56 protein-coding genes and 1 pseudogene (1 of these 57 only partly in view) are annotated in these 53,841 nt (G+C 67.7%); 28 read left to right on the top strand and 29 right to left on the bottom strand.

Features of this window, described 5'->3' with window-relative positions:
• The 6 genes in view from phnL to phnG are tightly spaced (at most 2 nt apart) and all read right to left on the bottom strand, a layout consistent with a single transcriptional unit that may run on beyond the window.
• Positions 1–170, bottom strand: partial view of a phosphonate C-P lyase system protein PhnL gene (gene phnL, locus AC6LJ2_RS13840; RefSeq protein ID WP_498151576.1) — the 5' end (the start) only. 547 nt of this gene lie to the left of the window's left edge; the window shows 170 of its 717 coding nt (coding positions 1–170); its start codon is at positions 168–170; its stop codon lies off the left edge, out of view.
• Positions 171–172: 2 nt separating this feature from the next.
• Positions 173–949, bottom strand: a complete 777-nt coding sequence (gene phnK / locus AC6LJ2_RS13835) for a phosphonate C-P lyase system protein PhnK (RefSeq protein ID WP_263911401.1) — start codon at positions 947–949, stop codon at positions 173–175.
• Positions 946–1,836 (bottom strand): alpha-D-ribose 1-methylphosphonate 5-phosphate C-P-lyase PhnJ, encoded by an 891-nt coding sequence (locus AC6LJ2_RS13830; RefSeq protein WP_498151575.1) that lies wholly within the window; start codon positions 1,834–1,836, stop codon positions 946–948. Before AC6LJ2_RS13830 ends, phnK begins: the two co-directional genes overlap by 4 nt.
• Positions 1,833–2,984 carry a carbon-phosphorus lyase complex subunit gene (locus AC6LJ2_RS13825; RefSeq protein ID WP_498151574.1) on the bottom strand — a complete coding sequence of 384 codons (1,152 nt, stop codon included), beginning with the start codon at positions 2,982–2,984 and terminating at the stop codon, positions 1,833–1,835. Before AC6LJ2_RS13825 ends, AC6LJ2_RS13830 begins: the two co-directional genes overlap by 4 nt.
• 1 nt (position 2,985) lies before the next feature.
• On the bottom strand, positions 2,986–3,603 hold the full coding sequence (gene phnH, locus AC6LJ2_RS13820; RefSeq protein WP_263911397.1) for a phosphonate C-P lyase system protein PhnH: 618 nt from the start codon (positions 3,601–3,603) through the stop codon (positions 2,986–2,988).
• A gap of 1 nt (position 3,604) precedes the next feature.
• Positions 3,605–4,075 (bottom strand): phosphonate C-P lyase system protein PhnG, encoded by a 471-nt coding sequence (gene phnG, locus AC6LJ2_RS13815; protein WP_263911395.1) that lies wholly within the window; start codon positions 4,073–4,075, stop codon positions 3,605–3,607.
• A 184-nt stretch (positions 4,076–4,259) separates the two neighbouring features.
• Here phnG and phnF point away from each other — a divergent pair, with 184 nt between their 5' ends.
• From phnF to phnN, 4 genes are all read left to right on the top strand, one after another.
• Complete coding sequence (phnF, locus tag AC6LJ2_RS13810; RefSeq protein ID WP_263911394.1) at positions 4,260–4,982, top strand: phosphonate metabolism transcriptional regulator PhnF; 723 nt, start codon at positions 4,260–4,262, stop codon at positions 4,980–4,982.
• 83 nt (positions 4,983–5,065) lie between these two features.
• Positions 5,066–6,262, top strand: a complete 1,197-nt coding sequence (locus AC6LJ2_RS13805; RefSeq protein ID WP_263911393.1) for an alpha-D-ribose 1-methylphosphonate 5-triphosphate diphosphatase — start codon at positions 5,066–5,068, stop codon at positions 6,260–6,262.
• A 2-nt stretch (positions 6,263–6,264) separates the two neighbouring features.
• Entirely contained in the window at positions 6,265–7,008 is a 744-nt protein-coding gene (locus AC6LJ2_RS13800; RefSeq protein ID WP_498151573.1) for a DUF1045 domain-containing protein, read from the top strand.
• Positions 7,005–7,583 carry a phosphonate metabolism protein/1,5-bisphosphokinase (PRPP-forming) PhnN gene (phnN, locus tag AC6LJ2_RS13795; protein WP_498151572.1) on the top strand — a complete coding sequence of 193 codons (579 nt, stop codon included), beginning with the start codon at positions 7,005–7,007 and terminating at the stop codon, positions 7,581–7,583. The genes AC6LJ2_RS13800 and phnN overlap by 4 nt, the downstream gene beginning before the upstream one ends.
• Here phnN and AC6LJ2_RS13790 read toward each other — a convergent pair.
• Positions 7,548–8,516: a LysR family transcriptional regulator gene (locus tag AC6LJ2_RS13790; RefSeq protein ID WP_498151582.1), complete on the bottom strand. Its 969-nt coding sequence runs from the start codon at positions 8,514–8,516 to the stop codon at positions 7,548–7,550. The genes phnN and AC6LJ2_RS13790 overlap by 36 nt on opposite strands.
• Before the next feature lie 120 nt (positions 8,517–8,636).
• Here AC6LJ2_RS13790 and AC6LJ2_RS13785 point away from each other — a divergent pair, with 120 nt between their 5' ends.
• The 3 genes from AC6LJ2_RS13785 (at position 8,637) to AC6LJ2_RS13775 (ending at position 12,015) form a co-directional block, all read left to right on the top strand.
• Entirely contained in the window at positions 8,637–10,472 is a 1,836-nt protein-coding gene (locus AC6LJ2_RS13785; protein WP_498151571.1) for a gamma-glutamyltransferase family protein, read from the top strand.
• A 71-nt stretch (positions 10,473–10,543) separates the two neighbouring features.
• Positions 10,544–11,515 (top strand): Bug family tripartite tricarboxylate transporter substrate binding protein, encoded by a 972-nt coding sequence (locus tag AC6LJ2_RS13780; protein ID WP_498151570.1) that lies wholly within the window; start codon positions 10,544–10,546, stop codon positions 11,513–11,515.
• On the top strand, positions 11,512–12,015 hold the full coding sequence (locus AC6LJ2_RS13775; RefSeq protein ID WP_263911382.1) for a GAF domain-containing protein: 504 nt from the start codon (positions 11,512–11,514) through the stop codon (positions 12,013–12,015). Before AC6LJ2_RS13780 ends, AC6LJ2_RS13775 begins: the two co-directional genes overlap by 4 nt.
• Positions 12,016–12,078: 63 nt before the next feature.
• Here AC6LJ2_RS13775 and phnE read toward each other — a convergent pair whose 3' ends face one another.
• The 3 genes from phnE to phnC form a co-directional block, all read right to left on the bottom strand.
• The gene (phnE, locus tag AC6LJ2_RS13770; protein WP_263911381.1) at positions 12,079–12,873 is read right to left on the bottom strand and encodes a phosphonate ABC transporter, permease protein PhnE; all 795 of its coding nucleotides are present in this window, start codon (positions 12,871–12,873) and stop codon (positions 12,079–12,081) included.
• A 73-nt stretch (positions 12,874–12,946) separates the two neighbouring features.
• The gene (gene phnD / locus AC6LJ2_RS13765; protein WP_498151569.1) at positions 12,947–13,936 is read right to left on the bottom strand and encodes a phosphonate ABC transporter substrate-binding protein; all 990 of its coding nucleotides are present in this window, start codon (positions 13,934–13,936) and stop codon (positions 12,947–12,949) included.
• 30 nt (positions 13,937–13,966) lie between these two features.
• The gene (gene phnC / locus AC6LJ2_RS13760) at positions 13,967–14,809 is read right to left on the bottom strand and encodes a phosphonate ABC transporter ATP-binding protein (protein WP_263911379.1); all 843 of its coding nucleotides are present in this window, start codon (positions 14,807–14,809) and stop codon (positions 13,967–13,969) included.
• 194 nt (positions 14,810–15,003) lie between these two features.
• Here phnC and AC6LJ2_RS13755 point away from each other — a divergent pair, with 194 nt between their 5' ends.
• From AC6LJ2_RS13755 to AC6LJ2_RS13735, 5 genes are all read left to right on the top strand, one after another.
• Positions 15,004–15,435, top strand: coding sequence for a GFA family protein (locus AC6LJ2_RS13755; RefSeq protein ID WP_263911378.1), 432 nt, complete (start codon positions 15,004–15,006; stop codon positions 15,433–15,435).
• Between the two features lie 53 nt (positions 15,436–15,488).
• Positions 15,489–15,854 carry an ArsR/SmtB family transcription factor gene (locus tag AC6LJ2_RS13750; RefSeq protein ID WP_263911377.1) on the top strand — a complete coding sequence of 122 codons (366 nt, stop codon included), beginning with the start codon at positions 15,489–15,491 and terminating at the stop codon, positions 15,852–15,854.
• Positions 15,847–16,386, top strand: coding sequence for an SRPBCC family protein (locus tag AC6LJ2_RS13745; protein ID WP_498151568.1), 540 nt, complete (start codon positions 15,847–15,849; stop codon positions 16,384–16,386). The genes AC6LJ2_RS13750 and AC6LJ2_RS13745 overlap by 8 nt, the downstream gene beginning before the upstream one ends.
• A 531-nt stretch (positions 16,387–16,917) precedes the next feature.
• Entirely contained in the window at positions 16,918–17,181 is a 264-nt protein-coding gene (infA, locus tag AC6LJ2_RS13740; RefSeq protein ID WP_006221179.1) for a translation initiation factor IF-1, read from the top strand.
• Positions 17,182–17,344: 163 nt separating this feature from the next.
• Positions 17,345–17,674, top strand: coding sequence for a hypothetical protein (locus tag AC6LJ2_RS13735; protein WP_263911371.1), 330 nt, complete (start codon positions 17,345–17,347; stop codon positions 17,672–17,674).
• 36 nt (positions 17,675–17,710) lie between these two features.
• Here the strand turns inward: AC6LJ2_RS13735 and AC6LJ2_RS13730 are convergent, their stop codons facing one another.
• The 3 genes from AC6LJ2_RS13730 to mog are packed head-to-tail and all read right to left on the bottom strand — an operon-like array spanning position 17,711 to position 19,631.
• The gene (locus tag AC6LJ2_RS13730) at positions 17,711–18,592 is read right to left on the bottom strand and encodes a peptidoglycan DD-metalloendopeptidase family protein (protein WP_498151567.1); all 882 of its coding nucleotides are present in this window, start codon (positions 18,590–18,592) and stop codon (positions 17,711–17,713) included.
• Positions 18,592–18,939 carry a hypothetical protein gene (locus AC6LJ2_RS13725; RefSeq protein WP_025137363.1) on the bottom strand — a complete coding sequence of 116 codons (348 nt, stop codon included), beginning with the start codon at positions 18,937–18,939 and terminating at the stop codon, positions 18,592–18,594. Before AC6LJ2_RS13725 ends, AC6LJ2_RS13730 begins: the two co-directional genes overlap by 1 nt.
• 41 nt (positions 18,940–18,980) lie before the next feature.
• Positions 18,981–19,631 (bottom strand): molybdopterin adenylyltransferase, encoded by a 651-nt coding sequence (gene mog, locus AC6LJ2_RS13720; protein ID WP_263911367.1) that lies wholly within the window; start codon positions 19,629–19,631, stop codon positions 18,981–18,983.
• A 194-nt stretch (positions 19,632–19,825) separates the two neighbouring features.
• On the opposite strand from mog, the gene AC6LJ2_RS13715 reads away from it, so the two are divergent.
• The 4 genes from AC6LJ2_RS13715 to AC6LJ2_RS13700 all read left to right on the top strand — a co-directional run bounded on the left by AC6LJ2_RS13715 (position 19,826) and on the right by AC6LJ2_RS13700 (position 23,506).
• Positions 19,826–20,950 carry a D-alanyl-lipoteichoic acid biosynthesis protein DltD gene (locus AC6LJ2_RS13715; protein ID WP_445657285.1) on the top strand — a complete coding sequence of 375 codons (1,125 nt, stop codon included), beginning with the start codon at positions 19,826–19,828 and terminating at the stop codon, positions 20,948–20,950.
• Between the two features lie 40 nt (positions 20,951–20,990).
• Positions 20,991–21,116 (top strand): hypothetical protein, encoded by a 126-nt coding sequence (locus tag AC6LJ2_RS13710; protein WP_255358783.1) that lies wholly within the window; start codon positions 20,991–20,993, stop codon positions 21,114–21,116.
• A 191-nt stretch (positions 21,117–21,307) separates the two neighbouring features.
• A complete protein-coding gene (locus tag AC6LJ2_RS13705; RefSeq protein ID WP_263911364.1) occupies positions 21,308–22,783 on the top strand; it encodes an inorganic phosphate transporter in 1,476 nt (491 codons plus the stop codon).
• Between the two features lie 75 nt (positions 22,784–22,858).
• On the top strand, positions 22,859–23,506 hold the full coding sequence (locus AC6LJ2_RS13700; protein WP_498151566.1) for a DsbA family protein: 648 nt from the start codon (positions 22,859–22,861) through the stop codon (positions 23,504–23,506).
• A 162-nt stretch (positions 23,507–23,668) separates the two neighbouring features.
• Here the strand turns inward: AC6LJ2_RS13700 and AC6LJ2_RS13695 are convergent.
• The 3 genes and pseudogenes from AC6LJ2_RS13695 to AC6LJ2_RS13685 form a co-directional block, all read right to left on the bottom strand.
• Positions 23,669–23,743: pseudogene (locus tag AC6LJ2_RS13695) on the bottom strand (glutathione S-transferase family protein); the annotation flags it as partial.
• A gap of 15 nt (positions 23,744–23,758) precedes the next feature.
• Positions 23,759–24,073 (bottom strand): chaperone modulator CbpM, encoded by a 315-nt coding sequence (locus AC6LJ2_RS13690; protein ID WP_263911360.1) that lies wholly within the window; start codon positions 24,071–24,073, stop codon positions 23,759–23,761.
• A gap of 2 nt (positions 24,074–24,075) precedes the next feature.
• A complete protein-coding gene (locus tag AC6LJ2_RS13685; RefSeq protein ID WP_263911608.1) occupies positions 24,076–25,023 on the bottom strand; it encodes a DnaJ C-terminal domain-containing protein in 948 nt (315 codons plus the stop codon).
• 214 nt (positions 25,024–25,237) lie between these two features.
• On the opposite strand from AC6LJ2_RS13685, the gene AC6LJ2_RS13680 reads away from it, so the two are divergent.
• From AC6LJ2_RS13680 to fabI, 8 genes are all read left to right on the top strand, one after another.
• On the top strand, positions 25,238–25,723 hold the full coding sequence (locus tag AC6LJ2_RS13680) for a GNAT family N-acetyltransferase (protein WP_263911607.1): 486 nt from the start codon (positions 25,238–25,240) through the stop codon (positions 25,721–25,723).
• 61 nt (positions 25,724–25,784) lie between these two features.
• On the top strand, positions 25,785–26,114 hold the full coding sequence (locus tag AC6LJ2_RS13675) for a DHCW motif cupin fold protein (RefSeq protein ID WP_263911358.1): 330 nt from the start codon (positions 25,785–25,787) through the stop codon (positions 26,112–26,114).
• Between the two features lie 95 nt (positions 26,115–26,209).
• Positions 26,210–26,845 carry a glutathione transferase gene (gene yfcF / locus AC6LJ2_RS13670; protein WP_498151565.1) on the top strand — a complete coding sequence of 212 codons (636 nt, stop codon included), beginning with the start codon at positions 26,210–26,212 and terminating at the stop codon, positions 26,843–26,845.
• A 19-nt stretch (positions 26,846–26,864) separates the two neighbouring features.
• A complete protein-coding gene (locus tag AC6LJ2_RS13665; RefSeq protein WP_498151564.1) occupies positions 26,865–27,263 on the top strand; it encodes a VOC family protein in 399 nt (132 codons plus the stop codon).
• Positions 27,264–27,450: 187 nt separating this feature from the next.
• Complete coding sequence (locus AC6LJ2_RS13660) at positions 27,451–29,922, top strand: DUF3141 domain-containing protein (protein ID WP_498151563.1); 2,472 nt, start codon at positions 27,451–27,453, stop codon at positions 29,920–29,922.
• Positions 29,919–30,863, top strand: a complete 945-nt coding sequence (locus AC6LJ2_RS13655; protein WP_263911351.1) for a phosphate acetyltransferase — start codon at positions 29,919–29,921, stop codon at positions 30,861–30,863. The genes AC6LJ2_RS13660 and AC6LJ2_RS13655 overlap by 4 nt, the downstream gene beginning before the upstream one ends.
• Positions 30,864–30,978: 115 nt before the next feature.
• Positions 30,979–32,163: an acetate/propionate family kinase gene (locus AC6LJ2_RS13650; protein WP_263911349.1), complete on the top strand. Its 1,185-nt coding sequence runs from the start codon at positions 30,979–30,981 to the stop codon at positions 32,161–32,163.
• A complete protein-coding gene (gene fabI, locus AC6LJ2_RS13645) occupies positions 32,160–32,933 on the top strand; it encodes an enoyl-ACP reductase FabI (RefSeq protein WP_263911348.1) in 774 nt (257 codons plus the stop codon). The genes AC6LJ2_RS13650 and fabI overlap by 4 nt, the downstream gene beginning before the upstream one ends.
• Positions 32,934–33,011: 78 nt before the next feature.
• On the opposite strand, the gene AC6LJ2_RS13640 is transcribed toward fabI, so the two are convergent.
• The 5 genes from AC6LJ2_RS13640 to tkt all read right to left on the bottom strand — a co-directional run bounded on the left by AC6LJ2_RS13640 (position 33,012) and on the right by tkt (position 40,941).
• A complete protein-coding gene (locus AC6LJ2_RS13640; RefSeq protein WP_445657292.1) occupies positions 33,012–34,703 on the bottom strand; it encodes a SulP family inorganic anion transporter in 1,692 nt (563 codons plus the stop codon).
• 476 nt (positions 34,704–35,179) lie between these two features.
• The gene (locus AC6LJ2_RS13635; RefSeq protein WP_498151562.1) at positions 35,180–36,166 is read right to left on the bottom strand and encodes an IS110 family RNA-guided transposase; all 987 of its coding nucleotides are present in this window, start codon (positions 36,164–36,166) and stop codon (positions 35,180–35,182) included.
• Positions 36,167–36,589: 423 nt separating this feature from the next.
• A complete protein-coding gene (locus AC6LJ2_RS13630; RefSeq protein ID WP_175194123.1) occupies positions 36,590–37,783 on the bottom strand; it encodes a phosphoglycerate kinase in 1,194 nt (397 codons plus the stop codon).
• A 95-nt stretch (positions 37,784–37,878) separates the two neighbouring features.
• The gene (gene gap, locus AC6LJ2_RS13625) at positions 37,879–38,889 is read right to left on the bottom strand and encodes a type I glyceraldehyde-3-phosphate dehydrogenase (protein WP_025137344.1); all 1,011 of its coding nucleotides are present in this window, start codon (positions 38,887–38,889) and stop codon (positions 37,879–37,881) included.
• Positions 38,890–38,904: 15 nt separating this feature from the next.
• Complete coding sequence (gene tkt / locus AC6LJ2_RS13620) at positions 38,905–40,941, bottom strand: transketolase (RefSeq protein ID WP_263911344.1); 2,037 nt, start codon at positions 40,939–40,941, stop codon at positions 38,905–38,907.
• Between the two features lie 249 nt (positions 40,942–41,190).
• Between tkt and AC6LJ2_RS13615 the strand changes: the two genes are divergently transcribed.
• A complete protein-coding gene (locus AC6LJ2_RS13615) occupies positions 41,191–41,613 on the top strand; it encodes a hypothetical protein (RefSeq protein WP_175194119.1) in 423 nt (140 codons plus the stop codon).
• Positions 41,614–41,688: 75 nt separating this feature from the next.
• On the top strand, positions 41,689–42,420 hold the full coding sequence (locus AC6LJ2_RS13610; RefSeq protein WP_498151561.1) for a 16S rRNA (uracil(1498)-N(3))-methyltransferase: 732 nt from the start codon (positions 41,689–41,691) through the stop codon (positions 42,418–42,420).
• A gap of 79 nt (positions 42,421–42,499) precedes the next feature.
• On the opposite strand, the gene AC6LJ2_RS13605 is transcribed toward AC6LJ2_RS13610, so the two are convergent.
• The 4 genes from AC6LJ2_RS13605 to AC6LJ2_RS13590 all read right to left on the bottom strand — a co-directional run bounded on the left by AC6LJ2_RS13605 (position 42,500) and on the right by AC6LJ2_RS13590 (position 47,504).
• Positions 42,500–42,967, bottom strand: a complete 468-nt coding sequence (locus tag AC6LJ2_RS13605; RefSeq protein WP_025137340.1) for a barstar family protein — start codon at positions 42,965–42,967, stop codon at positions 42,500–42,502.
• Positions 42,964–44,196 (bottom strand): patatin-like phospholipase family protein, encoded by a 1,233-nt coding sequence (locus tag AC6LJ2_RS13600; protein WP_445657296.1) that lies wholly within the window; start codon positions 44,194–44,196, stop codon positions 42,964–42,966. The genes AC6LJ2_RS13605 and AC6LJ2_RS13600 overlap by 4 nt, the downstream gene beginning before the upstream one ends.
• Entirely contained in the window at positions 44,177–46,465 is a 2,289-nt protein-coding gene (locus AC6LJ2_RS13595; protein WP_498151560.1) for an NADP-dependent malic enzyme, read from the bottom strand. The genes AC6LJ2_RS13600 and AC6LJ2_RS13595 overlap by 20 nt, the downstream gene beginning before the upstream one ends.
• Before the next feature lie 139 nt (positions 46,466–46,604).
• Positions 46,605–47,504, bottom strand: a complete 900-nt coding sequence (locus AC6LJ2_RS13590) for an FAD-binding protein (protein WP_263911338.1) — start codon at positions 47,502–47,504, stop codon at positions 46,605–46,607.
• 44 nt (positions 47,505–47,548) lie between these two features.
• Between AC6LJ2_RS13590 and AC6LJ2_RS13585 the strand changes: the two genes are divergently transcribed.
• Entirely contained in the window at positions 47,549–48,709 is a 1,161-nt protein-coding gene (locus AC6LJ2_RS13585; RefSeq protein WP_263911337.1) for a pyridoxal phosphate-dependent aminotransferase, read from the top strand.
• Positions 48,710–49,214: 505 nt separating this feature from the next.
• On the opposite strand, the gene AC6LJ2_RS13580 is transcribed toward AC6LJ2_RS13585, so the two are convergent.
• Positions 49,215–50,030 carry a lytic transglycosylase domain-containing protein gene (locus AC6LJ2_RS13580; protein ID WP_445657298.1) on the bottom strand — a complete coding sequence of 272 codons (816 nt, stop codon included), beginning with the start codon at positions 50,028–50,030 and terminating at the stop codon, positions 49,215–49,217.
• 82 nt (positions 50,031–50,112) lie between these two features.
• Between AC6LJ2_RS13580 and ubiD the strand changes: the two genes are divergently transcribed.
• Positions 50,113–51,657 (top strand): 4-hydroxy-3-polyprenylbenzoate decarboxylase, encoded by a 1,545-nt coding sequence (ubiD, locus tag AC6LJ2_RS13575; RefSeq protein ID WP_263911334.1) that lies wholly within the window; start codon positions 50,113–50,115, stop codon positions 51,655–51,657.
• Positions 51,658–51,675: 18 nt separating this feature from the next.
• Here the strand turns inward: ubiD and AC6LJ2_RS13570 are convergent, their stop codons facing one another.
• The 3 genes from AC6LJ2_RS13570 to AC6LJ2_RS13560 all read right to left on the bottom strand — a co-directional run bounded on the left by AC6LJ2_RS13570 (position 51,676) and on the right by AC6LJ2_RS13560 (position 53,801).
• Positions 51,676–52,857: a hypothetical protein gene (locus AC6LJ2_RS13570; RefSeq protein WP_498151559.1), complete on the bottom strand. Its 1,182-nt coding sequence runs from the start codon at positions 52,855–52,857 to the stop codon at positions 51,676–51,678.
• Between the two features lie 170 nt (positions 52,858–53,027).
• The gene (locus tag AC6LJ2_RS13565) at positions 53,028–53,384 is read right to left on the bottom strand and encodes a hypothetical protein (protein ID WP_263911332.1); all 357 of its coding nucleotides are present in this window, start codon (positions 53,382–53,384) and stop codon (positions 53,028–53,030) included.
• 3 nt (positions 53,385–53,387) lie between these two features.
• Complete coding sequence (locus AC6LJ2_RS13560; RefSeq protein ID WP_263911330.1) at positions 53,388–53,801, bottom strand: phage holin family protein; 414 nt, start codon at positions 53,799–53,801, stop codon at positions 53,388–53,390.
• Positions 53,802–53,841: the final 40 nt, after the last annotated feature.

The following is a 53,841-nucleotide window of genomic DNA, read 5'->3' as shown; positions in this document are numbered from 1 at the left end:
AGCAAGGTGCTCTTGCCGGTGCCCGACGGGCCGGCCAGCACCAGGCAGTCGCCGGCGGCGGCGTCGAAGTCCACCGCGTCCAGCACCGGCAGGCGAATGCCGCCCTGGTTGTGCAGGGTGAACATCTTTCCGAGGCCCCGCACCTCGATCATGGGAGTCGCTAAAGTCATGGTCAGCTCTGCAAAATGGAAGACACCAGCAACTGGGTGTAGGGGTGCTGCGGGTCGTCGAGAATCTGGTCGGTCAAGCCGCTTTCCACCACCTCGCCGCCGCGCATGACCAGCGTGCGGTGCGCCAAGAGGCGCGCCACCGCCAGGTCGTGGGTCACCACGATCGCGGCCAGGCCCAGGTCGGTCACCAGCTGGCGCAGCAGGTCCAGCAAGCGCGCTTGCACCGAGACGTCCAGCGAGGCGGTCGGCTCGTCCATGAAGACCAGGCGCGGATGCGTCACCAGGTTGCGGGCGATCTGCAGGCGCTGCTGCATGCCGCCCGAAAACGCGGCCGGCGCATCGTCCAGGCGGCCGGCGTCGATTTCCATCTTTTCCAGCCAGTTGCCCGCGGCCTGGCGCAATTCGCCGTAGTGGCGGTCGCCCACCGCCATCAGCCGTTCGGCGATGTTGGCGCCCGCGCTGACCTGCATGCGCAGGCCGTCACGCGCGTTCTGGCGCACGAAACCCCAGTCGGTGCGCGACAACAGGCGCAGGCGCGCCCCCTGCAACCCGGCCAGGTCCGTAAAACCCTGGTCGCGGGTGTCGTACCAGACGCTGCCCGAGTCGGGCGGGGTCTGGTACGACACGGCCGACAGCAAGGTGCTCTTGCCCGAGCCGGACTCGCCCACCACGCACAGCACTTCGCCCGGAAACAGGTCGAAACTGACGTTGCGGCAGCCGTGTACGCCATCCCAGGTGCGCGTCATGTCGCGCACGGAAAGCAAAGGTTGGGCGTTCATGCGGTGGCCTCTTTCGGGTGTTGCTGCGCCTGGCGGTCGTTGCAGTATTCGGTATCGGAGCAGACGAAGCGGCGCGTGCCGGCATCGTCCAGGATGATCTCGTCCAGGAAGCTGTCGCGCGAGCCGCACACGTCGCAGCATTCCGACCACTTCTCGACGGTGAAGGGATGGTCTTCGAAATCCAGGCTCTTGACCCGCGTGTACGGCGGCACGGCGTACACGCGCTTTTCGCGGCCGGCGCCGAACAGCATCAGCGCGGGGCTGTTGTCCAGCTTGGGGTTGTCGAACTTGGGGATCGGCGACGGCCGCATCATGTAGCGGTCGTTGACGATGACGGGGTAGTCGTAGGTGGTGGCGATGTGGCCGTGCTGCGCGATGTCTTCGTACAGCTTGACGTGCATGCCGCCGTATTCGGCCAACGCATGCATGGTGCGGGTTTCGGTTTCGCTCGGCTCCAGCCAGCGCAGCGGCTCGGGAATCGGCACCTGGAACACCATGATCTGCCCGGCCGCCAGCGGCGTTTCGGGAATGCGGTGGCGAGTCTGCACGATGCTGGCGTCGCGGGTGGATTCGGTGGTGGCCACGCCGGTCACCCGGCCGAAGAAGCGGCGGATGTTGATGGCATTGGTGGTGTCGTCCGAGCCCTGGTCGATGACCTTGAGCACGTCGCCCTGGCCGATGATGGCCGCGGTGACCTGGATGCCGCCCGTGCCCCAGCCGTAAGGCAGCGGCATCTCGCGGCTGCCGAACGGCACCTGGTAGCCCGGAATGGCCACGGCCTTGAGCAGCGCACGGCGCAGCATGCGCTTGGTGGATTCGTCCAGGTAGGCGAAGTTGTAGTGGTCGTCGCGTTCGACGGTGGCGGCGGAAAGGGGGGAAGCATTCATGGGGCGACGGCCTCGTCCAGCTGGCGGGTGGTGTCAGGGGTAGACGCGAGGCTCGAGACGGGTCCAGGCCCGGAGCCGGGCGCGGCACGCTCGGCGCGCAGGCGCCGCAACAACTCCAGGTTGGCCTGGAAGTCGACGTAGTGCGGCAGCTTCAAGTGCTGCACGAAACCGGAGGCCTCGACGTTGTCGCTGTGATACAGCACGAACTCGTGGTCGTTGGCCGGCGAATCGGCGCGTTCGCCCAGTTCCTGCGCCTTCAGGGCGCGGTCCACCAGCGCCATCGACATGGCCTTGCGCTCGCCGTAGCCAAAGGTCAGGCCGTAGCCGCGCGTGAACTTGGGGCCTTCTTCGCCGTTGCCGGCGAACTGGCTGACCATCTGGCATTCGGTGATCTCGATTTCGCCCACGGTGACGGCAAAGCCCAGCTCCTCGATGTGCATCTCGACCTCCAGGAAGCCATACCGGATTTCGGCGGCGAAGGGGTGGGTATTGCCGTAGCCGCGCTGCGTGGAATAGCCCATCGACAGCAGGAAACCTTCGTCGGCGCGCGCCAGGTTCTGCAGGCGCGCGGCGCGCGAGGCCGGAAAGTCCAGCGGCTGGCGGGTCAGGTCGAAGGGTTCGGGATCGCCTTCGGGAACCGCTTCGGCATCGATCAGGTCGTCGTGCGCCAGCAGGTCGGTCACGCGCGGCATGGCGCTGTCCAGCGGCTCGTCGCCCGCCGGCAAGGCGTCTGCGTGGCGCTCGGCTTCCAACGAAAAATCCAGCAGGCGCTGGGTGTAGTCGTAGGTCGGGCCCAGGATCTGGCCGCCGGGCACGTCCTTGAAGGTGGAAGAAATGCGGCGTTGCAGGCGCATGCGGCCCGTGTCGATCGGCTGCGTATAGCCATAGCGCGACAGGGTCGTGCGGTAGGCGCGCAACAGGAACACGGCTTCGATCACGTCGCCCGCGGCCTGCTTGAGCGCCAGCGCCGCCAGTTGCGGATCGTAGAGCGAGCCCTCGGCCATCACGCGCGACACCGCCAGCGGCATCTGTTCGCGGATCTGGTCCAGGCTGAGCTCGGGCACGGCGCGGTCGCCGCGCCGGTAGTCGTCCAGCATGCGATAGGAATTGAGGATGGCGCGTTCGCCCCCTTTGACGGCCACGTACATGTCAGTTCTCCACGCGCGTGCTGCGAGGCAGCGCGCACAGTTGCCGCCCGTGCGTCAGGAAGACGTCGACGCCCAGCGGAAAACGTTGATGGTTCAGGCGCCATTCGCGCCAGAAACCGTCGGGCAGCCCGGCGGCGCGCAGCGCCTGGCGGGTCTGGATGCCGGGGCCGGTCAGCGTGACTTCGGCACCCGATTCCAGCGATTCGACTTCGATCAGCAGCGTGGTCGACAGGTCGGGATACGCCGGGTCGCCGGGATGGCAGGCCGACAGGGCCGGCGCCGCACACCCCGCCGGCACGCAGGCAAAGCGCGCCAGCGACGGCGACGGCACGATCGGGCAGGCGCAATGAAAGCGCAGGAAATCCAGCACGCCGCTATCGATGCCGTCGGGCAGCCACAGCGGCGTGTCGACGTCGACCAGCGTCAGGAGCAGCGCGGCCAATGCGGGCGACAACCCGGCGGGCACGCCGCTGGTGGCAGCCGTTTCGACGACGCGGCCGGGATGCGCCATGGCATCCAGCGCCGTGCGGAAAGTGGCCTGCGCGTCATTCACCGGGTCCGCAAAACCCGGCAGCAGTTTGCGGCTGGCGGCCGACGCGTTCGTGATGTGTTGCTGCATGTCAGTCCTCGCCTCGCACCATCGTGAAGAATTCGACCTTGGTCTGCGCGGCCACGCGCGCCTGGCGCTCGACGCGTTCGGCGCGTTCGCGCGCCAGCGGCCCGATCAGCTGGGCTTGCACCGTGTCGTGCCAGTCGGGCAGTTGCAGCAGGGCGTCGGCCACGGCGGCCTGTTCGGCGTGGCGCAGCGATCGGCCCTGCACGTAGGCAATGCCGACCACGCCGTTGTCCAGGCTGACGGCGCAACGCGTGACCGTCATTTCGCCCAGGTTGAAACGCCCGCCGGTGCCGCCGCTGCGGGCGCGCACCATGGCCATGCCGGTCTGCGCCGGGCGCAGCATCTGGTGCGACGGCAGCCCGCCCAGCGCACCGAAGGCCCCGTCCAGCATGGCCGGATCGGCCAACGCCAGCACCCGCATCCAGGCAGCCCGCTGCGCGTTGGTCTCGCCTTGCGCTGTGTGTCGATGATCCATTATTTCCTCTAAACGTCTAGACGACCGGATGGAGTATGATCGCGTTCAGAACGAAGTTCAACAGCCTGGCGTGAATTTTTGATGACAGTTGCGGCGGGGACGCATCGCCTATCCCGCGCCCGCCGCTTGGTGCACAATCACAGCCATTCTTGATGAAGCTGATATGACAGCGCGAGCACATCCCATGGTTGAAAGAGGTTCCGGCATTGCCGTGTGGCGGCAGATTGGCGAGTCACTGGCGGACGACATCCGCAACAAGCTCTATACGGCGGGCGAACAACTGCCGTCCGAGCCCGAACTGGCCGCCAAGTTTTCCGTCAACCGCCACACCATCCGGCGCGCCATGGGCGAACTGGAACAAAGCGGCCTGGTGCGCATCGAACAGGGCCGCGGCACCTTCGTGCAGGAACACGCCATCGACTACGCGATCGGCAAGCGCACCCGCTTTTCGGAAAACCTGCGCAGCCAGGGCGTGCTGGGCCACCTGGAAACCCTGGGCAGCCAGACCCTGCGCGCGGCCGACGTGGCCAAGCACCTGGGCCTGGCGCGCACCGCGCCGCTGTTGCGCGTGCAATTGGTGGGCAAGGCCGAAAACCGCCCCATCAGCGCGTCCGAGCACTACTTCGACGAAAAGCGCTTTCCCGATTTCGCCGACCGCCTGACCACCTTGAAATCGGTGTCCAAAGTCTATGCCCACTACGGCATCGGCGACTACACCCGCAAGTGGTCGCGCATTACCGCCGCCCTGCCCTCGCCGGAAGTGGCGCGGTTGCTGGGGCAACCCAAGACGCGCCCGATCCTGCAGGTCGAAGCCCTGAACATCGACCAGGCGGGCGCGCCGTTGCAATACAGCATCACCCGCTTCGTCGGCGACCTGGTGCAATTGATGGTGACCGACGAAACCTGAACTCCCCGCGGCCCTGGCCGCGGCAGTGCCGCCCAACTCATCTAGACATCTGGTTGTAATGCAACAACGCTAACGTCCCAGTCATGAACCCCACACACGCCCCCTCGCCCCTGGCCGGTGTCACAGGCCAACGTATCCTGACCCCTCGCGGCATCGAGCACGCCAGCCTGCGCTTTCACGCAGGACTGATCGACGACGGCGGCGGCTCGGCCGCGCGCGGCGCGTCCTGGTTCGACGCCGGCAACCTGCTGGTGCTGCCCGGCATCGTCGACCTGCACGGCGATGCCTTCGAACGCGCCATCATGCCCCGGCCCGGCGTCACCTTCCCCTACGACGGCGCCTTGTTCGACGTCGACCGCCAACTGCTGGCCAACGGCATCACCACCGAATTCCACGGCGTGACGCTGTCGTGGGAAGGCGGCCTGCGCGGCGAAGCCTACGCCGAACGCATGTTCGACGCGCTGGAACGCCTGCGCCACGTCATGGGCGCGCGCCACTACGTGCACCTGCGCTTCGAGACCCACCACGTGGGCGGCGTCGAGACCGCCCAGCAATGGATCCGCGACGGCCGCGTGCGCTTCGTGGCGCTGAACGACCATCTGCCCAGCATGGCGCGCCGCCTGGGCGACGATCGCAAGCTGCTGCAGTACGCCGATCGCGCCGAGTGCGACCTGGACACCTTCCAGGCACGCATCCGCCAGGCGATGGGCGCGGCCGACTCCGTGGCCGACGCCATGCGCGAGCTGACCGCCTGCGCGCAAGCGGCCGGCCTGAAGGTCGCCTCGCACGACGACCCGGACGCCGCCACGCGGCGCTACTACCACCAGCTGGGCTGCGGCGTGGCCGAATTCCCGCTGACGCGCGAAGCCGCCGGCGTGGCGCGCGACCTGGGCAATTCCGTGGTGTTCGGCGCGCCCAACGTAGTACGCGGCGGCAGCCATACCAACGCCCCCAGCGCCACCGAGATGATCCGCGCGGGCCTGTGCGACATTCTCACGTCCGACTACTACTACCCGGCGCCGCTGGCCGCCGTCATGCGGCTGGCGCACGACGGCGTGCTGCCGCTGGAGCAGGCCTGGAACCTGGTGTCGCTGAACCCGGCGCGCGCCGCCGGCCTGCAGGACCGCGGCATGCTGGCCCCCGGCCTGATCGCCGACGCCATCGTGGTGGACGACCAGGTGCCCGGCCTGCCGCGCGTCTGCGCCGCGATCGTGGGCGGACAATTGCGCTATGCCACCCGCGCCTTCGGCGACGACCACAGCCAGCGCATGGCGGCCTGATCATGCCGCTGGCTCACCGTTACGCCCTGTACCTGGCCCCCACCGGCCCCTGGCGCGACCTGGGCAGCCGCTGGCTGGGCCGCTGCGCCGACACCGGCGCGGCCCTGCCGCCGTTGCCCGATCAGCCCGAAGCCGCCTCCGACTGGACCCGCGCGCCGCGTCACTACGGCCTGCACGCCACGCTCAAGCCGCCCTTCCGCCTGCGCACCGGCACCGCGCCGCAAGACGTCGACGCCGCCGCGCGCCGGCTGGCCGAAGGCGACAGCGCGTTCGCCCTCCAGCTGGAATGCGAACCTTTGCGCGGCTTCCTGGCCTGGCGCGTCGCCGCGCACGACAGCGACGGCCACGCCCGCATCCACGCGCTGGCCGCGGCCGCCGTGCGCGGGCTGGACGAACTGCGCGCTCCGCCCACACCGGACGAACTGGCCCGCCGCCAGCCGCACACCTTGCCACCCGAACAGCAGGCCATGCTGGCGCGCTGGGGCTACCCGTATGTGTTCGACACCTTCACCTTCCACATCACGCTGACCGGCAAGCTCGAGGGTGCCGCGCTGGCCCGGGCGCAGGCCGCGATCGCCGCCTTCGCCGACCCGTTGCGGGGCCAGGCCATGCCGGTGCCTGGCGTCAGCGTCTACGTACAGCCGGAAGCGGGCGCGGAGTTCATCGCCGCGCGCCACTACGGTTTCGACGGTACGCACACCGATGCCGCCGGCGCCGCCTGGCTGCAAGGGCCGGCCGCGGCATGAACCCGCCCGCCCCCGCCAGCGGCGCGCGCCTGGTCTACCTGATGGGTGCGTCGGGCAGCGGCAAGGACACCTTGCTGCGACTGATGCGCGCCCGCCTGCGCGGCGACGAACCCGTGCTGGTGGCGCACCGCTACATCACCCGCGACAGCGGCGCCACCGAGGACGCGCTGCGCCTGACCGTCGAGGAATTCGCGCGCCGCGCCGCGCTGGGCTGCTTCGCCCTGCGCTGGGCCAGCCATGGCCTCTTCTACGGCATCGGCATCGAGGTCGATACCTGGCTGGGCTGCGGCGCGGCGGTCATCATCAACGGCTCGCGCGCGCATCTGGCCGACGCGTACCAGCGCTATCCGGCCCTGACGGCGGTCGAGATCACGGTCGACCCCGCCCGGCTCGCGCAGCGATTGGCCGAACGCGGCCGTGAAACGCCTGAACAGATTGCGTCGCGCCTGGCGCGCGCGGTGCAGGACTTCGGCGTGCCCGAGGGCTGCCGCCTGCTGCGGGTGGGCAACAACGGCGCCCCCGAAGCCGCGGCGGCAGAACTACTGGATATCGCCCGCGACAGGCTGGCCGTCTGACGCGGGCGCGCACAGTTCCAGCAATATCTCCGAGAACCGGTCTTCCGCCGCCAGCGCCTGTTCACGCCGCCGCCGGATCAGGTTGATCGGCGGCAACTCCCAGCCGAAATCCCAGGGCACCATGCCCAGCTTGCCGCGCTGGCAGATCTCGCGCGCAATGTCTTCCGGCACCACCGACATCAGCGCATCGTTGGCGCTCAGCATGCCTTCGATGACGTCGGTGGAATAGGCCTCCAGCACCGGCGACGGCGAACGCAGGCCGGCGCGGATGAAATGCTCGACGATCAGCTGGCGCGTCGGCGTGTTGGCGGCCGGCAGCACCCAATCCATCTCGGCCAGCCCCGCCCAGTCCGGCTTGCGGCGGGCCAGGCGCTGCGCCAGCCGGCTGTGCGCGATCAGGCGCGGCCGCTGGCGGTACAGCACCCGGTGGCTCAGGTCGTCCAACGCCACGGTCGAGGTGGCGCGGCTGATGATGCAGTCCAGCTCGTGCCGCCGCAGCATCGGCACCAGGTGGTCGGTGGTGGCGCGGTGCAACGTCAGCGTCACGCCATGGCGCTGGTGCAGCCGGCTGATCGCCGCGGTCAGCAGCGCGCTCGACACATACGGCACCACCCCCACGTGCAGGTGCGCGGCGCGGCCATCGTGCAGCGCGGCGACTTCGCGCGCCCACACGTCCAGATCGTTCTGCAGGTGGCGGGCGCGCACCAGCGCCAGCTCGCCCAGGGGCGTGGCCTGCAGGCCGCGGCCCGTGCGCAGGAACAGCGGCCCGCCGAAAATATCTTCCAGCTCGGCCAGCGCCTTGGTCGCCGCCGGCTGGCTGATACCCGTAGCCGCCGCCACGCGGGTCAGCGTGCCATGCCGGGCAATGTTGGCCAGCAGCACCAGGTGGCGCTGCTTGAGGCGGCTGGCAAGACGGGAGGGGTCCCAGATCACGACGCGCATTCCTATAACCTTATGGTTATTCAATTATGCCAATAAAGGGTTTTTCAGTTATTTCACGACCCTATACTGGGGCCGTTCACCGCCGCCCTGCCCCTGCCGCCTCGACCGCCCATGTCCACCCCCACGTTCACCACCCGACCTGAAATCCGCGGCACCTTCGGTGTTGTCTCGTCCACGCATTGGCTGGCCTCGCAGGTGGCCATGAGCGTGCTGGAACGTGGCGGCAACGCCTTCGACGCCGCGATCGCGGGCGGCTTCACGCTGCAGATCGTGGAACCCCACCTGAACGGCCCGGGCGGTGAAGTGCCTATCCTGTTCTGGAGCGAAGCCGAAGGCCGCATGCGGGCGCTGTGCGGCCAGGGCCCCGCGCCGGCATTGGCCACGCCCGGCTACTTTCGCGGCCTGGGCGTGGACCTGGTACCCGGCATCGGGTTGCTGCCCGCCACGGTGCCCGGTGCGTTCGGCGCCTGGCTGACCCTGCTGCGCGACTATGGCACCTGGGAACTGGCCGACGTGCTGCGACCGGCCATCGACTACGCCCGCAACGGCTTTCCGCTGGTGCCGCGCATCACGCAGGCCATCCTGGCGGTGCAGGCCCTGTTCCGCGACGAATGGACCAGCTCGGCCGCCGTGTGGTTGCCCGGCGGCCGCGTGCCCGCGCCCGATGCGCTGATGCGCACGCCGGCCATCGCCGCCACCTACACCCGCATCCTGGACGAGGCGCATGCCGCCTCGACCGACCGCCGCGGCCGCATCGATGCCGCGCTGGACGTCTGGTACCGCGGCTTCGTGGCCGACGAGATCGACCGCTACTACACCCAGGAGGAAGTGCGCGACACCACCGGCCAACGTAATCGCGGCCTGCTGCGCAAGGCCGACCTGGCCGACTGGCGCGCCCGCTACGACGAGCCGGCCACGGTCCGATATGGCCGCTACACCGTGGCCAAGTGCGGGATCTGGTCGCAAGGCCCGGCGCATTTGCAGCAACTGGCGCTGCTGCGCCACCTGGACCTGGGCACCGACCCCTGTTCGCCGCAGTTCGTGCACGGCGTGGCCGAGGCCGCCAAGCTGGCCTTCGCCGACCGCGCCGCCTGGTATGGCGACCCCGACTTCGTCGACGTGCCGCTGGCCGACCTGCTCAGCGATGACTACGCCCGCAAGCGCGCCGCCACGATCGGCGCGCGCGCCTCGGACACGCTGCGCCCCGGCAGCCCTGGCGGCCGCGCGCCGCACCTGCCCGATCTGGGCGCGGCCGTGCGCACGCTGGCCGCGTCCGATACGCGCTTCGGCGTCGGCGAGCCGACGTTTGCCGCGCTGCCGCCCGTGGCCGAATGGGCCGAGCGCGAGATCTTCGTGGGCGACACCTGCCAGATCGACGTCATCGACCGCGACGGCAACATGGTGGCTGCCACCCCATCGGGCGGCTGGCTGTCGTCCAGCCCGGTCGTGCCGGGCCTGGGCTTTCCTCTGACCACGCGGTTGCAGATGACCTGGCTGGATGAAGGCGTGCCCGGCCAGTTGCAACCCGGCAAGCGGCCCAACACGACGCTGTCGCCCGGCCTGGTGCTGCGCGACGGCCTGCCCTACATGGCGTTCGGCACGCCGGGCGGCGACCAGCAGGACCAATGGACCGTGGCGTTCTTCCTGCGCCACGCCCTGGGCATGAATCTGCAGGAAGCCATCGAGGCGCCGTCCTGGCACATCGACCACTTTCCGGGCTCGTTCTGGCCGCGCGCGCTGACGCTGAACCGATTGACCGTCGAAGCGCGTCTGCCGGAGCACACCGTGCAGGCCTTGCGCGACGCGGGCCACGAGGTGCGCGTGGGGCCGGACTGGTCCGAAGGCCGCATCAGCGCCTGCACCCGCGAGCCCGCGGCCGGTGGCGGCCTGCTGCTGCGCGCCGGCGCCAATCCGCGCGGCATGCAGGGCTACGCCGTCGGCCGTTAGATCCTGCCCGCACTGAACACATTTCCATCCAGCCGGCGACCAGACCGGCCACATTGCAAGGGGTAAACACCATGAAGCTCATCCAACGACTGCTGCGCGCCTGCACCCTGGGCGTGGCGCTTGCCGGCCCCGCGCTGGCGCATGCCGCCTGGCCCGAAAAGCCCATCACCCTGATCGTGCCGTGGGCCGCGGGCGGGTCCACCGACATCCTGGCGCGCGTGCTGTCCGAAGGGCTGACGCAATCGCTCGGCCAACCGGTCATTGTCGAGAACCGCTCGGGCGCGTCGGGCAACATCGGCACCACCTTCGTGGCCCGCGCCAAACCCGACGGCTATACGCTGCTGGTGGGCTCGATGAGCACGCACACGATGAACCAGGCGCTGTACTCCAGCATGCCGTTCGACGGGGTCAAGGACTTCACGCCCATCGCCGAACTGGCGCTGGTGACCAACACCATGGTGGTGCATCCGTCGGTGCCGGCGTCCAATCTGGAGGAATTCATCGCCTACGCCAAGGCCAACCCCGGCACCGTCGCCTACGCGTCTGCCGGCCAGGGATCCACCAACCATCTCAGCGCCGCGCTGTTCGAAAAGGCCGCCGGCGTGAAGATGATGCACATCCCCTACCGCGGCGGCGCGCCCGCCGTGCTGGACACGGTGGCCGGGCGCACGCAGGTGCTGTTCAGCGCCGGCACGCAGACCTTGCCGCACGTGCAGACCGGCAAGCTCAAGCTGCTGGCCGTCACCGAAGAACAGCGCTCGCCGCTGCTGCCCGACGTCCCCACGGTAGCCGAAACCTTGCCCGGCTATGAGCTGTCGGTGTGGTACGGCGCCTTCGGCCCGGCCGGCATGCCGCCGGAGCTGACCGCCCGCCTCAACCAGGAAATCAACCGCATCCTGAAGCGTCCCGAGGTCATCAAGAAAATGGCCGACATGGGCGTGCTGCTGATGGACACCACGCCGGAACAGTTTTCCAAGGTGCTGGCGCGCGATGCCGACAAGTACGGCAAGCTCATCAAGGAACTGGGGATCACGGCAGAATGACCGCTCCTCTGGACGCCGTGGATACGGCCCTGGAACGCCTGGCGCAGGCCTACGCCGAGGCCTCGGCGCCGGCCGCCTTCGCCGCGGTCGATGCCCATGCCCACGCCACGCTGGGCCACACGCTGTGCACCATCAACCGCCACGATGCCGAGCGCATGCGCGTGGTGCGCCTGTACAGTTCCAATCCGCAGGCCTACCCGCCGGGCGGCAGCAAGGACAAGCGCGGCACCGCCTGGGGCCGCCACGTGCTGCTTGAACGCAAGCTGTTCATCGGGGAAGGCACCGATGCCATCCGCGAATTCTTCAACGACCATGACGCCATCCGCGAACTGGGTCTGCGGTCGGTCATCAACGTACCGGTGGTGTATGGCCAGGCCTGCCTGGGCACCGTGAACTTCCTGATGCCGCGCGAGGCCCTGTCGGCCGATGACATCGCTGCGGCCCGGCTGGCGGGGCTGCTGGCGTTGCCCGCCTTTCTCATGCTGGGGCCGCAGGGCTGACGGAGCAGATGCCGCGGCCATGGCCCCGGCCCCGCCTTGCCCGCCGCCTGGGCGCGCCAGCCGCTAGATCAACGCCCGGCGGATGCGCGAGGACGCCATGTCGATCACCACCACGAACGCGACGATGATGATCATCACCGCGCAGGTCTCGGCGTAGCGGAAGCTGCGGATGATTTCCCAGAGCACGGTGCCGATGCCGCCCGCGCCCACGATGCCGACCACCGAGGCCGAGCGCACGTTCGACTCGAAGCGGTACAGCGAATACGAGATCCACAGCGGCAGTACCTGCGGGATCACGCCGTAGACGATTTCTTCGAGCGCGTTGGCACCCGTGGCGCGCACGCCTTCCACCGGCCGCGGATCGATGGCCTCGACCGCTTCCGAAAACAGCTTGGCCAGCACGCCGGTGGTGTGCACCCACAGCGCCAGCACCCCGGCGAACGGGCCCAGGCCCACCGCCACGATGAACAGCATGGCAAACACCATTTCATTGATGGCGCGGCAGGCATCCATCAGGCGCCGCATCGGCTGGTAGACCCAGGCCGGCACCATGTTCGACGAGCACAGCAGGCCCAGCGGCACCGCCAGCACGATCGCCAGGAACGTGCCCCACACGGCGATCTGCACCGTCACGACCATCTCGTCCAGGTACATGCGCCAATCGCGGAAATTGGGCGGGAAGAAGTCGGCGGCAAACTGCGCCATGTTGCCGGAGTCCCGCAGCAGATCCAGCGGCCGCATGTCGGCGCCGCGCCAGGACATCACCAGCAGCGCCAGCACGACGGCCCAGACGAGCAGGACCGGCAGCGACGAGCGCGGCGCGGCGGAAGAACGGGAAGTGGGCACGGCCAGGGTCATATCTTTTCCAGGTGAAGAGGGCGATGAACGCGCGCCGACGCCCGGGGGTCAGGCGCCCGCGCGCGCGGCATCGTTACTGCTTGGCCGTGGCCGTGGCCGGTTGGCCCAGGCTGGCCAGCTTGCGGTCCAGTTCGGCCAGCTGCTTCTGCTTTTCGGCCTGGCTGATGGTGGCGTCGCCTTCGACCTTGGCCTTTTCGCGGGCCAGTTCGATCTGGCGGATCGGCACCAGTTGCTGGTTGTCCGACGCGCGGAAGCCCTGGTAGGTCAGCGCCTTCAGGTTGGCCAGTTCACGCTCGGCATCCTTGCCCTTGCCGTAGTTCACGAAGAAGTCGCGGATCCTGGTCTTCATGTCGGCCGGCAGGTCGGTGCGCATGACCAGGGGGTCGGCCGGGATCAACGGCGACTTCCACAGGATGCGCACGCTGTCGTTGGCGTCCTTGCCGGTGCTCAGGCGATAGCGCTCCAGCGCCTCGGTGTTGTTCACGGCCACGTCCACCTGCTTGTTGATGACCGACAGCAGGTTGGCTTCGTGGTTGCTCGACCGCACCGTCTTGAAGAAGGTCTTGGGTTCGATCTTGTTGGCGGCCCACAGGTAGTAGCCAGGCACGGCGGTGCCGGACGTGGAATTGGGATCGCCCGCGCCGTAGCTGAGCTGGCCGCGGCGCTTGAGCACGTCGTCCAGCGTCTTCAGGTCGCTGTCCTTGTTGACGATCAGCAGCGACCAGTAGCCCGGGTTGCCGTCCTTGTCGATCACCGAGGCGAACACTTCGCCGTTGGCGCGGTCCACCGCCTCGATGGCGGCCTTGTTGCCGTACCAGGCGACCTGCACCTTGTTGAAACGCATGCCTTCGATGATGCCCGCGTAGTCGGACGCGAAGAAAGGCTTGACCGGCACGCCGATGGCGCGGCTCAGGTCGTCGATGACCGGTTGCCAGACCGACTTCAGGTTGGTCGACGATTCGGTCGAGATGATGCCGAAGTTCAGCGGCTTGGCGTCCTGGGCGTGGGCCTGCGTGGACAGGGCGGCGGCGGCGATCAGGGCGCAAAAGGTTCTGCGTAGCATGGGAAAAGCTCCGGGTGGGAAGGCGGTGGGTCAGGCGGCGCAGGCCTGTCGGGAAAGCGGCGCCAGGCCGGGCAGCGGCATGACCGGCGGCGTGTATTCGGGCAGCAGCTCGCTCAGTTCCGAGCCGTACAGCTCGCGCAGCATGGCGGGCGTCAGGTCGGCCGACGGACCGTCGTAGACCACCTTGCCGTGGCGCAGCGCCACCACCCGCGGGCAGTAGCGCAGGGCCACGTCGACCTGGTGCAGCGACACCACCACGGCCACCTTGCGGGTGCGGTTGATCTGCGCCAGCGTGTCCATCACGCGGCGCGACGATTCCGGGTCGAGCGAGGCGATCGGTTCGTCGGCCAGGATCACGCGGGCGTTCTGCACCAGCGTGCGGGCGATGGCCGCACGCTGCTGCTGGCCGCCGGACAGCGTCGAGGCGCGCTGAAATGCATAGTCGTCTATACCAACCTGGGCAAGCGCATCGAGGCCTTGGCGGACTTCGGCGCGCAGGAACACGCGAATCAGGCTGCGCCACATCGGCACACGCGGCAGCAGGCCGGTCAGCACGTTGGTGATCACCGGCAGGCGGCCCACCAGGTTGAATTGCTGGAACACGAAGCCGATGCCGGCGCGGGCGGCGCGCACGTTGCGCGACAGGCGGCCATTGCGCTGGATCAGCTGGCCATTGACGGTCACGCTGCCCTGCCCGGCGTCGCCCGCCACGAAGCCGGCCAGATGGCGCAGCAGGGTGGACTTGCCCGAGCCCGAGGCGCCCAGCAGCGCCACCATTTCACCGTCGGCCACGCGCAGGCTGACGTTGTCCAGCGCCAGTGCGCCGGGATGGAAGGATTTGCTCAGGCCTTGCACTTCGATGGCGGTTGTCATCGTCGAATCCCCTTGGGTAGTTCATGGGCGCATTCTGTTTACGCGGCATGACAGCGCGATGACCTGACGATCGAATCATTTGGCGGAAAATGGGGGCATGGCAACGGACTGAAAGACATCCGTCATATAAGGTCGCGCCACGGTCGCGGGCCGCGGGTATATTCAAGGAATCCCCCCTTCGCCAGGCGCTCATCATGATCAAAGGTTCCTGCCTCTGCGGCCGCGTTGCCTACGAAATCAGCGGCCCGCTCACCGATGCCCTCAATTGCCATTGCGCCATGTGTCGCAAATCGCACGGCGCGGCGTTCCGCAGCCGGGCCACGGTCCAGGCCAAGGACTTCGTCTGGACCAAGGGGGAAAACCACGTCACGTGGTACTGCTCGTCGCCGGGCAACTACCGCGGCTTCTGCGAAGCCTGCGGCACGCCGCTGCTCAGCCGCTTCGACCAGACCCCGGACATCTACGGCCTGCCGCTGGGCGCGCTGGACGACGATCCGGGCGTCAAGCCCGGCGCGCATTGCCACGTGGCCAGCAAGGCGCCGTGGTTCGACATCACCGACACCCTGCCCCAACACCCCGGGGCCTACGAGCGCGCCGACGCGGAGCTGCCGCACGCGGTGACCTGAATATTCAACCCAGGGGTTGAACTTCTGACGAAAAGGGGGATATATTCAACCCTATGGTTGAACTTATGCCCTCCCCCACCCTGGATGCCGTCTTTCGCGCGCTGGCCGACCCCACGCGGCGCGACATGCTGCGCAGCCTGGCCGAGGGGGACCGCAGCATCGGTGAACTGGCCGCGCCTTTGCGCATGAGCTTTGCGGGCGCCTCCAAGCACGTGCAGGCGCTGGAACGGGCCGGCCTGCTGCGGCGCACCGTCAAGGGCCGCAACCATGTCTGCAGCCTGGAACCGGCTCCCATGGCCGAGGCCATGCAATGGCTGCGCTTCTATGAACGATTCTGGTCCGGCAAGCTGGACGCGCTGGCCGCCGCGCTCGCCGCCCACACGCCCCCGGCCAGTCCCCAAGGAGAGCAACATGAGTGAATACGGCGTCGTCACCGGCCCCGAGTCCCTGACCTTCACCCGCGTCCTGCCCGGCAGCGTCGAGCGCGTCTGGGCCTTCCTGACCGAATCCGACAAGCGCGGCCAATGGCTGGCCACCGGCGACATGGACCTGCGCGCAGGCGGTGGCGTCACCCTGCGCTTCGTGCACGCCGACCTGTCGTCCGTCGCCGAACCCACGCCCGACCCCTACAAGCCCTACGAAAACGGGGTCACCACGCATGGCGTCATCACCCGCTGCGAGCCGCCGCGGCTGTTGGCCTTTACCTGGGGCGGCTCGCGCGGCGAACCGTCGGAAGTGACGTTCGAACTGTCGCCGCAGGGCCATGACACCCTGCTGGTGCTGACCCACCGCAAACTCGCCACCCGCGAGGACATGGTCGACGTGGCCGGCGGCTGGCACACCCACCTGGGCGTGCTGTCCGCCCGCCTGGCCGGGCGCAGCCCGGGCCCGTTCTGGTCGGCGCTGCAACGCTGGGAAGCCGACTATCAGGCCCGCATTCCTGCGCGCTAGTCACGGTTTGCCACCCCGCGCCAGCCAGGCCTGCCTGGCGCGGGGAAGTCGTTCAATAGCAACTATCACGCCCTGGCGGCAGATAAAGACTGGCTAAATATTGCGCTTTGAAGTAACATAAGTCCGTGATTTTTCCGCAAAAACCGGGCTTATTTCACTCTGCGCGCCAACCTTGCGGTGGCGGGTCGGAACGGCAACCGGTTTTCTTGGGCGAAACCTACGACTGTCCCGCAGCGCATTGCAGCAACCGCGCCGCCCGGCACTGCAGCAGACGCTCCAACCCGCTTCTTCCGGCTACGCGCTACCCGCGCCAAACCGCGACCAAGCCGCGCATCGCGCGCACACCGCCCTCGCGGCGCGAGTATCCGTCATTTCAGACATCCACCCGGGATGCCGTGGCCCCTACCCGCGCTTGCCCGAACGTTTTACGTTCAAACCGCCGGACCTGGATATCAAGGTCCAACGCGCCCGCCGCCCCTGCGGCGCGCCATGCCGACGGCATGGCGGCGCGCAATGATCAAGGAGTAGAAAATGGCTAAAGAAGAACTCATCGAATTGGATGGCATCGTTGACGAAGTGCTGCCCGATAGCCGCTACCGCGTCAAACTGGACAACGGCATCGAAGTGGGCGCCTACGCCTCGGGCCGCATCCGCAAGCACCGCATCCGCATCCTGGCGGGCGATCGCGTCACCCTGGAAATGTCGCCGTACGACCTGACCAAGGGCCGCATCAACTTCCGCCACAAGGACGAACGCGCTCCCGCGCCGCACCGTCCCCAGCAATACCGCCGCTAAAACGCCCGGCTCCGGGCCGGCCTGTGCGCCGGCCCCCCACCGCTTGCTTCAGCGCGGCTTGCCCTTAACCTTGCCCGCGCCCTGCCGTAGTAATGCAGAAGACCCCGGTTCATGAAAAAATGGCGCCCAGCCGCCAGGCCCGGCGGAACACGCACGAAGCAAGATGGATCTGACACAGGAATTGAAAGAAGCCGCCGACCAGCTCTCTCTGACGCGAAGACGATTCGCCAAGGGGGAAGAAGGCCTGCGCCTGCTTCATCAATCGCGCGAGGCGTTCATCAACAGCCTGCGCAACACCGGCCTGACCTACGCCGAAGCCAAGACCAAGTACGACAATTGCCTGGATGAGCAGGAAGTGCAGCTGCACGGCATGCTGGACCAGATGATGTATGCCGAGCGCATGCACCAGTTCGTGCTGCACCGCATCGCCCTGCAACAGCCGGCCACCGCGCCGGCCGCGCCCGAACCGCAGGCGCAAGCCGTCACCGCCTGACCGTGGCCCCGGCGCGCCCGTGCGCGCCGCGCAACGTCAGGGCTTGAAGGCGCCGATGAAGATCGCGGGGTCCACCCGCGCATCGTTCAGGCTGACATTCCAGTGCAGGTGCGGGCCGGTCGCCCGACCGGTGGCCCCGACCTTGCCCACCAGGCCGCCGCGCGGCACCTCATCGCCCACCTTCACGTCGATGGCCGACATGTGGCAGAACATGCTGACGAAGCCCTGGCCATGGTCCAGGAACACCGTCTTGCCGTTGAAGAAGTAATCCCCCACCAGCGACACCACGCCCGCGGCCGGCGCCTTGATCGGCGTACCGGCCGGCACGGCGAAATCCAGGCCGGAATGCGGATTGCGTTCTTCGCCGTTGAAAAAACGGCGCAGGCCGAACGGGCTGGACAGGCGGCCGCCGGTGACCGGGCGGTCCAGCAGCACGTTGCTGGGCGTGACGCCCGCGCGATACGCGCGGTTGGCAGCGCTTTGCTCGGCCATCTCGCGTTCGATGCGCTTCATGTCGTCCGGGTCCGGATTGACCTGGCGCGGGTTCTTCAGCGTGATGTGCTGCGCCACGTATTCCTTGGCGCGCACGGTGAAGGGCACCTGGCGCGTGGCATTGCCGTCGAGCACCGAGATTTCCTGCGCGCCCGGCTTGACCGCCAGCGGAATGCCGACCACGGCGATCCACTGCTTGCCGTCTTCGCGCAGCACCAGCACGCGGCGGTCGCGGTAGGTGACTTCGGGCGCGCGGGCGCCGTCGCCCAGCGCCAGTACGGCCACGCCGCCCGGCACCGGCGCATTGAGCTTGCGGGTGATGAAACCGGCCTGCGGGCCGGCGGCCTGCTGGGCCCGGGCCGGCAGGCCCAGGCAGACGGCGGCTGCGGCCAGCCCCAGCCGCAGCATGTCTCGGCGTTGCGGCATCACTGTTGCAGGCACAGGTTGGCCGGTTCGATCAGGCTCTGGTCGCGCCGCGTGATGCGGGTGGACAAGCGGGCTTCGGTCTTGCCCTTCCAGGTGGTGGTGGTCAGCACGGCCTCGACGCCCAGGCTGTCCTGCTGGATCAGTTCAAAACCGTTGCGCACCGCCTTGCGCTCGAAATTCACGCCAATGCCCTTCCAGGCCGAGGCGACGCAATTGGTGTAGTCCTCGGCCGAGCGCTGGGTAGACCCGTAGAACACCGGATCGCGGTCGCGCACGTCTTTGACGTTGGCGCAGGCCGACACGGCGAGCAGGACGGCGGTAAGGGACAAGGCAGTACGGACCTTCATGGGACGGCTCTCTGGCTGAGGTGTAAAAAGGGGGCGGCCAACTATACCGCAGCGTCCCCGGGGGCAGGCTGCGGGCGGCGCGCCGATTTGGGGCGGAAGGCGGCGATGACCTCGGGATGGGTCTCGGCATAGGGGCCGCCGATCAGGTCGATGCAATAGGGAATGGCGGCAAAGATGCCCGGCACCAGGGTCGACCCGTCGTCGGCCTTCAGGCCTTCCAGCGTTTCGCGAATGGCCTTGGGCTGGCCCGGCAGGTTCACGATCAGGGCGGCGTGCGAAGGCCGCTCGCGGATGACGGCCACCTGCCGCGACAGGATGGCGGTGGGCACGAAACGCAGGCTGATCTGGCGCATCTGTTCGCCAAAGCCGGGCATTTCCTTGGTGCCGACGGCCAGGGTGGCCTCGGGCGTGACGTCGCGCCGGGCCGGGCCGGTGCCGCCGGTGGTCAGCACCAGGTCGCAGCCGCAGGTATCGACCAGTTCGATCAGCGTCTCGGAAATGCGCGCAGGCTCGTCGGGGATCAGGCGGTCCACGGCCTGCCAGGGCGAGGCCAGGGCGCCGCCCAGCCATTCGCGCAGGGCGGGCAGGCCCTGGTCCTGGTAGGCGCCGGTCGAGGCGCGGTCGGAAATCGACACCAGGCCGATGATCAGTTCGTCGGGGTGGCGGCGGGCGATTCGGGTAGGGGTAGTCATGGCAGGATGCTATCGCATTCTTCGGCGGCCCAGCCGGACGCGGACGCGGCGGGCTCGGCCAGAGGTTGTCGCAAAAAGGGGAATCGGCGGGCACCCTCGGGTTTGCGCGCTTGTCTCGGTCATGGCGCCTGGATAACATCCGCTCACAATCCGATCCCTCACTTGAGACGCGCGCCGCGCCTTCCTGGTTCCTCATGTTCAAACGCACCCTTGGGCAGCATGCGCTGGCGGCAGCGCTGGCCCTGGCCGTTGCCGTGGCAGCGGGCTGGGGCGCCTGCCACTCGCTGGCCCTGCGGACCGGCCCGGCGCCCGCCGCCTCGGCGGGCGTCTACATCCACAACCTGGGCAACACCCTGCAGGACCAGACCCGCAACCTGTCGCGCCTGAGCCAGGCGCTGCGCACCGGCGACCGGCTGGTGGTGCTGGGCTCGTCCGAACTCACCAGCACCGACCTGCGTTTCGTGCCGTACCGGTTCCTGGCCGACGAATTGCAGATGCCGGTCATGGCCTACGGCCATTCCGGCTTTCAATCGCTGGGCATGCAACTGGTGCTGGCCGCCCTGGCCGACGACCTGTCGCCCGCCTCGCGGGTGGTGGTGATGGTGTCGCCGGGCTGGTTCGATGGCGACGGCGGCCTGGGGCCGGACGAATTCCGCGAACACGCCAATCCTCTCTTGCCCCGCCTGCTGCGCCAGCCCGAGGGGCGCGAACAGGTCGCGCGCTGGCTGCACGACAAGGGCGATGCCCGCGTGGCCTGGTCCATGGCCGCCGAGCAGGCGTACGTGTTCCGCCAGCGGCTGGTGGACCTGTGGGCGCCCGCGTATGCCGCCCCGGCTCCGGAAAACGAAATGGCCGGCCCGGGCGCTGCCGCCCGCGTGGTGGACTGGGACGCGTTGGCGCGCGAGGCGCAGGACGCCGAGCAGGCGCAAATGGCCCGCAACCGCTATGCGGTGCGCGACGACTTCTTCGACAAATACCTGCAAGCCGTGCCGGCGGGCGGCAAGACCGCGTTCCAGCCCCAGCCGCTGACCGGCAAGGACGAATTGCGCGAGCTGGCCGCGCTGATGCAGTTGCTGCGCAACCACGGCGTGAACGCGCTGTTCGTGATGCAGCCGCTGCACCCGCTGGTGTTCAAGGACCTGGACCGCTTCACCCCGATCCAGCACGAGGTCAACGCCCTGTGCGCCCGCTACGCCATGACCTGCATGGACATGTACGGTGCCCCCTACGAGGTCGGCACCCTGCGCGACGTGCAGCACCTGGGCGAACTGGGCTGGCTGCGGGTCAACCAGCGCATCGCCGAGATGTTCCGGCCATGATGCCCCTTTTTTCTCCCCAGCCCGCCAAGGAGGGCCCGCGATGAAGAAAACCCTGTGGCTGTGCCTGCTGTACCTGGGGCTGCTGGCAGTCATGATGATCCAGGCCGACACCTCGGCCAACCTGGGCAAGCCGATCGAGATCGAGTTCCAGTACCAGAAGTTCTAGGGGCCGGCCCGGGGGCGCGCGCGCAGGGGGCCAAGGGGACTGCGCCCTGGGCGCCAGGGCCGCCGGTCGCAGGGCCGCTCGCCCCCGCCGCGAGGCGTGTCCACCATGCCGTCGAAGTTGCGCCAAGCAACCAGGGACAGGTCACAAATCTGTAATAATCTGGGCCTCGCCGGAACCTCTCCCCGCCCTCCATGTTCTCCCTCTTCCATGGCCTAGACCTCTGGGTCGGCCTCAGCCTTGCGCTGGCCCTGACATTCGTCCTGGCCTTCGAATTCATCAATGGCTTTCATGACACGGCAAATGCCGTCGCGACGGTCATCTACACCAAGGCGATGCCGCCGCACCTGGCGGTGGTGCTTTCCGGCATCTTCAACTTCCTGGGCGTGCTGCTGGGCGGCGTGGGCGTGGCCTACGCCATCGTCCACCTGCTGCCGGTGGAACTGCTGATCAACGTGGACACGGGGCGCGGACTGGCCATGGTGTTCGCCATGCTGGCCGCCGCCATCGCCTGGAACCTGGGCACCTGGTATTTCGGCATTCCCGCGTCCAGCTCGCACACGCTGATCGGCTCGATCCTGGGCGTGGGCCTGGCCAATGCCCTGATGACCGACCTGCCCCTGGCGGACGGCGTCAACTGGGGCAAGGCGATCGACATCGGCGCCTCGCTGGTGGTGTCGCCGGTGGCGGGCTTCCTGGTGGCCGGCGGGCTGTTGCTGGCGCTCAAGCGCTGGCTGCCGCTATCCAAGATGCACAAGACGCCCGAGCAGCGCCGCGCCATCGACAATAAAAAGCACCCGCCGTTCTGGAACCGCCTGGTGCTGGTGCTGTCGGCGATGGGCGTGAGCTTCGTGCACGGCTCGAACGACGGCCAGAAGGGCATCGGCCTGATCATGCTGGTGCTGATCGGCATCGTGCCGGCCAACTTCGTGCTGGACACCAATAGCACCACCTACCAGATCGAACGCACCCGCGACGCGGCCACCCACCTGTCCGCCTTCTACCAGCGCAACGAAGCCATGCTGGGCGACTTCCTGGCGCTCAAGCGCGCCGGCTCGGCCTCGGACCTGCCGCGCAATTTCCGCTGCGATCCCGAGCTGACCCTGCCCACCATCGACGCGCTGCAGGCCGACCTGCATGGCGTCAGCAACTATGCCGACCTGTCGGCGGCCAAGCGCATCGACGTGCGCCGCTACCTGCTGTGCCTGGACGACACGGCCAAGAAGGTGGCGCGCATCGAAGGCCTGCCGGCCCGTGAACGCACCGACCTGCAACGCCTGCGCGCCGACCTGACCGCCACCACCGAGTACGCGCCCTTCTGGGTGATCGTGGCGGTGGCGCTGGCGCTGGGCGCCGGCACCATGGTGGGCTGGCGCCGCGTGGTGCTGACGGTGGGCGAAAAGATCGGCAAGCAGGGCATGACCTACGCCCAGGGCATGTCGGCCCAGCTGACGGCGGTGGGCGCCATCGGCCTGGCCAATGTGTTCAGCCTGCCCGTCTCGACCACCCACGTGCTGTCGTCCGGCGTGGCCGGCACCATGATCGCCAACAAGAGCGGCCTGCAGGGAGGCACGGTGCGCAACATCCTGCTGGCCTGGATCCTGACCCTGCCCGCCTCGATGCTGCTGGCGGCCGGCCTGTTCTGGGTCGGCGTGCAGATCGCCGGCTGATCCGCGCGGCGGACGCAACACTCTGGCAACCGCGCCGGGCTATGTCCGGCGCGGGCGCGCCACTACCATGGCGCCATGGCTACCTCTTCCCCCACCCTGCATTACATCTATGACCCGCTTTGCGGCTGGTGCTATGGCGCCGCGCCGCTGATCGAGGCCGCCCGCGGCATCGCGGGCCTGACGATCGCGCCCCACGGCGGCGGCATGATGACCGGCAGCAACGTCCAGCCGGTCACCGACGCCCTGCGCCGCTACGTCATGCCGCACGATGCGCGCATCGCCGGCCTCACCGGCCAGGAATTCGGCGTGGACTATACAGACGGCCTGCTGCGCGACCCCGGTGCAGTGTTCGATTCGGCCCCGCCCACCACCGCGGTCCTGGCCGCGCAGACGCTGGCGGGCCGCGGCCTGGACCTGCTCAAGCGGCTGCAGCGCGCGCACTACGTGCAAGGCCTGCGCATCGCCGACCCCGCTGAACTGCAACGGCTGGCCGAAGACATCGGGCTGGATGCCGAGGCCTTCCGCGCCGCGTATGCGCAAGCCGACGGCGAGGCCACCGCGCGCCACATCGCCGACAGCCGGGCGCTGCTGACGCGGGTGGGCGGCTCGGGCTTTCCGACGCTGGCGCTGGAAATGAACGGCACCTATACGCTGCTGGAACCGGGCCGCTACCTGGGCCGCCCGTCGCAATGGCAGGCAGACCTGCGCGAGCGGCTGAAGTAAACACCGCCCGGCAAGGCCCGTTGCGCCAACCCGGTTCGGCCAGAACCCTCCAGGCGGCCTGCGTGGCCGGGCATCAGGACTCGCCGATGTCTCCGTCGCGCTGCAAGGCGCGATGCATCGCCGGGCGCGCCGCCAGCCGTTCGGCATAGGCCGAGTCGGTTACGGTACGCCCAGTTCTTCCAGCAGCCAGAGTATCCGGAACGACCGCGAGCGCGGCGCGTGATAGAGGGTCAGCATGGTCGGTCTCCTGGGTCAGTCGCTGCCGCCCAGCGCACGCAGTTGCGCCTTCAGGCGCCGCACTTCCTGGCTGAGGTCCAGGATCAGCGCCACGGCATCCAGGCCCGCGCCGAAATCGCGTTCCAGGCGGCGTGCGTCCAGCGCGCGTTGCAGGTCCATGCTGTAGAAGCGCCAGTGCGCGGGTTGCTGCCCGGCGGCCTCGACGATGCCGACTTCGACCAGTTGCGCGACCCATTCCACTTCGGCGCCGCAGGCGCGGGCCAGGTCGTCGGCCGTAAGCGGTTGCGATTTGCCCACCACGGTGGCGCTGGTGATGACGAGTTTCTTCATGATCAGACCCCCAGGTGGCGCCGCGGGTTGAACGGCAGGTCTTGCTGCAGCTTGCGGTAGGCCTCCTTGGCGGCCTCGGTGTCGGCCGGCGGCAGGGCCAGCTCGAGCACCAGGTACAGGTCGCCGGGCGGATCACCCGGAATGCCGCGCCCCCGCAGACGCAGCTTGCGGCCGTTGCCGGAGCCGGCCGGGATGGCGACTTCGACGGTGCCGCCCGGCGTGGGCGCATTGACCTTGGCGCCCAGCGCCGCCTCCCAGGGGGCGACCGGCAGCGTCATGTAGAGGTCGCGCCCTTCGGCGCGGTAGCGGGCGTGCGGCTTGAAGCGCACTTCCAGGTACAGGTCGCCGTTTTCGCCACCGCCATAGCCGGGCATGCCCTGCCCCGCCAGGCGGATGAACTGGCCTTCGCGCACGCCGGGCGGAATGCGCACGCTGAGCGTGCGCGTCTGCATTTGCGGGCGGCCCTGGTCATCGACCTGCATGGACCGCAGGCTGATGTCGCGCGTGGCGCCCTTCAGCGCATCTTCGAGGTCGACCTCGATGGCCGCGTGATGGTCGTCGCCGCGGGCGCGGAATTCCTGCTGCGCGCCCTGGCCCGCCGCGCGGCGGCCGCGGCCACCGAACAGCGACGAGAAGAATTCGCTGAACTGGGCTTCGTCGCCAGGCGCCGCGCCGCGGTGGAATTCGAAGCCTTCGTCCCAGCCGGGAGGCGGCTGGAAGCCGCCGCCGGGCGATACGCCGGCCGCGAGGTTGTCGTAGGCTTCGCGCTTTTCCTTGTCGCGCAGCACGTCGTAGGCTTCGTTGACGTCGCGCATGCGCGCCTCGGCGTCGCTTTCCTTGCTGACGTCGGGGTGGTATTTGCGGGCGAGCTTGCGGTAGGAGCGCCGGATCTCGTCTTCGGAGGCGCCACGCTCCACACCAAGAATGCTGTAGTAGTCCTTGAACTCCATTTTCCAGCCCATGGTTGGGGTTGCAGCCAAAGGCGGCTCGCGCCGGATTCGGCCCTGAATACAAAGAAGATAGGGGCTGGCGGCCGATTTTTCAATGCGATTCACCAAGTTTGCCGCTTCGCGCATAATTGCAGGCTGCGGTCCGGTCGCGCAGACCGGGCCGGCGGCCCCGCGCCCGTTGCGCCAGGCCGCCACCAACGAACAGGAACCGATCGTGCTGGAAATCATCGACGTCGACTTCAACCACCCGGAACACGGCGAGCAAGTGCTGGCCATGCTCAACGAATACGCCAGCGGCCCCATGGGCGGCAATTCGCCCTTGCCCGACTACGCTCGTCAGAACCTGATCGGCGAACTGGCCCGCCGCCCCACCGCGCACGCACTGCTGGCCCGGGTCGACGGCCAGGCGGCTGGCGTGGCGATCTACCTGGAGGGCTTTTCCACGTTCGCCTGCCGTCCGCTGGTGAACCTGCATGATCTGGCCGTTTCGCCGCGCTTCCAGGGCCTGGGCGTGGGCAAGCAGTTGCTGGCCGCGCTGGAAACCCGCGCCCGCCAGATGGGCTGCTGCAAGATCACGCTGGAAGTGCTGGAAGGCAACGACGTCGCACAGGGCCTGTACCGCAAGCTGGGCTTTGAAGGCTATTCGCTGGACGAAGACACCGGCCGCGCCATGTTCTGGCAAAAGAAGCTGGCCGCCTGAGCCGCCCACGATTCCCCTACCGGGCGCCGCCGCGGCGCCCCCCCCTGGCAAAGGACATCCCATGAAGATGAGCAACATCCCCTTCGGCACCACCGACTGGTCCGCCGTCGAGGCGACCGAACACCCCGGCGATACCGGCATGGCCTACTGGCGCACCCGCCAGTTCGGCGACATACGCGTGCGCATGGTCGAATACACCGCCGGCTACCTGGCCGACCACTGGTGCAGCAAGGGCCACATCCTGTTCTGCCTGGAAGGCGAACTGCACACCGAGCTGGAAGACGGCCGCCGCTTCGTGTTGACGCCCGGCATGAGCTACCAGGTGGCCGACCAGGCCGAGCCGCACCGCTCGTCCACGGCGACCGGCGCCAGGCTCTTCATCGTCGACTGACGCGCCCGCGCGACACGCTGAATTTCAGTTGCGTTACGCTTCATCCTACGACCCCTCCTACGTAACCCCTCATCACCGCCACACCGGAGAAGCACTTGGGCGCCCCGTTTACGCTGTTCGTCGATTCCCAGTTCCTCAGCCCCTACGCCATGTCGGCCTATGTGGCGCTGGCTGAAAAACAACTGCCCTTCGAAGTGCGCCTGATCGACCTGGACGCGGGTGAGCAACGCATGCAGCCCTACCAGTGCCGCGCCCTGACCGCACGCGTGCCGGCGCTGACGCATGGCGATTTCAACCTGACCGAATCCACCGCCATCACGGAATACCTGGAAGACCTGCACCCGGCGCCGGCCTGTACGGCGCTGTATCCGGCCGATGCGCGCGACCGTGCCCGTGCCCGGCAGTTGCAGGCCTGGCTGCGCAGCGACCTGGCCGCCCTGCGCCAGGAACGCCCCACCGAAACCGTGTTCTACGACCAGCCCGGCCAGCCCCTGTCCGACGCCGGCCACGCGGCGGCGGCCAAGCTGATCCACGTCGCGAGCGCCCTGATCGGCGCCGGCCAGTCGACCCTGTTCGACGGCTGGTGCATTGCCGACGTCGACCTGGCGGTGGCGCTGCGGCGCCTGTGGCTGGACGGCCTGCCCGATCCGCTGCGCGACTATGCCCAAGCGCAATGGCAGCGCCCGTCGGTGCGCAAATGGCTCGAGCACAACGCGGCAGCCCGCAGCTAGCCCACCTGCCGCAGCCGCCATGCAATTGCTGGATCACGTCTCCCTGACCGTCGCCGGGCTGGACGCCGCCCGGCCCTTCTACGATGCGGTCATGCAGGCGCTGGGCGCGGCCAAGGTCTACGACCGCCCCGATGCCCTGGGCTACGGCGAACGCTGCCGGCCCGGCGATGCCGGGCACACCTACATTTCCATCCTGGGCGATGCCGCCGAACCGCTGGCCGGCACCCGCCGCCATTGGTGCTTCAAGGCCGCCAGCCGCGCGGTGGTGGACGCCTTTCACGCTGCCGGGCTGGCCCATGGCGGCCGCGACGACGGCGCGCCCGGCCTGCGGCCGCACTACCATCCGCATTACTACGCCGCGTTTCTGCTGGACCCGTCGGGCAACCGCATCGAGGCCGTCTGCCACGACGCACCCTGACGCGTCGCCCGGGGGGCGGAACACCCAGAGGGACGGATAGTCCGCCCGTGTTTGACCTGCATCAATCCCACCCATGTTGCGATGCAACATTCAATCAGGTGTAATGGGGGGGTCAAGTCAGCTGGTTCCACTGGGAACCCGCCCGGCGGCAACGTTGCCGCCGGCAGCATCCCTACAGGAGATCGCCATGGCCGAATCCGGCAACGATCGCGTCCCCGCCCCGTCCTTCAATCCCTGGACGGCCGCCTATGAATACGCCGTGGACGCCTGGCAGCGCGCCGTGCTCTATGCCGACGTGATGCGCCAGCGCGGCAACCAATATCACGAGCACATGGCCAAGCGGGCCCCCAACGTGCTCAGCATGGAATACGAACTGGTGCTGGACGGCCGCGAACTGGACCGGCCAGTCAATTACGGCCTGCTGCGCATCAAGCCGCCCGAAGGCGTGGTGGTCGACCCCATCAAGCGCCCCTTCCTGGTGGTGGACCCCCGCGCCGGGCACGGCCCCGGCATCGGCGGCTTCAAGCCCGAAAGCGAGATCGGCGTGGCGGTACGCGCCGGCCACCCCTGCTACTTCGCCACCTTCCTGCCCCGGCCCATGCCTACCCAGACCGTCGAAGACGTGATGGCGGCCGAAGCCCACTTCCTGGAAAAGATCATCGCCCTGCATCCGGACGCCGAAGGCAAGCCGGTGGTGGTGGCCAACTGCCAGGCCGGCTGGCAGATCATGATGACCGCCGCGGTGCGCCCGGAGCTGTTCGGGCCCATCATCATCGCCGGGGCGCCGCTGTCGTACTGGGCGGGCTGGCGCGGCATGAACCCGATGCGCTACGCCGGCGGCCTGCTGGGCGGCAGCTGGCTTACCGCCCTGACCAGCGACCTGGGCAACGGCACCTTCGATGGCGCCTGGCTGGTGCAGAACTTCGAAAACCTGAATCCCGCCAACACGCTGTGGTCCAAGCAGTACAACCTGTATTCCAAGGTCGACACCGAGGCCGGGCGCTACCTGAGCTTCGAAAAATGGTGGGGCGGCCACGTCTTTTTGAACGGGCCGGAAATCCAGTACATCGTCGACAACCTGTTCGTCGGCAACCGCCTGTCGTCCTCGGGCCTGGTGACCTCGGACGGCATCCGCATCGACCTGCGCAACATCCGTTCGCCCATCGTGGTGTTCTGCTCCAAGGGCGACAACATCACGCCGCCGCCGCAGGCCCTGGGCTGGATCCCCGACCTGTACCAGGACGACGCCGAAGTGCTGGCGCACGACCAGACCATCGTCTACGCCGTCCATGAAAGCATCGGCCACCTGGGCATCTTCGTGTCGGGCAGCGTCGCGCGCAAAGAACACCAGGAATTCACCTCGAACATCGACATGATCGATGTGCTGCCGCCCGGCATCTACCAGGCGGAAATCACCGACAAGACGCCGGACACGCCCAACGCCGACCTGGCCTACGGCAACTACGTGCTGTCGTTCGAGCAGCGCAAGATGGATGACGTGCGCGCCATCGTCGACCGCAAGGAAGACGACGACCGCCGCTTCAAGGCCGTTGCCCGCATCTCGGACATCAACCTGGGCATGTACCGCAGCTTCGTGCAGCCCTGGGTGCGCGCCGCGGTCACGCCGCAATCGGCCGAATGGAGCCAGCGCCTGCATCCGCTGCGCCTGCCCTACGAACTGGTGTCCGACCGCAATCCGCTCATCGCCCCCATCGCAAAGGTGGCCGAGCAGGTACTAGAACACCGCCAGCCGGTCTCGCCCGCCAATCCGTTCCTGATCGCCCAGGAAATGTTCTCGAACCTGATCGAGACCGGCCTGAACATCTTCCAGGAACTGCGCGATTCGGCCGACGAGCGCACCTTCATGAGCGTCTATGGTTCGCCGCTGGTGCAAGACCTGGCCGGCCTGGGCGGCAAGGACGGCCTGCCGCGCCGCCACCCCGGCGTGTCGCCGGAACACCGCCGCTTCATGGAAGAACGCGCCGCCGAGCTGCGTTCGCTGCTGCAGGAAGGCGGCCTGCGCGTGGCCGCCATCCGCATGCTGCTGTACGTGGCGGGGGCAGAAGGCGGGCTGGACGAACGCAGCTTCGCGCTGATCCGCAAGATGCGCGCCGAAGCCGGCAACAGCATGACGCTGCAGGAATTCAAGGACATCGTGCGCGACCAGGCGATGATGATGCGGCTGGATTCCGCCGCGGTCTTGCAGACCATGCCGCACCTGCTGGAAAGCTCGCCGCCCGACGCCATTCGCGAGGCGCTGGATTCGATGAAGCACGTGCTGGAAGCGGCCGAGCCGATGAGCCCGGCCGCGCGCCAGAGCCTGGCCGAGATGGAACAGATCTTCCTGACGGCTGAACGCGCGGCCCAGCGCCTGGCGCCGCCCGCGGCGCGCAAGCGCCCCCGCATCGCGGCCGCCCGGCAAGAGGCCCCGGCCGCCGCCCAGCCCGCCAAGACCCGGCGCGCGCCGGTCAAGGCCGCCAAGGCTGCGGCGCCCGCGGCCAAGCCTGCCGCCAAGGCCGCCACCCCCCGCCCTGATGCCAAGGCCGCGCCCAGGAAAGCCGCGGCCCGCAAGCCCGCCGCGAAGAAAGCCGCTGCCAAGCAAGCCGCCGCGACCAAGACCGCGAGCGCCCGTCAACCCGCCCACGTCGAATCCGAATGAGTCTGCCCACCTCCACGCATTACGACAAGCTCATCGCCCGCGCGCAAACGCTGGACCCCGCGCTGTGCGCCATTGCCCACCCCTGCGACGAGCCGTCGCTGTCGGCCGCGCTGGAAGCGCGCGACCTGGGCCTGTTGCGGCCCATCCTGGTGGGCCCGGAGCACAAGATCCGCGACACCGCCGCGCAGTTCAAGCTGAACCTGGGCGACGCCCGCATCGTCGACGTGCCGCACAGCCACGCCGCGGCCGAGACCGCCGTCGCCCTGGTGCGCAGCGGCGAAGCCTCGCTGCTCATGAAGGGCAGCCTGCACACCGATGAGCTGATGCACGAAGTGGTGGCGCGCACCACGGGCCTGCGCAGCGGACGGCGCATCAGCCATGTGTTCATCATGGAAGTGCCCACCTATGCCGAGCCGCTGTTCATCACGGATGCCGCCATCAACATCTTCCCCGACCTGGAAACCAAGGCCGACATCATCCGCAACGTGATCGACCTGCACCATGGGCTGGGGCTGGGCGAGCCGCGCGTGGCGATCCTGTCGGCGGTGGAACAGGTCACCCCCAGCATTCCCAGCACCATCGAGGCCGCCGCGCTGTGCAAAATGGCCGACCGCGGCCAGATCGCAGGCGGCGTGCTGGACGGCCCGCTGGCGCTGGACAACGCCATCAGCCCCGACGCCGCCCGCATCAAGGGCATACGCTCACCCGTGGCCGGCGTGGCCCAGGTACTGGTGGTGCCCGACCTGGAAGCCGGCAACATGCTGGCCAAGAACCTGACCTTCCTGGCCAACGCCGAGGCCGCCGGCATCGTGCTGGGCGCGCGCGTGCCCATCATCCTGACCAGCCGCGCGGACAGCCCGCGCTCGCGCCTGGCGTCCTGCGCGGTGGCCGCGATCTACGCGCACCATCTGGCCCAGCAGCAGGCCCGTCCGCTGGCGTAGCGAGGCGGGGCTGCGGCCCCGCCCGCCGCGGCAAGTCTGCCGCAGCGTTTGTCGCACCTTGCCCGTCGCGGCGATTCCATCGCCTCTTGTCCGTTGCATCTAAAGGCCATTGCCCATGTCCGACACCATCCTGGTCATCAACGCCGGCAGTTCCAGCATCAAGTTCTACCTGTACGACATCGACGACAAAGCGGCCCTGGCGCCGCGGCTGGGCGGCCAGCTCGAAGGCATCGGCACCCGCCACCCGCGCCTGCGCGTGCGCGACGCCGCCGGCCAGACGCTGGTGGAACGCGACATCGCGCCCAGCCATGCGCCCGACGTGCCCAACGGCCAGGAAGTGGTCGGCACCTGGCTCAGCGGTCACCTGGGCGGCGCGCCGCTGGCCGTGGGCCACCGCGTGGTGCACGGCGGCCCCGACCTGTCCCAACCGGTGCTGGTCGACGATGCCATCCTGGCGCAGCTCGACGCCTACACGCCCCTGGCGCCGCTGCACCAGCCCAACAACCTGGCCCCCATCCGCGTGATCCGCGAGCGGCGCCCCTGGATTCCTCAGGTGGCGTGCTTTGACACCGCCTTCCACCGCAGCCATTCCGACGTCGCCGATCGCTACGCCCTGCCCGACAAGCTCTACCAGCAAGGCGTGCGCCGCTATGGCTTTCATGGCCTGTCGTACGAATACATTGCCCAGCGCCTGCGCCAGGCGCTGCCCGAAATCGCCATGGGCAAGATCATTGCCGCGCACCTGGGTTCGGGCGTGTCCGCCTGCGCCATGCACCAGGGCAAGAGCGTGGACAGCACCATGGGCTTCACCGCCCTGGAAGGCCTGCCCATGGGCACGCGCCCCGGCCGGCTGGATGCCGGCGTGGTGCTGTGGATGATGGAACAGGGCATGACCCACGACGAGATCGAGCACACGCTCTACCACGACTGCGGCATGAAGGGCCTGTCCGGCATCAGCAACGACATGCGCGAGCTGCTGGCCAGCGACGCGCCGTCGGCCAAGCTGGCGCTGTCGTACTTCGCCTGGCGCGTGGCCGAAGGCATGATCGGGCTGGGCTGCGCCATGAACGGCATCGACGGCATCGTCTTCACCGCCGGGGTCGGCGAGAACTCGGCCGAGATCCGCCAGGCCATCAGCGAACACTGGGGCTGGCTGGGCATCAAGCTCGACCCCGAGCGCAACGCCCGCCACGGCCCGCGCATTTCCAGCGACGACAGCCGCATCGGCGTCTACGTCGTGCGCACCAACGAAGAACTCGTCATTGCACAGCACACCCTGGACCTGGTGAAACAACGATGAACGCCCCGCTTCCCCTGGCCGGCAAACGCGGCCTGGTCACCGGCATTGCCAACGCCGATTCCATCGCCTGGGGCTGCGCCAAGGCCTTTCGCGCCCTGGGCGCGGAACTGGCGGTGACCTACCTGAACGACAAGGCGCGACCGCACGTCGAACCGCTGGCGCGGCAAGTGGACGCGTCCCTGCTGATGCCGCTGGACCTGTTGCAGGACGGCCAGCTCGAAGCCGTCTTCGACCGCATCACCGAACAGTGGGGCGGCCTGGACTTCGTGCTGCACTCCATTGCCTACGCGCCGCGCGACGACCTGCACGGGCGCGTCACCGACTGCTCGCGCGCCGGCTTCCTGCAGGCGATGGATGTGTCTTGCTGGTCGTTCATCCGCATGGCCAAGCTGGCCGAGCCGCTGATGCCGGGCGGCGGCGCGCTGTTCTGCATGAGCTACTACGGCTCGCAGATGGTGGTCGAGCACTACAACATGATGGGCCCGGTCAAGGCCGCGCTGGAATCGGCCACCCGCTACCTGGCCGCCGAGCTCGGCCCCCAGGGCATCCGCGTGCATGCGATTTCCCCCGGGCCGCTCAAAACCCGGGCCGCCTCGGGCATCCATGAATTCGACGCCTTGCTGGACCGCGCCCAGGCCAAGGCCCCGGCGCGCAGTTTGGTGTCCATCGATGACGTCGGCGAGGCCACCGCCTGGCTCGCCACCGACGCCGCCCGCCTGATGACGGGGCAGACCTTGTATATCGACGGCGGCTATCACATCATCGATTGAGGCATTCGGCATGCCCATGCCGCGTAGGGACCGCAGCGGCCCGGCCACCCAATGGGCAACCCGGGCCCGAGCCACGCTTCAGCTCAGCGTGGCCGGCGCCGGCCCCTGGCGCCAACGCTCGATGGCTTCGACCGCCTGCTCGGGGCTGGCAAAAATCTTGTCGCGGCCGATCCGGTCGGCCAGGCCGCTGCGATCCAGCGCCATGCGGAACTGGCCATGCCCCCCCGCCACCAGCAGCACCATGCCGCGGTCGCGCAGCTCGCGCCGCAATTCATACAGCGCCTCGATCGCATCCGCGTCCGCCTGCGTCATCGCCTCGGCGTCCAGCACGAACCACGTCACGTCGCCGGCTTGCTCGATCACCTCGCGCGCGCGCCGCCGGAACGCGTCCGCATTGAAGAACCACACCGACGACTCGAACAGCCAGATCACGGTGCCCGGCACCGGCTGCGCCTGCGGATTCAAGTGCATCTTGCCCAGCACCGATTCGCCCGGCAGACGGCCCAGCAAGGCGTCGCGCGGATTGCCGGACACGTACATCGCGTACAGCAACGTGGCGCCCACCGACACCGCCACGCCCTGCAGTACGCCAAAGCCCACCACGCCCACCGCCGCCAGGATGCCGAAGGCCAGCTCGACGCGAGAAATGCGGGCCAGCCGCAGGAAGGCCTGCCCATCGAACAGGCTGGCCGCCGCCAGCAGCAGAATCGCCGACAGCACCGCCTGGGGCAGCCAATACAGCGGCGCGCTCAGCAAGCCCACCACCACCGCCAGCGCCGCCGCCGCGCTCACCCCCACCAGCGGCGAAGAACCGCCCGCCGCCAGCCCCACCGCCGTGCGCGAATCCGCGCCCGTGACCACAAACCCCTGGAACAGTCCCGCCATCACATTGGCCGCGCCAAAGCCCACCAATTCCCGGTTCGGATCCACATGCTCGCCCGTGCGCGCCGCAAAACTGCGCGCCGTCACGATGCCGCTGGAAAAACTCACCACCAGCACCCCCGCCGCGCCCAACAGGATGTCGTCCACCCCTTCCAGGCGCACCGGCAGGCTCAGCGCCGGCAGGCCCGCCGGCACCTCACCCACCACCGCGATGCCCAGACCGGGAAAATCGAACAGCCAGGACAAGAAGCAGGCCCCCACCACCAACAGGATCGACCCCGGCCACGTCGGCCGCCAGCGCTTGATGGCCACCAGCAACAGGCAAGACACCACCCCCAGGCACAGGGTCGGAATGCGAATCTCGGACACGCGCCGCGACAACTCCAGAAACGGGTGGATCAGCCCGCTGTTGCGCAGCCCCACCCCGGTCAGCCCGCTCAGTTGCGACAGCGCCAGCGTCACCGCCACCCCCGCCATGTAGCCGATCAGCACCGGCCGCGACAGCAGATTGGCCAGCACGCCCAGCCGCAGCACGCGCGCGATCAGGCAGCCCACCCCCACCGTCAACGCGATGCCCGTCGCCGCCACCAGCCGGTCCTCTGGCGTTGTCAGCGCCATCCCCGTCAGCGTCGCCGCGATCAGCGTGCAAGTCGCCGTGTCCGGCCCCACGATCAACGTACGCGACGACCCGAACAGCGCGTAACCCAACATCCCCGCGATCGCCGCCCACAACCCCGCCACCGGCGGCACCCCCATCATCGCCGCGTAGGCCAGCCCTACCGGCAACGCCACCGCCGCCACGCTCAGCCCGGCCGCCACGTCGCGCCCCGCGGACTCCCGGGTGATACCCCGGAAATTATTCAGGCCAGGAAGAAATCGTAGATTCATGGAGCGGCAAGGCAGGCAGAAAACCGAAAGAAAACCGCGGCGCGCGGGTGAGCGACAAGGCTACACCAGACGCGTCCCCAATACCTGTCGCCAGATCAAACGCGTCCTGTCTTGCCTTCCCCCGCCATCATTCCAAAAAGGAATCGATTTCCTTAACTATTTATCCCTTTTTATCAACTTCCCGATTGCGTAGCGTCGTGCTCACAACAAACGCGGCCTCACCGCCGCCCCCAGGGCCTCCCCGCCCCGGAACAACAGCGCGGCCCGCTCCCTGCCGTCCCCCCCGCCGCCATCGGCGAATTCATGCGCACGGAAATCGACCGCTACGGCGCGATCGTGAAGCTGTCAGGCGCGAAGATGGAGTAAAGGCGCAAGCAACGCCACAAACCAAGACGCCCGTAGCCTGGGGCGCGGGCGGTCTTGCTGTCGAGCAACCTCGATGCGCCCGAGGGAATCCGTAGATACCGTCTTGGCCGTCAAGTAGAAAAAGCGTAATCAGGCCTGTAAGGTTGCCGCGTCTTGAGCACGCCGAAGCACAGATGCACCACCTTGCGCATGCAAGCGCCCAGCGCCGACATCTTGGTCTTGCCCCCCGCCAGTAGCCGTTGATACAGCGCCCGCACATGAGGGTTGTGCTTGGAGGCAACGACGCCAGCCATGTACACCTTGGCCCGTACATCAGCGGGACCTGCCTTGGACATGCGGCTGCGTCCTCGCAGTGAAGTGCCTGACTGCCGCTGCACAGGAACCAGGCCCAAATACGCAGCCAGATCCTCGGCGCACTTGAACTGGTGGGTGCGCATCACCCGGAGCATGGTTCTGGCCACCTTCGGTCCGACCCCAGGGATGGTCAACAACAGCTTGGTGTCGTCCTTCAGGTCAGGATGCCGGTCGATGTGGTCATCGATGGCCTTCTCAAGGCGAACGATCTCCTTGTCATAGAAACTCAGCGTGTCGCTGATCGAACGCTCCACCAACTCCGAGGCCGAGCTGGCCTCGATCTTCTCCTGGCGGTTCATCGTGCGAAGCCGATCCTTGGACAGCGCTTCCAGCTGGGTAATCAAGGCGCGTAGCTCGCGCACATGTGCTGGCGGGGGCTGCCAGGCAGCAGGCCTCATCGCCACGCCATAACGGGCCAGCACCAGGCTATCGAGCGCATCTGTCTTGGAGCGCATCGCCAATGCCCGACTGAAGTCGTGCACGTTGGCCGGGTTGGCGATCGACACCGTGATGCCGCCGTCATGCAGCGCCGTGGCGGCTTGCTCGTGATAAGGGCCTGTGGCCTCCAGCACGGCGTGAACCTGGTCGGCTGCCACCCCATGCTTGGCGCACCACCGAACCAGTTCGTGCACCCCGTCCCGGCTATTAGGCACAACCTTGCTCTTGCGCTTGTCGTTCTCTGGATCCAGCAACAACGTGCAGTCCAGCTTCAGCTTGGAAACATCAATACCCAGATAGATCATCGTTCATACCCCCTCATACAAAGAAAGTATGCCAACTGCGCCCACTTACCTTGTGCATGCAGGGTCAATCAGCCCTAGGCTACCGTCCAGTGTCCGCAATGGCGTCAGAGGTGAGAGACAGGGGTTTAGTCTACAGAACAGGGTTCACCCCCTAGGGAGCCAAAGAAACTCACCTGTCTCTCGTGGAATGGTAGCTAACCATCCCAGGGATCAAGATACAAGGGAGCCGAAGGCGGACGAAGATGACGCAGGGGACGTCCGGAGCGAAGGCTCCGGACCGCAATCGTGGGCGCTCGACAGCAAGACCGCCCGCGCCCCAGGCGGCCTACGAAGCCCCCCGTGCTCCAAGCCAAGAACGCCAAAGCCCAAAAAAAAGCCGCTCCCAAAGGAGCGGCCTTCCTCAGCAGACACCAAGCAAAACGCTTACTTGGCCCGCTCCTGCAGCACGGCCACCGCCGGCAACGTCTTGCCTTCCAGGAACTCCAGGAAAGCCCCGCCCCCGGTCGAGATGTAGCCCACCTGCTCCGAAATCCCGTACTTCGCAATCGCCGCCAGCGTATCGCCGCCACCCGCAATCGAGAATCCGTCCGAGTCGGCAATCGCCTGCGCCACCACCTTCGTGCCATTGGCGAACTGATCGAACTCGAACACGCCCACCGGCCCGTTCCACACGATCGTGCCGGCTTGCTTCAGGATCGCGGCCAGCTGCTCGGCCGTCTGCGGCCCGATATCCAGGATCATGTCGTCCGCCGCCACCGCGTCGGCCGCCTTCACCGTCGCCTCGGCATCCGCCCCGAACGACTTCGCGCACACCACGTCCACCGGAATCGGCACATCCGCGCCGCGCTGCTTCATCAGCTCGATCACCGCGCGCGCCTGGTCCACCTGGTCCGGCTCCGCCAGCGACTTGCCGATCGACAGGCCGGCCGCCAGCATGAACGTATTCGCAATGCCACCGCCCACCACCAGCTGGTCCACCTTGTCCGCCAGCGACTGCAGGATCGACAGCTTCGTCGACACCTTCGAGCCGCCCACGATCGCCACCAGCGGGCGCTTCGGCTCGTGCAGCGCACGGCCCAGCGCGTCCAGCTCGGCTTCCAGCAGGGGACCTGCGCAAGCCACCGGCGCGAAACGCGCGATGCCGTGCGTCGTGGCCTCGGCGCGGTGCGCCGTGCCGAATGCATCGTTCACGTACACATCGCACAGCGCCGCCATCTTGCGCGACAGCGCCTCGTCGTCCTTCTTCTCGCCCACATTCACGCGGCAGTTTTCCAGCAGCACCACCAGGCCCGGCTCGACCTTCACGCCGTCCACCCAGTTTTGCACCAGCGGCACCGGCATGCCCAGCAGCTCGGACAGGCGCTGGCCCACCTTCGCCAACGAATCGGCTTCGGTCAGCACGCCTTCTTTCGGGCGGCCCAGGTGGGACGTCACCATCACCGCGGCGCCGGCGTCCAGCGCCAGGCGGATGCCGGGCACCGAGGCGCGGATGCGGGTATCTTCGGAAATGCGGCCGGCATCATCGAACGGCACGTTCAGATCGGCGCGGATGAACACGCGCTTGCCGGACAGGGCGCCGGCCTTGGCCAGCGCGGACAGGGTATTGACCTTGGACATATGCTTTGCTTCCTACAGTTGGCAAACAAAGGGGACGAACCCGCTTTCCGCTTGGGCGGAAAACCCGTTCGTCCCCTTCGGCCTGACAGCGATGCTTACTTGGCCGACATCAGCGCGACGGTGGTGTCGAGCATGCGGTTCGAGAAGCCCCATTCGTTGTCGTACCAGGACGACACCTTGACCAGGCGACCCGAGACCTTGGTCAGCGACGCGTCAACGGTGCTGGAGGCCGGGTTGTGGTTGTAGTCCACCGAGACCAGGGGTTCGGTGTTGTAGTCCAGGATGCCCTTGAGCGCGCCTTCCGAAGCGTCCTTCAGGATCTTGTTCACTTCTTCGGCGGTCGTGTCGCGGCTGGCCACGAACGACAGGTCGACCAGCGACACGTTGATGGTCGGAACGCGGATGGCGTAGCCGTCCAGCTTGCCGTTCAGTTCCGGCAGCACCAGGCCCACGGCGGCGGCAGCGCCGGTCTTGGTGGGGATCATGCTCATCGTGGCCGACCGCGCGCGGCGCAGGTCTTCGTGGTAGACGTCGGTCAGGACCTGGTCGTTGGTGTAGGCGTGAACGGTCGTCATCAGGCCGTTTTCCAGGCCCAGCTTGTCGTTCAGGGGCTTGACCAGCGGGGCCAGGCAGTTGGTGGTGCACGACGCGTTCGAGATGACGGTGTCGGTGGCCTTGAGCACGCCGTGGTTCACGCCGTACACGACGGTGGCGTCAACGTCCTTGCCGCCCGGAGCCGAAATGATGACTTTCTTGGCGCCGCCCTTGATGTGGGCGCCGGCCTTTTCCTTGGTGGTGAAAAAGCCCGTGCACTCCAGCACCACGTCGACCTTCAGCTCGCCCCAGGGCAGCTCGGCCGGGTTGCGGTTGGCCAGCACGCGGATCTTGTCGCCGTTGACGACCATGAATTCGCCGTCGACCTCGACCGTGCCCGGGAACTTGCCGTGGGCGGTGTCGTAGCGGGTCAGGTGGGCGTTCGTCTTGGGATCACCCAAGTCGTTGATGGCGACGATTTCGATATCGTGCTTCTTGCCACCTTCGTAGTGGGCACGCAGGATGTTGCGGCCGATGCGACCGTAACCGTTGATGGCGACGCGAATAGTCATGACTAAGCTCCTTTTTTACAAAACTTGGCGGACGGTCTCGGCCACCTTGTCGGCGGTCAGCCCGAAGAACTTGAACAGCGCGCCGGCCGGGGCGGATTCGCCGTAGCGGTCGATGCCGACCACGGCGCCTTCCAGGCCTACGTACTTGTGCCAGAAGGCGGTCACGCCGGCTTCGACAGCCACGCGCGGCAGGCCCTTGGGCAGCACCGATTGCTTCCAGGCGGCGTCCTGGCGGTCGAACACGTCGGTGCTGGGCATGGACACCACGCGCACCGCGATGCCGTCCTTGGCCAGCTGGGCCTGCGCGTCCAGCGCGATGGCCACTTCAGAGCCGGTGGCGATGATGACGGCGCGGGCGCCTTCGGCATCGCGCAGCACGTAGCCGCCGCGGGAAATGGCGCCCACGGTGGCGGCATCGCGCGGCACGAACGGCAGGTTCTGGCGCGACAGCAACAGGGCCGTCGGGCCGCCGTCATGCACATCCATGCCGATGCTGGTCGGGCGCGTCACGGCGGCATTCCAGGCCACGGCGGTTTCGGCCGTATCGCAAGGACGCCAGAGCGACAGGTTGGGGATCAGGCGCAGGCTGGCCGCGTGCTCGATCGATTGGTGCGTCGGGCCGTCTTCGCCCAGGCCGATCGAATCGTGCGTGAACACGTGCACCACGCGCTGCTTCATCAGCGCCGCCATGCGGATGGCGTTGCGCGAATAGTCCGAGAACGTCAGGAACGTGCCGCCGAACGGCAGGTAGCCGCCATGCAGGGCCACGCCGTTCATGATGGCGGCCATGCCGAATTCGCGCACGCCGTAGTTGATGTGACGGCCGAACTGGATGCCCTTGTCGCCGGCGCGAACGGCGGCCACGCCCTTCCAGTCGGTGAAGTTCGAGCCGGTCAGGTCGGCCGAGCCGCCCAGCATTTCCGGCAGCGCGGCGGCCAGGGCCGTGATCGCGAACTGCGAGGCCTTGCGGGTGGCGACGGTTTCGGCCTTTTCCAGCGTGCTGTTCAGGAACGCCTGGAACTGCTCGGCGTAGCCGGCGGGCAGCTCGCCCTTCATGCGGCGGGTGAACTCGGCGGCCTCAGCAGGGAACGCGGCGGCGTAGGCGTCGAACGCCGACTGCCATTCGGCCTGCGCGGCGGCGCCGGCCTTGCGACCGTCCCAGCCGTCGTAGACGTCTTGCGGAATCTGGAAGGGTTCGGCCGACCAGCCCAGCGCGGCGCGGGTGGCGGCGATTTCGTCCTTGCCCAGCGGCGCGCCGTGCACGTTGTGGGTGCCGGCCATGTTGGGCGACCCCTTGCCGATGACGGTGCGGCAGACGATCAGCGTGGGCTTTTCCGATTGCGCGCGGGCGGCCTTGATGGCGGCGTCCACGGCGGCGGCATCATGGCCGTCGATGCCGCGGATGACGTTCCAGCCATAGCCTTCGAAGCGCTTGGCGGTGTCGTCGGCGAACCAGTGTTCGACGTGGCCGTCGATGGAAATGCCGTTGTCGTCGTACAGCACGACCAGCTTGGACAGCTTGAGCGTGCCGGCCAGCGAGCACACTTCATGCGAGATGCCTTCCATCAGGCAGCCGTCGCCCGTGAAGGCGTAGGTGTGGTGGTCGACAATGGTGTGGCCGGGCTTGTTGAATTCGGCGGCCAGCAGCGCTTCGGCCAGCGCCATGCCCACGGCATTGCCCAGGCCCTGGCCCAGCGGGCCGGTGGTGGTTTCCACGCCCGGGGTGATGCCCACTTCGGGGTGGCCCGGCGTCTTGGAATGCAACTGGCGGAAATTCTTGAGTTCTTCGATCGGCAGGTCGTAGCCCGTCAGGTGCAGCAGGGCGTAGATCAGCATCGAGCCGTGGCCGTTGGACAGCACGAAGCGGTCGCGGTTGGCCCAGGCGGGATCCTTGGGATTGTGGCGCAGGTTGCCGATCCATAGGGCCTGGGCGATTTCCGCCATGCCCATGGGTGCCCCCGGGTGCCCGGAGTTCGCTTGTTGCACGGCATCCATCGCGAGGGCGCGGATGGCATCCGCCAAGGCAAGTTTAGGGGCGGTCGGATTGCTCATTCGGAAGGCTCTTTGAAGCTGGCGCGCCCACGCAGGAAATGGGGGCCAGTTGAGTAGGTTGCGAAGCAAAAGATTTTAGCATCCGGGGCCTACCCCCCTGCCATCGGGCGCCGGCACGAGCCAAATGGGCGCATTCTCGGGGAAATGCGCGGGCGCAAGCCCGAAAATGATGGGGTAGAAGCCACAATTGCGGCGAGGCGGTCCGAGATTCATGATGGCTGCCTGTATCTGCACCGGAAGCCATCTAAGATGAACCGCATGTTGAACGTCACCCTGCCCGTCGAAGGCATCATGGCACTACGCAATGCGCTGGGCGAAGAGCAGGCCATTGCCATTGCCCATTCCCTGGAACTCGCCCAGATCCGGGGCGAGGCCGAACTGGCGGCCGCATTGCGGCAAGAGTGGCAAAAAGAACTGGCAAACGCCGTCGCCCCCCTCGCCCGGCGCGAGGAAATACAGGAACTGCGCCGCGAAATCGCCAAGCTGCCCAACCGCGAAGAACTCAAGCGCTTCGCCACTCACGAAGACCTGTCAGAACTGCGCAGCCAATTCCTGCGCCTGGACAAAAAGATGACCGTGGGCTTTCTGGTCCTGCTGGCGCTCAATCTCACTTCCAACACCCCACTCTTCATCGAATGGGGGACCAAAGTGGTAGGCTACGCGCTCAAGTAGCCCGGGGATACCGTCACCTGAAATACGCCAGGTCGCCGCCCCTGCCCTTCGCCCGTTTCCGTTGCTGCAACGCCCATGTCCGTTCCCCGCTTTTTCTGCGACGCTCCCCTGTCCGCCGGCACTCGCATCGCCCTGCCGGATGCCCTGGCGCACCACGCCCTGAGAGTGCTGCGGCTGCGTGCCGGTGAAAGCGTCGTGCTGTTCAACGGCCAGGGCGGCGAATACCCCGCCACGCTGGACGTCGACGGCAAGGCCGGCTTTGCCCAGTTGGGCGCCTTCGACCCGCGCGAAGCCGAGCTGGCCGGCCGCATCACCCTGGTGCAGGGCCTGCCGTCCGGCGACAAAATGGACTGGGTGGTGGAAAAATCCGTGGAACTGGGTGCCGCCCGGGTCTGCCCCATCGCCGCGCAGCGCAGCGTGCTGCAGTTGTCGGGCCCGCGGCTGGAAAAGCGGGTAGCCCACTGGCAGCGCATCGCCCAATCGGCCGCCGAGCAGTGCGGCCGCAACCGCCTGATGACGGTCGACGCGCCCCTGGCCCTGGCCGACTGGCTGGCGTTGCCGGCCGATGGCCTGCGTCTGTTGTGCCACCCCGATGCCGACACCGACCTGGCCGGCCTGTTGCAGACCACGCCCGGCCTCGCGTCGCTGACGCTGCTGGTCGGCCCCGAAGGGGGCTGGTCTGACAAGGAATTGGCCCAGGCCCGCGAGGCCGGCGTGCAAACCGTCAGGTTCGGGCCGCGCGTGCTGCGCACCGAAACCGCTGGTCTCGCCTTGATCGCTGCGGCGGGCGCCCTGCTGGGCTGGTAACGGAATAGAAAGACACACCCGACGTCCCTGACGCCGGTGGGGGCATCCGGCAGGCCCGTCGGCCTGCCGCGAATTGAAATCAGTCGTTTTCGCCGTAAGGCGCGGCAGCCACACCGGGTTCCGGGTCCGGGTGCTTGCCCGCATGTTCCACGACATACGCAAAGATGCGGCCGTTTTCGTGGGCGAATTCGGCGGCGTCCGCACACACCGATTCAATGCGGGCGGCGTCTTCTTCCAGGGCGGGGTCGCCCGAATGCAGCTTGTACAGCCACAGCACCACGCCGATCTTGTGATCCAGCACGGTGTCGCACAGACAGTCGTAGAGCGCGTCGAGATTGCCCCCGAAATACTCGGGGAAATCCACCGCCTTGGCGATGGCGCGCAACACCGCCGAACGGCTGCGGGCAGGGTCGCAATTGGCCACGAACAGAGGCAGGCCGAGTTCATGCGCGGCCTCGACCACGGCCTTTTTGTCCAGCCCGTCGTGAGCCAGCGCTCCACCTCGCTTCAACTGCCGCTGCAGGGTAGATTGGGCATTGCGCGTCATGCCTGTGCCTCCTTGAAAAAGGCGATCACTTCGTCAGTACGCTGCATCGTATCGGCATAACCCAGTTCGATCAATCGCTTGGTGTAGCTGGATTCGAACAACAGGTAGGACATCAGCGCGCCGCCGCCGGGGCGGCCTGGGTCGGACGATACACCGAGTACGCGAAAAAGAGCACGGGCCTGGGCCGGCATGTCGCCCAGGTGTTCCAGCGCCAGCGAATCCAGCGACCGACTGGGGGTGATCGTCAGCACCTGGATGCGGCGTACGTTGACCGTGTCACCTTCGCGGGGCACGGCGTGGTCCACCAGGTAATTCAACCGTTCAAGGCGCTCGACGTCCATCGACAGGCCGTCCAGGAAGATGCTGGACAAGGCATGGCCGCCCACCTGGGCCAGCGAGGGGTACGGCGGCGCGTCCTCGCGATGCTCGGGGTGGGTGTCGTCCCGGAACCCGGTGCCGATCACCAGCACCCGATGCGCGCCCAGGTGTATGGCCGGGCTGATCGGCGCCAGCTGGCGCATGGATCCGTCGCCGCACCATTCGCCCTTGCCGTGCACCGGAATCTGCCGGGCGGGAAAAACGAAAGGGATCGCGGACGAAGCCATCAGGTGATCGACCGTGATCGGCGTGGGGATGGCCAGCCGCAGATAACGATGCCACGGCTCGATCGGCGTGTGGGCCTGGTAGAACGTCAGGTGCTCGCCGCTGGTGTAGCCCGACGCCGTGATGGCCAACGCCGACAATGCGCCGCTTTCCAGATTGGACTGCAGGCTGTCGAAGTTCAGTACCCGGCCCAGCAACGCCTGCATGGGGCTGTTGTCCAGCAGCGACTGCGGCCGCTTGCGCGTCAGCCCGGAATACATCCAGCCCAGCGACAAGAGGCCCAGCCACCGCACGCCCGTGCGGATAAGACCCGGCGCGTCGGCCCGATAGATCATGTCGGTGTTCAGCGACGACCAAAGGCGCCGGATGCGGCGCACGCCCAGGTGCGGGCGCTCGGCCCGGCAGGCCAACGCCGCCGCATTGATGGCACCGGCCGAGGTGCCGCAGATGATGTCGAAGGGATTCTTGAAACGCGAATGCCAGTCCGGGTCCAGCAGCTCCATGATGGCGCTGAGCACGCCCACCTGGTAGGCGGCGCGCGCGCCGCCGCCGGTCAGGACCAGGCCGGTCGGCGTGCGCGGGCACGCCGGGCCGGCCGGAGCGACTTCAACGTGGCGTGTTGGCATCGACCACAGTCATCGCGGTCATGTTGACGATGCGGCGCACGGTGGAGCTGGAGGTCAGGATGTGCACCGGGGCATTGGCGCCCAGCAGGAACGGCCCCACCGCCACGTTGCCGCCGGCCGCCGTCTTGAGCAGGTTGTAGGCGATGTTGCCGGAATCCACGTTGGGACACACCAGCAGGTTGGCTTCGCCCTTGAGCGTGGACGAGGGCAGGATGCGCATGCGCAGCGCTTCGTCCAGCGCGCAGTCGCCATGCATTTCGCCATCGATTTCCAGTTCGGGCGCGGCTTGGCGCACCAGTTCCAGCGCGCGGCGCATCTTGGCACCCGAGGCCGAGCTGCCCGAGCCGAAGTTCGACCGCGACAAGAGCGCCACCTTGGGGGCCAGGAACATGCGCTGCATTTCGTTGGCCGCGGCGATGGTGAATTCGGCGATCTGCTCGGCCGTGGGTTCGTCGTTGACGTGCGTGTCCACCAGCACCACCGTGCGCTCGTTGAGCAGCAGGATGTTCATGGCGGCGTACACGTTGCGCCCGGCGCGGCGGCCGATCACTTCGTCCACGAAACGCAGGTGGTCGTGGTACGCGCCCACCGAACCGCAGACCATGCCGTCGGCATCGCCCAGGCGCACCATCATCGCGCCGATCAGCGTCATGCGGCGGCGCATTTCCACGCGCGCCATTTCCTTGGTAATGCCGCGGCGGCACATCAATTCCCAGTACGTGGTCCAGTACTGATGGAAGCGTTCGTCGTATTCGGGGTTGGTGACTTCGACGTCTTCGCCCAGGCGCAGGCGCAGGCCCAGTTTTTCGATGCGGGTCAGCAGCACCGACGGGCGGCCCACCAGGATGGGGCGGGCCAGGCCTTCGTCCACCACCACCTGCACCGCGCGCAGCACGCGTTCGTCTTCGCCCTCGGCGAACACGATGCGAGCCGGGCCGCCTTCGCGCACGATGCGCTTGGCCGCCGAGAACAGCGGTTTCATGAAGGCGCCCGAGTGGTACACGAACTGCTGCAGCTGCTCTTCGTAGGCTTCCAGGTCGGCCAACGGGCGCGTGGCCACGCCGCCGTCCATCGCGGCCTTGGCCACTGCGGGGGCAATGCGCACGATCAGGCGCGGATCGAAGGGCTTGGGAATCAGGTATTCGGGGCCGAACGAAATATCGAACGTGCCATAGGCCGCCGCGACCACTTCGTTCTGTTCTTCCTGCGCCAGCTGGGCGATGGCATACACCGCCGCCTTTTCCATCTCGCGCGTGATGGTGGTGGCGCCCACGTCCAGCGCGCCGCGGAAGATGTACGGAAAGCACAGCACATTGTTGACCTGGTTCGGGTAGTCCGAACGGCCCGTGGCCATGACCACGTCGTCGCGCACCGAATGGGCAAGCTCGGGCAGGATTTCCGGCGTGGGGTTGGCCAGCGCCAGGATCAGCGGGCGCGAGCCCATGGCCGCGACCATTTCCGGCTTGAGCACGCCGCCGGCCGACAGGCCCAGGAACACGTCCGCGCCCTCGATCACGTCGGCCAGCTTGCGGGCGTCCGTCTTTTGCGCAAAGCGCGCCTTGTCCGGGTCCATCAGCGTCGTGCGGCCTTCATAGACCACGCCCTCGATGTCGGTCACCCAGATGTTTTCCAGCGGCAGGCCCAGGTCCACCATCAGGTCCAGGCACGCCAGGGCGGCAGCCCCCGCGCCGGACGTCACGACCTTGACCTTGTCGATTTCCTTGCCCACGACCTTCAGGCCGTTGATGAACGCGGCGGACACGCAGATCGCGGTGCCGTGCTGGTCATCGTGGAAAACGGGAATCTTCATGCGTTCGCGCAGCTTGCGCTCGACCGTGAAGCACTCCGGCGCCTTGATGTCTTCGAGGTTGATGCCGCCGAAGGTGGCTTCCAGGCCGGCAATGATCTCGACCAGCTTGTCCGGGTCGGTTTCGTTGATTTCGATGTCGAACACGTCCAGGCCGGCGAACTTCTTGAACAGCACCGCCTTGCCTTCCATCACCGGCTTGGAAGCCAGCGCGCCGATGTTGCCCAGGCCCAGCACCGCGGTGCCGTTGGTGATCACGCCCACCAGGTTGCCGCGGGCCGTGTAACGGAACACGTTGGCCGGGTCCGCCACGATTTCCTCACAGGCCGCCGCTACGCCGGGCGAATACGCCAAGGCCAGGTCGCGCTGGTTGGTGAGCTGCTTGGTCGGCGTGACCGAGATTTTGCCGGGGCGGCCGTGCTCGTGATATTCAAGGGCGGCTTTGCGAAGGTTGGCATCCATAGGGGCGGCTACTGGCTAGAGTGAGGAACACGAAAGGGGGCAATTCTATTCCGATGACGGACGGCGCGAAACGTTCCCTGCGTGCCGTTCGGCGTGCGCTTGCCCCTTTGCCGCAAGCGCTGCCCATCTTACCCTTGGCTTACAAATTGTCGCTATTCACTGAGTCCTGGAATTCGGGAAAACGCCCATAAGGATCGAACAGCGCCTTGATGCGCCGCTGTGACACCGTCTGCGACGACGCGCCCGGGTCGACCGGCAGCGCGTCCGTCACCAAGGCCGGCCGGGCCTCCAGCGTCACGCCCTGCACCCAGGCCAGCGTACCGCCATGCCCCAGCACCAGATGCGCCAGGTTGACGGTGGCCGGCGCCTCGGGCGCCAGCGCGTCCAGGCGATAGCGGGCCGGCCAGCGCAGCCCCGGCCGGTAGTCGGTGGCGAATGCCCCGCCCGACAGCTGGAACAAGGACGGCACCAATCGCTGCACGGTCGCCGACCGCAGCGGCTGCACGTCGGCGGCGCCGAACGGCCCCAAGGTTTCCTCCACGCCGTCCGCCAGCACCAGGTCCACCGCCAGCACGCCCGACGCCGCGCATTGTCCCGTCGGCCACAATGCCGGGGCCGCCAGCCACTGCGCCAACGTCATCGCGCCGGGCAGCCCGTCGAACTGCGTCAGCCCGGCCTGCGCCAGCGCGGCCAGCGGCACGCCCGGCTGGGCCCGCCAACGCGGGGTTGGCCCGGTCAGCCGCGCCAACCCCGCCAGGCGGCTGGGGTCCAGCCACAGCAACGGCCCATAAGCGGGTTCGAACGGCCCCTGCGCGTCGTCCAGCGCCATCACCACGCCGTATTCCGCGCACAGCGTGCGGGCATGGGCCACGTCGGCCTCGCGCACCGGCGTCAACAAGGCGCGCGGCCCCTCGCTGCCCGCCTCGCCCAGGTCCTTTACCGCCCCCTGGCATGACAATCCCAGGCGCTGCAGGAAGGTAGCCCAAGGGGTCAGGACGGGCCGCCGGCCCATCAGGAAAGCGCGCCGGGATGGCTGCATGAATACAATTCCTTTTTCCGCTTCAAAACGCCTTCGAGAATCCGATGCCCCGCCTTGCCGCCCGTACCCACGATTTCCTGACCTTCCAGGTCGTCGAGCTGTTCAAGCAGGCGCAAGCCCTGCAAGCGGCCGGCAAGGACATCATCAGCCTCGGTATCGGCGAACCGGACTTTACCGCGCCGCCCCAGGTCGTGGAAGCGCTGCAGCGCGCCGCCCAGGCGGGCCAGAGCGGCTACAGCCCCCCCGCCGGCATCATGCCGCTGCGCGAGGCCATTGCCCAGTTCTACCACGACCAGTTCGGCGCCACGATCAACCCCCGGCGCGTCATCGTCACCGCCGGCGCATCCGGCGCCCTGACCCTGGCCTGCGCCGCGCTGGTCAACGCGGGCGGCGAAGTCCTCATGCCCGACCCGTCCTACCCCGCCAACAGCAACTTCGTGCTGGCCGCGGGCGGCGTGCCGCGCCTGATCCCCAGCTCGGCTGACAAGCGCTTCCAGCTGTCCGCCCAGGACGTCGCCCAGCACTGGACCGACGCCACCCAGGGCGTCATGGTCGCCTCGCCCAGCAACCCCACCGGCACCTCCATCGACCCGCGCGAACTGGCCGACCTGCTGGCCCAGGTCCGCGCCCGCAACGGCTTCGCCATCGTCGATGAAATCTACCTGGGCCTGTCCTACGAGGGCCAGCCGCGGTCGGCCCTGACGCTGGACGACGACATCATCGTCATCAACAGCTTCTCGAAGTACTTCCACATGACCGGCTGGCGCCTGGGCTGGATGATCGTGCCCGAAGACATGGTCGCGCCCGTCGAAAAAATCGCCGCCAGCCTCGCCATCTGCGCCCCCACCCTGGCCCAGCACGCCGCCCTGGCCTGCTTCACCCCCGACGCCCTGCGCACCTTCGAACACCGCCGCGAAGCCTTCAAGCAACGCCGCGACTACCTGCTGCCCGAATTCGAGCGCCTGGGCCTCAAAGTCCCCGTCAAACCCGACGGCGCCTTCTACATCTACGCCGACATCACCGACTTCGGCACCGACAGTGCCACCTTCTCCCAACGCCTCCTGCTGGAAGCCGGCATCGCCGCCGTCCCCGGCCTGGACTTCGGCCCCACCCACGGCCACCACACGATGCGCTTCTCCTACGCCACCGGCCTGGACCGCCTGGAAGAAGCCGTCGCACGCATGACCAAGCTACTGGCCCGCTAAAACAAAAAAGGCGGCCAACAGGCCGCCTACAACAAGCTCACACGACAAAACAAGCACCAGACAACAAGAAAAAACGGCACCTCAATCCGCCAAAGCCGCCGGAAAACAGAGCAGCAATCGCCCGCTCGATCTGCACTCAAACCGGACAACAATCCCCACCAGCGCGCAGCGCCCCCGCCCCGACGCAAGACACCGCGTAAGCCAAAACCGGCTGCCCGCGCAGCCGGTTTCTGGCGGGCAACGCAAACCTCGCCCCCCCACCCCAGCCTAGCGGCATCACAATTCTCGAAACCGGTAGCTCGGCACGGGTGGCGCCCATGCGAAGCGCGCCGTCGATGCGCCCGAGGGAATTCGAAGGGAGCCGCAGGCGGACGAGAATGACGAAGGGGGGGGCCGCCTAGGCAGTCCGGCGCCCGCGCGCCGGACCGCAATCGTTGGCGCGCTTCGCATGGGCGCCACCCGTGCCGAGCGGCCTACGAAGCAACAACGCAACAAAAGAACTCAGTCAATCCCGAGCCAAAGCAATCCCGGAAGCCAACGCCAACCGCCGCCGCTCCGCCTGCACCTTAGCCCCATAGCCGTTGTCATCCGGCCCCGTCGACCCGACATAGCATGCCAACCCGCCATCCACCGACCCACGCCGGTTGATGCAGTCGCGCAGAATCGTCGCGCCCACGGCAATATTGGCCCCAGGATCCAGCGGATTCTTGCCCACTGCATCGAACTTGTCCTGGTGCACGCTGGTCATCACCTGCATCAGCCCCTGCGCGCCCACGTGGCTTTCAGCCAGCGGGTTGTAGCGGGACTCGATCGCGATCACGGCCAGCAACAGCAGCGGATCCAGCTGCTTCTCGCGGCCGACCTTGTAGACGGTATTCAGAAGCGGACCCGTCGCGTCATACGCGACCTTGTACTTGCGCGAAATATAGTTGCGCAGCGCTTCCGCCTGCGGCCCGGTCGCAACCATGGCAGGCTTTTTCGGCGCGGCAGGCGCCGTGCGGGCAGGCCCCAGCATGCCGGTGGCATTGCTGGAAGGCGCGGTAGGAACGGCCATGGCAATCGCCGACGAGGAATCGCCGAACTCGGACCCGGTGTCGGATTCGACGCCGGTCTGCATGGATGAAGGCGCTAGGGCGGTCAACAAGGCTTTGTGCACTTGCAATGCCTGGTCGCGCAAACCAGGCAGGGCGAATCCCATGCTTACCGTTACGATCACTGCAATGCCCAGGTAGACGGAGCAGATGCGCAGGGACTCGGCAAGATATTGGTGCACTCCTTGGGCCATGTTCCTGAACAGGCTGGCCACTGACGCATCGGGCATAAAACCTCCTGCGTTAAAAAAGAGGGAGTCAATGTTAACCTCTCTTTCTCCCCAAAATGTAACCAAATCGCCGGGATCTGTAGTGAAATACCGCGACCTTAGAGACTTCCTCGCTCAACTCGAACGCATGGGCGAGCTCAAACGCATCGCCGCGCCCGTCTCGACGCGCCTGGAAATGACCGAAATTTCCGACCGCGTGTTGCGCGCCGAGGGCCCCGCCCTGATGTTCGAAAAAGCCGTGCACGACGGCAAGCCCGCCGAGATGCCGGTGCTTGCCAACCTGTTCGGCACGCCTTCCCGCGTGGCCCGCGGCATGGGCGCCGACGACGTCAGCGCCCTGCGCGACATCGGCGAACTGCTGGCGTCCCTGCGCGAGCCCGAGGCCCCCAAGGGCCTGCGCGATGCGCTGGCCAAGGTCTCGATGCTGAAATCGGCCTTGTGGGACATGAGCCCCAAGAACGTCAAGAGCCCCGCCTGCCAGGAAATCGTCTGGGAAGGCAAGGACGTGGACCTGAACCGCCTGCCCATCCAGACCTGCTGGCCCGGCGACGTGGCGCCGCTGCTGACGTGGGGCCTGGTCATCACCCGCGGCCCCAACGCCAAGCGCCAGAACCTGGGCATCTACCGCCAACAACTGCTGGGCCCCAACAAGCTGATCATGCGCTGGCTGTCGCACCGCGGCGGCGCGCTCGACTTTCGCGACCACGCGCTGGCGCACCCCGGCACGCCCTTCCCCATCGCCGTGGCGCTGGGCGCCGACCCCGCCACCACCCTGGGCGCCGTCACCCCGGTGCCGGACAGCCTGTCCGAATACCAGTTCGCCGGCCTGCTGCGCGGGTCGCGCACGGAAGTCGCCCAGGCGCTGGGCAGCAACCTGTCGGTGCCGGCCTGGGCCGAAATCGTGCTCGAAGGCCACCTGCTGCCGTCGTCCGACCCGCGCGCAATCGCCCCCACCGTGCCCGACGGCGTCAACCCGCCACCCGACACCGGCTACGAAATGGCGCTGGAAGGTCCCTATGGCGACCACACCGGCTACTACAACGAACAGGACTGGTTCCCGGTGTTCACGGTCGAGCGCATCACCATGCGCCGCAACCCGATCTACCACTCCACCTATACCGGCAAGCCGCCCGACGAACCCGCTGTGCTGGGCGTGGCGCTCAACGAAGTATTCGTGCCGCTGCTGCGCCGCCAGCTGCCCGAGATCGTCGACTTCTACCTGCCGCCCGAAGGCTGCAGCTATCGCCTGGCCGTGGTGTCGATCCGCAAGCAGTACGCCGGCCACGCCAAGCGCGTGATGTTCGGCCTGTGGAGCATCCTGCGCCAGTTCATGTACACCAAGTTCATCGTGGTGGTCGACGAAGACATCAACCCGCGCGACTGGAAAGAAGTGGTGTGGGCGATGACCACCCGCATGGACCCGGTGCGCGACACGCTGCTGGTGGAAAACACCCCCATCGACTACCTGGACTTCGCCTCGCCGGTTTCGGGCCTGGGCGGCAAGATGGGCCTGGACGCCACCAACAAATGGCCAGGCGAAACCCAGCGCGAATGGGGCACCCCCATCGCCATGGACGCCGCCGTCAAGAAACGCGTGGACGATATGTGGGGCCAACTGGGGCTGTAAGCCCGACGTGGCCGGGCGTCAGCCCGGCAGCAGGGTATCTGTCCGGCGCGGCCGTTTCGCCCTGGGGCGGTCGACGCCCGGCGTGACCGTCGGCGCCGCCGGCTGATACGGAATCACATCGTCGCGCCGCAGCGCGGCGCAGCCGGCGCCGCGCGCCTGGCCCGGCAACGGGCCGGCCCGCTGGCACAGCAGCAACACGCCCCCCAACGCGAAACGCTGATAGGCGCGCACCGCCTGCCCGCCCCACGCCGGCGCCAGCGTCAGACCCGCCGCGCTGACCGCCGCGGCCGCTTCCGGCTTGACCAACAGGTAGTGTTGCGGCGCCGTCCGATACACGCCCAGCGGCTTGAGCGCCCATTGCGCCAGGCTGCCATAGTTGCCCGCGAGCAGCAGCACTGTCGCGAACACCACCGCAGTCCACGCCTTCATCTTGCCGCTCTTGCCGGCATGGGCCGGCGAGGCAAGCAAGGCCAGCACGGGCAGGAAACTCAGTCCGAACGTCAGGGCCAGCACGAACAACAAGGCAAAGCCGGATCCCGCCTCGCCCGCCAGCGGCTTGACCAGCGCCAGCAGGGTCAGAAACGGCACCAGGCTCATCACCATCATCGCCCCCGCCAGGCCCAGCGTCGCGGCAAGCACCCGCCAGAAGCCCGTGTCGTCATCGCGCCACTCCCGCGTCAAGCGCTTGCGCGTCCACACCGCGGCCAGCGCCAACGCCGCCAGGGCAAGCGCACTGCCCGCCGCCATGCAGGCCGCCACGCCGGCCCCGGGCGCCCAACGCTCGGCGGTATCGGCCAGGTAGCGCGCCCCCGCCAATGTCGCCAGCCAGCACCCCGTGGTCAACCACGCAAGCCGGGCCGATATCGTGAAGCTCGCTCCGCGGGCCACGCGAGCAACCAGGTGCGCCCGCATGCCGCCGAAGAACATCAACGCCGGTGAAACAATCAGCACGGTGGTCGCCAGGCAACCCAGCAAGCCGGCGGCCAGCAGCACGCCCAGCCCGCTCCAGGACACCACCGCATCCAGGAACAGGCTTTCCCAGCCCGCACCATGGAGATGCAGCCAGACGCCCCCGGCGGGCAACACCAGCCACAGCGGCAACAGCTTCCACATGACGTCCAGCGCCTCGCGGAACCGTCCGAGATGGCGGACCAGGGGCCGCCAGCTGCCGCTTTCATCGCCAACGGGAGTCGGGCGCAACGGCCGGCGCCTGGGACGAACGGGGGGCTGCAAGCGAGGAGCTCGGGACATGTCCTGACCTATTTGAGAATTGGACGCATTTTATTTCAAATTCGGGGACAGAAAGATTCCGCGGGCCAAAAGAAACCCCGCCGGCCAGGGCGGGGTTAGAGGATGCGGGCGCAACCCATTCAGGGATTGTCGCCATCCTGGCGGGAATCCTGCCAGAGCTTGAACAACTGCCAGCCCACCAGCGCGCCGCCGGCCAGCTTGAGCAGCTTGGACTTCCTGCCGCCGCGCATGAACATGGCCGATACCGATGAGCTGATCAGCGGATAGCGCCGGGCCAGGCCAATGGCCTGCATGGCCCAGCGCGACGCGCCCCCGGACGCCAGGCCCGGCAGCAGGCTCTTGAACAGTGCCGAAGGTTCAAGCTTGCGGCCGGCCGAGACGATGTCCTGGGCCAGCGACTCGCGCTCGATCGCGGCGCGGGCCCGCAGCAGCTCGATGCGCACCGCGCGGTCGACAGCGGGAGACCTTTTCGTCATGGTTCAGCCCTCCTCGCGCCGACGCGCCCGGTCATCGTCGTCCTGGGCGTCGCGCACGCGTTCGAGCAGTTCCGCGTCGCGGCCCAGCTCTTCCAGCGTGGCTGCGAACGGCGGCGGGCCATACAGCAACCCATGGCGCACCACCAGCAGCAGCACGACGCCAACCAGCAGATAAAACGCCGCCAACAGGCCCAAGGCCAGATAGCGGTCTTCGGTGGGCCAGAACGCCACCGCGATGGTGATGGTGAACACCAGCACCGCCAGCGTCAGGAACAGCAACGCGGCAAATGCCAGGCCCAACACTTTGAGCAGGCGCGCTTTTTCGCCGGACGCTTCCAGCGCCAGCAATTCCAGGCGCGTACGCATCAGCCCGACCAGGCTGGACGCCACGCCAAACACAGATTTGCGTAGACCCATGTCGGAAGGGCCGTCTCTGATACAACACTGACGCTTCCGA

It is taken from the genome of Achromobacter sp. 1014246743 (genome assembly GCF_059760725.1).
The sequence above is the reverse complement of the archived record's forward strand: the minus strand, read 5'-3'. Positions and strand labels throughout refer to the sequence as shown.

Excerpts from the sequence above, each read along its gene's own strand:
- AC6LJ2_RS13585 (WP_263911337.1), top strand. The coding sequence starts at position 47,549 with ATGCCCCGCCTTGCCGCCCGTACCCACGATTTCCTGACCTTCCAGGTC.
- AC6LJ2_RS13690 (WP_263911360.1), bottom strand. The coding sequence starts at position 24,073 with ATGAAGAAACTCGTCATCACCAGCGCCACCGTGGTGGGCAAATCGCAA.
- AC6LJ2_RS13560 (WP_263911330.1), bottom strand. The coding sequence starts at position 53,801 with ATGGGTCTACGCAAATCTGTGTTTGGCGTGGCGTCCAGCCTGGTCGGG.
- AC6LJ2_RS13595 (WP_498151560.1), bottom strand. The coding sequence starts at position 46,465 with ATGGATGCCAACCTTCGCAAAGCCGCCCTTGAATATCACGAGCACGGC.
- infA (WP_006221179.1), top strand. The coding sequence starts at position 16,918 with ATGGCTAAAGAAGAACTCATCGAATTGGATGGCATCGTTGACGAAGTG.
- AC6LJ2_RS13715 (WP_445657285.1), top strand. The coding sequence starts at position 19,826 with ATGTTCAAACGCACCCTTGGGCAGCATGCGCTGGCGGCAGCGCTGGCC.
- AC6LJ2_RS13750 (WP_263911377.1), top strand. The coding sequence starts at position 15,489 with ATGGTTGAACTTATGCCCTCCCCCACCCTGGATGCCGTCTTTCGCGCG.
- AC6LJ2_RS13780 (WP_498151570.1), top strand. The coding sequence starts at position 10,544 with ATGAAGCTCATCCAACGACTGCTGCGCGCCTGCACCCTGGGCGTGGCG.
- AC6LJ2_RS13805 (WP_263911393.1), top strand. The coding sequence starts at position 5,066 with ATGAACCCCACACACGCCCCCTCGCCCCTGGCCGGTGTCACAGGCCAA.
- AC6LJ2_RS13800 (WP_498151573.1), top strand. The coding sequence starts at position 6,265 with ATGCCGCTGGCTCACCGTTACGCCCTGTACCTGGCCCCCACCGGCCCC.
- AC6LJ2_RS13775 (WP_263911382.1), top strand. The coding sequence starts at position 11,512 with ATGACCGCTCCTCTGGACGCCGTGGATACGGCCCTGGAACGCCTGGCG.
- AC6LJ2_RS13655 (WP_263911351.1), top strand. The coding sequence starts at position 29,919 with ATGAGTCTGCCCACCTCCACGCATTACGACAAGCTCATCGCCCGCGCG.
- AC6LJ2_RS13725 (WP_025137363.1), bottom strand. The coding sequence starts at position 18,939 with ATGAAGGTCCGTACTGCCTTGTCCCTTACCGCCGTCCTGCTCGCCGTG.
- AC6LJ2_RS13675 (WP_263911358.1), top strand. The coding sequence starts at position 25,785 with ATGAAGATGAGCAACATCCCCTTCGGCACCACCGACTGGTCCGCCGTC.
- AC6LJ2_RS13590 (WP_263911338.1), bottom strand. The coding sequence starts at position 47,504 with ATGCAGCCATCCCGGCGCGCTTTCCTGATGGGCCGGCGGCCCGTCCTG.
- AC6LJ2_RS13610 (WP_498151561.1), top strand. The coding sequence starts at position 41,689 with ATGTCCGTTCCCCGCTTTTTCTGCGACGCTCCCCTGTCCGCCGGCACT.
- AC6LJ2_RS13745 (WP_498151568.1), top strand. The coding sequence starts at position 15,847 with ATGAGTGAATACGGCGTCGTCACCGGCCCCGAGTCCCTGACCTTCACC.
- phnK (WP_263911401.1), bottom strand. The coding sequence starts at position 949 with ATGAACGCCCAACCTTTGCTTTCCGTGCGCGACATGACGCGCACCTGG.
- AC6LJ2_RS13730 (WP_498151567.1), bottom strand. The coding sequence starts at position 18,592 with ATGCCGCAACGCCGAGACATGCTGCGGCTGGGGCTGGCCGCAGCCGCC.
- AC6LJ2_RS13650 (WP_263911349.1), top strand. The coding sequence starts at position 30,979 with ATGTCCGACACCATCCTGGTCATCAACGCCGGCAGTTCCAGCATCAAG.
- phnH (WP_263911397.1), bottom strand. The coding sequence starts at position 3,603 with ATGCAGCAACACATCACGAACGCGTCGGCCGCCAGCCGCAAACTGCTG.
- AC6LJ2_RS13665 (WP_498151564.1), top strand. The coding sequence starts at position 26,865 with ATGCAATTGCTGGATCACGTCTCCCTGACCGTCGCCGGGCTGGACGCC.
- AC6LJ2_RS13640 (WP_445657292.1), bottom strand. The coding sequence starts at position 34,703 with ATGAATCTACGATTTCTTCCTGGCCTGAATAATTTCCGGGGTATCACC.
- tkt (WP_263911344.1), bottom strand. The coding sequence starts at position 40,941 with ATGAGCAATCCGACCGCCCCTAAACTTGCCTTGGCGGATGCCATCCGC.
- AC6LJ2_RS13580 (WP_445657298.1), bottom strand. The coding sequence starts at position 50,030 with ATGCCCGATGCGTCAGTGGCCAGCCTGTTCAGGAACATGGCCCAAGGA.
- AC6LJ2_RS13710 (WP_255358783.1), top strand. The coding sequence starts at position 20,991 with ATGAAGAAAACCCTGTGGCTGTGCCTGCTGTACCTGGGGCTGCTGGCA.
- phnF (WP_263911394.1), top strand. The coding sequence starts at position 4,260 with ATGGTTGAAAGAGGTTCCGGCATTGCCGTGTGGCGGCAGATTGGCGAG.
- AC6LJ2_RS13615 (WP_175194119.1), top strand. The coding sequence starts at position 41,191 with ATGAACCGCATGTTGAACGTCACCCTGCCCGTCGAAGGCATCATGGCA.
- AC6LJ2_RS13565 (WP_263911332.1), bottom strand. The coding sequence starts at position 53,384 with ATGACGAAAAGGTCTCCCGCTGTCGACCGCGCGGTGCGCATCGAGCTG.
- AC6LJ2_RS13660 (WP_498151563.1), top strand. The coding sequence starts at position 27,451 with ATGGCCGAATCCGGCAACGATCGCGTCCCCGCCCCGTCCTTCAATCCC.
- AC6LJ2_RS13630 (WP_175194123.1), bottom strand. The coding sequence starts at position 37,783 with ATGTCCAAGGTCAATACCCTGTCCGCGCTGGCCAAGGCCGGCGCCCTG.
- AC6LJ2_RS13685 (WP_263911608.1), bottom strand. The coding sequence starts at position 25,023 with ATGGAGTTCAAGGACTACTACAGCATTCTTGGTGTGGAGCGTGGCGCC.
- phnC (WP_263911379.1), bottom strand. The coding sequence starts at position 14,809 with ATGACAACCGCCATCGAAGTGCAAGGCCTGAGCAAATCCTTCCATCCC.
- AC6LJ2_RS13755 (WP_263911378.1), top strand. The coding sequence starts at position 15,004 with ATGATCAAAGGTTCCTGCCTCTGCGGCCGCGTTGCCTACGAAATCAGC.
- fabI (WP_263911348.1), top strand. The coding sequence starts at position 32,160 with ATGAACGCCCCGCTTCCCCTGGCCGGCAAACGCGGCCTGGTCACCGGC.
- gap (WP_025137344.1), bottom strand. The coding sequence starts at position 38,889 with ATGACTATTCGCGTCGCCATCAACGGTTACGGTCGCATCGGCCGCAAC.
- phnD (WP_498151569.1), bottom strand. The coding sequence starts at position 13,936 with ATGCTACGCAGAACCTTTTGCGCCCTGATCGCCGCCGCCGCCCTGTCC.
- AC6LJ2_RS13600 (WP_445657296.1), bottom strand. The coding sequence starts at position 44,196 with ATGCCAACACGCCACGTTGAAGTCGCTCCGGCCGGCCCGGCGTGCCCG.
- AC6LJ2_RS13735 (WP_263911371.1), top strand. The coding sequence starts at position 17,345 with ATGGATCTGACACAGGAATTGAAAGAAGCCGCCGACCAGCTCTCTCTG.
- AC6LJ2_RS13605 (WP_025137340.1), bottom strand. The coding sequence starts at position 42,967 with ATGACGCGCAATGCCCAATCTACCCTGCAGCGGCAGTTGAAGCGAGGT.
- phnE (WP_263911381.1), bottom strand. The coding sequence starts at position 12,873 with ATGACCCTGGCCGTGCCCACTTCCCGTTCTTCCGCCGCGCCGCGCTCG.
- phnG (WP_263911395.1), bottom strand. The coding sequence starts at position 4,075 with ATGGATCATCGACACACAGCGCAAGGCGAGACCAACGCGCAGCGGGCT.
- AC6LJ2_RS13825 (WP_498151574.1), bottom strand. The coding sequence starts at position 2,984 with ATGTACGTGGCCGTCAAAGGGGGCGAACGCGCCATCCTCAATTCCTAT.
- AC6LJ2_RS13785 (WP_498151571.1), top strand. The coding sequence starts at position 8,637 with ATGTCCACCCCCACGTTCACCACCCGACCTGAAATCCGCGGCACCTTC.
- AC6LJ2_RS13830 (WP_498151575.1), bottom strand. The coding sequence starts at position 1,836 with ATGAATGCTTCCCCCCTTTCCGCCGCCACCGTCGAACGCGACGACCAC.
- AC6LJ2_RS13700 (WP_498151566.1), top strand. The coding sequence starts at position 22,859 with ATGGCTACCTCTTCCCCCACCCTGCATTACATCTATGACCCGCTTTGC.
- phnN (WP_498151572.1), top strand. The coding sequence starts at position 7,005 with ATGAACCCGCCCGCCCCCGCCAGCGGCGCGCGCCTGGTCTACCTGATG.
- mog (WP_263911367.1), bottom strand. The coding sequence starts at position 19,631 with ATGACTACCCCTACCCGAATCGCCCGCCGCCACCCCGACGAACTGATC.
- AC6LJ2_RS13705 (WP_263911364.1), top strand. The coding sequence starts at position 21,308 with ATGTTCTCCCTCTTCCATGGCCTAGACCTCTGGGTCGGCCTCAGCCTT.
- AC6LJ2_RS13635 (WP_498151562.1), bottom strand. The coding sequence starts at position 36,166 with ATGATCTATCTGGGTATTGATGTTTCCAAGCTGAAGCTGGACTGCACG.